The organism is Micromonospora sp. DT178, from assembly GCF_049841695.1.
In the GTDB taxonomy this organism is placed as follows: domain Bacteria; phylum Actinomycetota; class Actinomycetes; order Mycobacteriales; family Micromonosporaceae; genus Micromonospora.
This window is the reverse complement of sequence record NZ_JBNCKV010000007.1, coordinates 113,195-170,865: the sequence shown is the minus strand read 5'-3', so window position 1 is coordinate 170,865 and position 57,671 is coordinate 113,195. Positions and strand designations below refer to the sequence as shown.

Here is a 57,671-nt window from a genome sequence, read left to right as displayed (position 1 = left end):
GTGCAGCCCCCGCGAGACCCGCTCCAGCAGCGCCCCGGCGCCGTCCGGGCCGGCGGTCTCCTCGGCGAACACCCGCAGGAGGCCACGGACCGCCGAGGAGGTCCGGGCCTCGGAACCGGTCAGTTCGGCGTCGAGGCGGCGCAGCGCCTGGAGCAGCGGGTGCAGGGGCGACGCGTCGCCGATGTCCAGACAGGAGCCGGTGAGCACCAGGGCCCCGGCGTCGCGCAGCCGGGTGCCCACCTCGCGCAGCAGCCGGGTCTTGCCGACGCCGCTCTCGCCGGTGAGGAAGACGGCGGCGGTGTTGCCCTGCGTGACGTCGTCGAGCAGCACGGACCGTACCGTCGTCACCAGGTCGGCCCGGCCGACGAGTGGTGCGGTGTCCACTTCGCTGGCCATGGCACGCAGCCTAGTCACAGGGCCCCGCACCGCTCTACGGGTCTTTCGCGCCTGCGGTACTCCTCGCGTCGACATTACGACCGAAGGTTGCGCAGGGCCGACATACGTCGTTCGGCAGATCCCCCGTCGGCGGATCGGTGACAGTGTCCGAGGCGTCGTCAGCCACCGTGGGGAAAGGCGGGTGCGATGCCCATGCCCACCATCGTCGTCGGTTCGCAGCGGCTCACGTCGGCAGGCTGGCCGGTGCCGGAGGAGAGACGCCTCGTCACCGTGCTGTTCGTCGACATCGTCGGGTCGACCGCGCTCGTCGACCGGCTCGACCCCGAGGACGTGCGGATCCTGCAACGGGCGTACTTCGACACCGTGGGCGGGGTGCTGCGCCGGTGGCACGGGGTGGTCGAGAAGTACGTCGGCGACGCGGTGATGGCCCTGTTCGGGGCCCGCCGGTCCGACGGGTTCGACGCGTACCGGGCGGTGCGGGCGGCGCTGGAGATCCAGGGGGCCCTCGACCGGCGACCGCCGCCCGGCGCGCCATGCCTGCGGGTCCGGGCCGGGGTGGCCACCGGTGAGGCGCTGGTGGACCTGGCCGCGGCGCGCGACGGCGGGCACGGCGTGGCCAGCGGCGCGGTGATCACCACCGCCGCGCGGTTGCAGGAGTACGCCCCGCCGGGCGGGGTGGCGCTCTGCCCGGCCACCCACCGCGCCACCGTGGGGCTGGTCGGCCAGCGCCGCGTACCGCCGGTGGCCCTGGCCGGCAAGGCGCTGCCGGTCGATGTGTGGCACGCCACCGGCACGACCCGACCGGCCCCGCCCCGGCACGAGGGGCCGCTGGTCGGGCGACGGCGGGAACTGGCCGCCGCCCGGGACCTGATCGTCCGGGCCGTCCGGGGCCGCGACCCGCGCTGGCTGTCGCTGGTCGGCCCCGCCGGCAGCGGACGCAGCCGGCTGCTGCACGAGCTGACCCGGGCGGTACGGACCGTGGACGGGGCGCCGGTGCGCTGGTGCGTCGCGCACTGCCCGCCGTACCCGGAGCCCCTGGCGCCCGTCGCGGACCTGGTGCGCGGGCTCGCCGGCCTGCGCGCCGGTGAGCCGCCCGCGACGGTACGGCGACGGCTCACCACCGCCCTCACGGACCTGGTGCCGCCCGCCGGCCTGACCGAGGCGGTGTACGCGCTGGAGGCGCTGCTGGCCACGCCGGACGGCTCCGGCGACGCGGCGCGGGGCGCCGACGTGGCACGCGAGGCGCTCCTGGGGCTCGCCGCCCGGCAGCCGGTGATGGTGGCGGTGGACGACCTCGACCGCGCCACCGCGGCGCTGAACCGCTTCCTGCACCGGCTTTTCGCGGCGGCCACCGCGCGGTCACTGCCGCTGGTGGTGGTGGGGCTGCACCGTCCCGAGTGGACGGACGTGTGGCCCGGCCCACGGGGTCGGCGGCACCGGTTGGCGGTGCCGCCGCTGCGCCCCGTGGAGACCGGGCGGCTGCTGCGCCACCTGCTCGGCCGGGCCGACCGGCCGGCGACGATCGCCCGGCTGCTGCCGCTCGTCGGCGGCAATCCGGGGCGGGCCGCCGCGTACGTGGCGTCGCTGGGCGCGGCGCAGTCCGTGCCGGAGGCGGTGCGCCGGGAGGTCGACGCCCGGCTGGACCGCCTCGACGGGACGCGGCGGGCCGTGCTGATGGCCGTCGCGACCGTCGGCGCGGGGATCAGCGCCGCGACGGTGACGCGCCTGCTCGACTGGGCCCCCGGGCGGGCGGCCCCGGTGCTGCGCGCGCTGGCCGCGACGGGTCTGCTGGTCGCCCGCGCCGACGGCCGGTACGCCGTGGCCGACGCGGTGGTCCGCGAGGTCGCGTACGCCCGGCTGCCGAGGGCGGCGCGGGCGGCGTTCGCCCGCCGGGCCGGGCGGCCGGCGGAGGCGGACGCGCCGTCGGTGCCCGTGGTCCTCCACGCCGCCACCGCCCAGGTCCCGCCGGTGCCGGCGCGCGCCGGCGCCGACCGCCCGGCGGCCCGGGACGCACGCGGGGCGCACCCGGCACCGCTCCCGCGGCCCGCCGCCACGCCCCGTTTCTCCGCGACGCCCCGGCCCGCCACCACGCCTCAGGTCGCGGCCCTGCCTCAGGTCGTGGCCCTGCCCAAGGGCGCGACCCTGTCCCGGGTCGCCGACGTGCCCCGGGGCGCGGTGGTGCCGGGGGCGCTTCCTGTGCCCGGTCCGCTGGTCGTCGTCCCTCCGAACGTGTCGGGGACGGTCGGGTGGTGGAGCTGCGCGGATGGGCCGCCGCCCGCGGTCGCGTCCCCTCGGCCGGCCCCGACCCGACGGCCCCCTCCGGCCCGACGGCCCCCTCCGGCCCGACGGCCGGCCCCGGTCCGACGGCCCCCTCCGGCCCGACGGCCGGCCCCGGTCCGACGGCCCCCTCCGGCCCGACGGCCGGTTCCGACCGGGCTGCCGGCCCCGACCGGGTGAGCCGGTCCGCCGGCCCCGGTCGGGCGGTCGCCCCGCACAGGGCGGCCGACGGCGGCGGCGTCCCGTCCACCCCCGGGGCGGGCGGGTCGGCGCGGCGGCAGGGGCGCGGGCAGCGGCCGAGATGGGTCCTGCCGCGCGGGACGCCGATCGCGGCGTGAGCGGGCTGGCAAGGTGCTGGGCGCCCCGTCGAACGGGGTGCCGGACGCGGCGGGGAGTGTGGGCGGCCAGGCGGATCTCTGCCCCCTCCCCCACGATCCAAGCTGACAGGCGCCCGATTCGGGCGGTATCGGGCGGCCGACTGAGTGCGCGGGTCGACGCGACTGGCTAGGTTCGCCCGATGCCTGTCAAAGAGACCACCGCCTCCGCCGCCGGCACCTGGACGCTCGGCGACCGCACCGTGCACCGGATGGGGTTCGGTTCCATGCGGCTCACCGTCGACCCGGACCGGGCGCGCGCCGTCCGCATCCTGCGCCGGGCCGTCGAACTGGGCGTCAACCACATCGACACCGCCGCCTTCTACGTCTCGCCGGGCGGGCCGCTCGGCGTCGGCACCGGCTCGCCCCGGTACGCCACCGACCTGATCCGCGAGGCCCTCGCGCCGTACCCGGACGACCTGGTAATCACCACCAAGGTCGGGCCGTCCTTCGACGCGGCGACCCGGCACCGCGAACTGAGCCCGGCGGAGCTACGCGGGGAGGTGGAGGAGAACCTGCGCCGGCTGGGCCGGGACCACCTGGACGTGGTCAACCTGCGGATCGTCCGGCGGCCCGGGCGGGACTCGGTGGCGGAGCGGTTCGCCGCCCTCGCCGAGCTGCGCGACGCCGGGCTGATCCGGCATCTCGGCCTGTCCAACGTGCGCGTGGACCACCTGGACGAGGCGCGGGACATCGCGCCCGTGGTGTGCGTGCAGAACGCGTACGCCCTCGACGTGAACCGGTGGGCCGACGAGCTGCTGCGCGTCTGCGGCGAGCGGGGGATCGCCTTCGTGCCGTTCTTCGCGATCGCGGGCGCCGGGCGGGAGGCGGGCGTGGACGGCGACCACGACGAGGCCGTCCGGGCGGTGGCGCACGCGCACGGCGCGACCCCGCACCAGATCCGCCTGGCCTGGACGCTGCACCAGGGGCCGCACGTGCTGGCCATCCCCGGCACCGGCGATCCGGAGCACCTGGCGCAGAACGTGGCGGCCGGGGCGATCCGGCTCACCCCCGAGGAGCTGGCCCGCCTCCGCTGACGGCGGGACGCCCCGCCCGTACGGCGGCGCGGCGCGTCAGCGACCGTCGAGGAAGGCGACCGCCCGGTCCCACGTCCGGCTGGCGGCCGCCGGGTCGTGGTCGGGCAGGTCGGGGTCGGTGTAGAGGTGACCGACGCCGGGATAGCGGTGGACACTCAGCTCCGCGCCCGCCCCGGTCATCGCCCGCTGCCACCGGCCGAGCTCGGGCTCCGGGGGGTATTCGTCCGGGTCGGCCACGTGCAGTTGCACCGGCAGGCCCGGCCGGACCGCCTCCGGCGCGCCGCCGGCGCCGTGCAACAGCAGCAGCGCGGCGGCCGCGGGGCGCTCGGCCAGCAGCGCGCCGGCCACCCCGGCCCCCATGGAGAACCCGGCCAGCACCGCCTCGGGCGGCGCCTCGTGCAGCGCCGCCCTGGCCCGGCCCATCACGGCCGCCCCGCCGACCTCGTCGAGCAGCGCGAAGCCCTCCTCGATGGTGTCGACGGCCGGCGCGCCGTAGAGGTCGGGGGTGACGACGTGGTGGCCGGCGGCGCGCAGCCGGTCGGCGGCCGTCAACACGGCGGGTCGCAGCCCGTAGGCGGAATGAAACAGCACGACGTGTCCCATCGGGACATTCTGTCCGACGGTTGCGACAGGACCGGCCGCCGCGCGGGCCGGGGCGCCGACGCCGGTGGGCCGTCGGCGCCGGGTCAGCGCAGCGACTCCAGCCGCCGCACCAGCTCGCTCGGCCCCGGCATGGCGGAGATCTCGGCGCTGACCTGCCGCGCCGCGTCGCGCAGCGCGGTGTCGGTGACGAGCCGGGTCAGGGTGTCGGCGGTGATGTCGCGGGTGCGGACCGCGATGCCGACCCCGCGGGCGGCCACCAGCTCGGCGTTGTGCCGCCGGTCGCCCGCCCCGACGGTGGCCAGCTGCGGCACCCCGGCGATCAGCGCGCTGAGGACGCTGCCCGCGCCGCCGTGGTGGACGAGCGCCGCGCTCGCCGGCAGGGCCGCGGGGATCGGGATCCAGTCGACCGTACGCACGTTGCCGGGCAGCGCCCGGCGGGCCAGCCGCGCCTCCGGGCGGACCAGCACGAACTCGGCGTCGACCCGGTCGGCGACGGCGACGACGGCCGGCATCGGTCCGGCGCTGCCGGGGCCGACGAGGGTGCTGCGGCTGACCAGCACCCGTGGCCGCTCACCCGGCTCACGCAGCCAGTCCGGCAGCTCGCCGCCGGCCTCGGTGGCGTAGCGCATCGGCCAGCCGTCCTGACGCAGCACGCTGGGCGGGGCGACGGCAATCGCGGCGGCCGGCGGCGGCAGCGCGGTCAGGCCGTGCCGGCGCAGCGCCGGCCCCAGCCGCGCCAGGGTGGCCCGGGCCAGCTCGCGGCCGTCGAAGAGGGCGTTCTCCTGGCGTACGGCGGGCACGCCGAGCGTCGCGGCGGCGAGCGCCCCGGCCACCGCGAACGGCTCGTGGATGACGAGATCGGGCTTCCACTCCCGGGCCACGGCGACCACCCCGTCGGCGAGCTGGTCGTTGACCGCGCCGAAGAGCAGCCCGGCGCCCCGGGTGCCGCCGGTGCCGGCCAGCTCGGCCCGGGCGATCAGCGGGTGGCGCAGCAGCACGCGGCGGGCGATGCGGCCGAAGTCGAACGCCGGCGCGACGTCGCGCGCCGGCACCCCGGGCCGCGCCGCCCGCAGCCCGTCGGCGGCGGTGGCGACGAGCACCTCGTGCCCGGCGTCGCGCAGCGCGGCGGCCAGCGGCAGCAGCGGGGCGACGTGCCCGATCAACGGCGCGGAGACCACCAGTACTCGCACCGCGCCGATGCTAGCCCCGGCGGGGCCCGTCGTGGGGGCACCGGACGGGGCGGCCCGGACGACGGCGGGTTCAGCCGGCGGGCGGGTTCAGCCGGCGGGCGGGTTCAGCCGGCGGGCGGGTTCAGCCGGCGGGCGGGTTCAGCCAGCGGCGGGTTCAGCCAGCGGCGGGTTCAGCCAGCGGCGGGTTCAGCCAGCGGCGGGTTCAGCCGGCGGGCGGGGGCAGGGTGCGGCTGCGGCCCCGGAACTCGGCCACCACCGCGCCGTCGTCCCGGGTGACGGTGACGTCGTAGATGCCGCTGCGGCCGTACCGGGTGCGCTCGGTGGCGCGCGCCGTCAGCAGGTCACCCTCGCGCGCGGGACGGACGAAGCTGATCTCGCCGCCGGCGGCGACGGTGGCGGGGCCGTGGCTGTTGCAGGCCAGCGCGAAGGCGGTGTCGGCGAGCAGGAACACGAAGCCGCCGTGGGCGATGGCGTGGCCGTTGACCATCGCGGCGGTCACCCGCATCCGGGCCACCGCCGCGCCGTCGGCGGCCTCCACCAGCTCGATGCCGAGCCCCCGGGAGGCGACGTCGGCGGCGAACATGTCGTACGCGGCGTTGCGCCCGGCCACCTCAGCCGTCCCGCCGCTGCTCGACGATCCGCCCCGTCCCGCCCATCGACCGCTCCACACCCGTCCGGGGCGGCCCCCTCGACCGCCGGTCCCGGTACCGTACGCCGGCCCGCGCGCGGCACCGACGGCACCCGTCAGGGGTTCTCCGGGTCCAGGTCCCGCTCGCGCAGCAGCGCGTCCAGCTTCGCCTCGATCCGCTCGTCGGACTCGCGGGACTGGGAGGAACCCCAGTGGTAGAACAGGGCCAGCCCTGCCGCCTGCCAGATCAACTGGAGGAACTCGGACTGCCAGTTCTCGAAGGTGGAGGCGAGGAACTGCGGCAGGAAGTCGGCCCAGGCAAAGGACTGGCCGTGCTGGCTCGCCTCGTCGCTCGCCACGGTGGCCTGGAAGACGAACTGCGCGATCCAGGAGAGCAGGAACAGCGCCCCGGTCACCAGCGCGAAGGCGTACGCCCTGGGCCACCTCGGCCTGCGGAACGGCGGCCCCTCCGCCCGGCGGCGTGACCGCCCGCCCCGGGACGTGGCGCCGGCCGGACGCGCGCCGGAGGTCGTCGTGTCGGACATCGCGCTCCCCTTTCGACGAATCCCCAGGTAGGGGGCCTATGCCCCGGGGCAGGCGCGACAAAACGGCGTACCGGCGTGGCGAAGCCGGACGCGCCCGCGCCCTCCCGCCGTGCGGACTTGTTGCAAATCTTTGGCAACAACATCTGGACGCGGCCCGCCTCCGTAACTAGCCTGACCTCCATGAGTCCTTACATCACGGATGTCGCGGCCTGGCAGGAGAGCTGGGACCGCCAGCAGGAGGCGTACCTGCCGGACCGGGAGCACCGGTTCACGGCGATGCTCGACGCGGTCGACGCGGTCCGCGACGACGACCGGCTGCGGCTGCTCGACCTGGCCGGCGGCACCGGCACCATCTCCGACCGGACGCTGCGCCGCTTCCCCCACGCCGAGGTGACCCTGGCGGACCTCGACCCGGCGCTGCTCGCCCTCGCCCGCGCCTCGCTCGGGGACCGGGTCACCGTCGTCACCGCCGACCTGAACCGGCCCGACTGGCACGCCGCGCTCCCCCACCGCGAGTACGACGCCGTCCTCACCGCCACCGCGCTGCACTGGCTGCCGGCCGAGCGGCTCGAACGGCTCTACGCCGAGCTGCGCGAGCTGCTGCGGCCGGGCGGCGTCCTGGTCAACGCCGACCACATGCCCGACGACGCCCTGCCGCAGCTCACCAAGCGCCTGCTCGACCGGGCCCGGGACCGGCGGGCGGCCCGGTACGCCGCCGGCGCCGCGCTGTCCTGGTCGGAGTGGTGGGACCGGGCGGAAGCCGACCCGGCGCTGCGGCCGCTCGTCGCGCAGCGGCGCGACATCTACCCGAGCGGGCACAGCCCGGAGTGGACCCCGCCGGTCTCCTGGCACCTGTCCGCGCTGACCGCCGCCGGCTTCGCCGAGGTGGGCACCGTGTGGCGGGGCGGCCCCGACGCCGCCGTCGCCGGGGTCCGCTGACGTCCCGACGACCGCCGCGCCGGGCGCTAGGCTGGCGGGCGCGCGCCGAGGTCACCCCGTGGCCCCGGCGGGGAGGGCGAGGTGACCGGACCGGATCCGCGGGTCGACCCCGACGTCGACCTGCGCGTACCCGCCGACCGGGGCGAGCTGGACGCCCGCCCCGGCGCGGTGCTCGGCTCCGTCGCGGCCGGCGGCGCGCTCGGCGCCCTGGCCAGGGCCGGCCTCCAGCACGCCGTCCCGCACGGCCCGACGGGCTTTCCGTGGGCCACCTTCGCCGTCAACCTGACCGGGTGCCTGCTGATCGGCGTCCTGATGGCGGCGCTGGGGCGCTCCGCTGGCCGCCGACCGCTGCTGCGCCCGTTCCTCGGCGTGGGCGTCCTCGGCGGCTACACCACCTTCGCCACGTACGCGGTGGACGTCCGCCTGGCGCTCGACGCCGGCGCACCGGAGGTGGCCCTGGGCTACCTGGCCGCGACCCTGCTCGGCGCGCTGGTCGCGGTCTGGCTCGGCGACGCCGTCACCGGCCGGCTGCTCGACGCCCCCCGCCACGGCCGGCCGGAGCCCGGGGCCGGCCGGTGACCGTCCTGCTGATCGCGCTCGGCGCGGCCGTCGGCGCGCCCCTGCGTTACCTCACCGACCGGGCGGTGCAGGCCCGGCTCGGCGGCGCCTACCCGTGGGGCACGCTGACCGTCAACGTGGCCGGGTCGCTGTTGCTCGGTCTGCTGGCCGGGCTGCCCGTCGGCCCGACCGCCGGCGCCCTGCTCGGCACCGGCTTCTGCGGCGCGCTGACCACGTACTCCACCTTCGGGTACGAGACGCTGCGGCTGGCGCGCCGGGGCCGGCGGTTCCTCGCGCTGGTCAACGTGCTGGCCAGCGTGGCCGCCGGCCTCGGCGCCGCCACCGCCGGCTTCGCCCTGGCCCGGGCCGTGACCGGCTGAGGGGACGGGTTCAGCGGCCCGGGTCCGCCGGCCCGTCGGGCAGGCGCAGGTCGACCACCGGGCCGAGGACGAAGACGGCTGGCGGGGCGATCCGCTCCCGGGCGGCCACCGCGCCGATCTCGTCCAGCCGGGCGGTCACGGTGCGCTGGTCGGGATGCCCGGCGTCCTGCACGGCGAGGACCGGGGTGTCCGGGGCCCGGCCGTGCTCGACCAGGACCGCGGCGATCTTGTCCACCGTGTCCACGGCCATCAGCAGCACCAGGGTGCCCCGGGCCCGGCCCAGCGCCGCCCAGTCGACCAGCGAATCGGGGTGCCCGGGCGGCAGGTGCCCGGAGACGACGGTGACGTCGTGCGCGACGCCCCGGTGGGTGACCGGCACCCCGGCCAGGGCCGCCGCGGCGACCGCGCTGGTCACCCCGGGGACCACGGTCACGTCCACCCCGGCCGCCGCGCAGGCCTGCACCTCCTCGTGGCCGCGCCCGAAGACGTACGGGTCGCCGCCCTTGAGCCGCACCACCCGCCGCCCGGCGCGGGCGTGCGCGACGAGGGCCGCGTTGATCGCGTCCTGCCCCATCGCGGGTCCCCGGGGCACCTTCGCCGCGTCGATGACCTCCACCCCCGGGCGCAGCCCGGCGAGCAGTCCGCGCGGGGCGAGCCGGTCGACCACCACCACGTCCGCCGCGTCCAGCAGCGCCCTGCCCCGTACGGTGATCAGGTCGTCCGGCCCGGGCCCGCCACCGACCACGGCGACCTGGCCCCGGCGCGGGCCGGGACCGTGGTGGTCGTGGTCGTGCCCGTGCTGGTCGTGATGGTGGTGGTCGTGCCCGTGGTGGTGGTCGTGGCCGCCGACCGGGTCGTCGGGGTGGTCGTGCGGCGTCTGCGGCCGGCCCACCTTGTCGGCGAAGCCCGGCATCAGCACCCGGTACGCGCAGGTGTCGCAGTTCATCCGGATGTCGCCGCGACGCGCCTCGGCGTGCCGTTCGAGGACCAGGTCGGCGAGGGCGTCGCAGTCGCCGATCAGGTCGGCCACCCGCACGTCCAGCTCCGGGTGGGCGGCGGCGAACGCGGCCGACTGCGCGACGATCCGGTCCGGCAGCACCCCGGCGAAGAGGAAGTACGGCGCGACGACGATCCGCCGGGCGCCGAGCCGGCGCAGCCGCTCCAGCACCGCCGGCACCGAGGGCTCGGCCAGCGAGACGAATCCCGGCTCGACGCCGGCGTAGCCGCGGCCCTCCCAGAACAGCCGGGCCACCTTGGCGACCTCGGCGTTGGCGTCCGGGTCGGTGGAGCCGCGCCCGATCAACGCCACCCAGGTGCCGGCCCGGTCGTCGCCGGCGAGGGCGGCGTCGACGCGCTGCTCCAGCGCGGTGTGCAGCAGCGGGTGCGGGCCCAGCGGCCGGCCGTAGACGTAGCTGAGGCCGGGATGGCGCTCCCGCTCGCGGGCCAGCGCGGCGGGGATGTCGCCCTTGCCGTGCCCGGCGGCGGTCAGCACCAGCGGCAGGGCGACCAGGGAGCGGTGCCCCCGGTCGACGAGCGCGCCGACCGCGTCGGTCAGCGGTGGCCGGGACAGCTCGATGAAGCCGCCCTCGACGTCGCCGAGGGTGCCGGCGGCGCGGCGGCGCACCCGCTCGACGAACGCGACGAACTGCTCGACCCCGGCCGCGCTGCGCGTGCCGTGCCCGACGATGACCAGAGCGCTCACTGCTCCTCCTCCACGTACAGCAGGGCGTTGACGGCGGCGGCGGCGACCGCCGAACCGCCCTTCTCGCCCCGGTTGGACACCCCGGGCAGGCCGCTGGCCCGCAGCGCCGCCTTCGACTCGGCGGCGCCGACGAAGCCGACCGGCAGCCCGACGACCAACGCCGGCCGGGCGTCCAGGGTGATCAGTTGCTCCAGTGCGGTCGGGGCGCAGCCGACCACCCAGACCGCGCCGGGACCCACCCGCTCCAGGGCGATCCGCACCGCCGCCGCCGACCGGGTGATGCCGGCCGCCCGGGCCAGCTCGGCGGCGGCGGGCTCGGCGACCGGGCAGACCGTGTCCCGCCCGGTGACGCCCGCGGCGACCATCGCCACGTCGGTGACCACCGGCGCGCCGGCGCGCAGCGCGGCCAGCCCGCCCGCGAGGGCCGCCTCGTCGCAGACCAGGTCGGCGACGTAGTCGAGGTCGGCGCTGGCGTGCACCACCCGCTCGGTGACGGCCCGGGTCAGCGGCGGCAGGTGGCTCAGGTCGACCCGGGAGCGCAGGATCCGGTAGGACTCCCGCTCGATGGGGTGCACGACCCGGCTCACTGTCGCACCTCCGTCGCGGCCACGCCGTAGCGCTCGTCGTAGCGGCCCAGCTTCCACAGCGCCACCGCCCCGGCCCAGGCGAGCACGAACAGGGCCACGACGGCGTACCCGAGCTGCTCGAAGTGCCCGGCGATCCCCGCGTACCCGGACAGCGCCGACACCCCGAGGTGGTCGACCAGCAGGCCGGCGGCGTAGACGCTGGCGACGAGGGCGCCGACCAGCACCGTCACGGCCGTGGTGGCCAGGTTGTAGTAGAGCCGGCGGGCCGGCTGCCGGTACGCCCACGAGTAGGCCCGGCTCATCAGCAGGCTGTCGGCGGTGTCCATGGCCGACATGCCGGCCGCGAAGAGCAGCGGCAGGGTGAGCAGGGCGAGCACCGGCAGCCCGCCGGCGGCGGCCGTGCTCGCCGACAGGGCGAGCAGGGTCACCTCGCTGGCGGTCTCCAGGCCGAGGCCGAAGAGGAACCCGACCGGCGCCATGTGCCAGGAGGAGCGCACCAGCGCCCGGGCCCGCGAGCCGAGGACGCGCTGCACCAGCCCCCGGTTGAGCAGGTGCAGGTCCAGCTCCCGCTCGTCCAGGTCGCCGTGGCGCAGCCGCCGCCAGAGCCGGGCCAGGCCGGCCAGCACCGCCGCGTTGAGGGCCGCGACCAGGGCGAGGAAGACGGTGGCGGTGACGATCGCCACGGTGGCGCCCACCTCGCGCGCCCCGGCCAGCCCCGGCCCGGCGAGATTGGCCGAGGCGAGGCCGACGACCAGGGCCAGCAGCAGCACCACCGCGCTGTGCCCGAGCGCGAAGAAGAAGCCGACGCCGACCGGGCGCCGCCCGCGCAGCAGCATCAGCCGGGTGGTGTCGTCGATCGCCGCGATGTGGTCGGCGTCGAAGGCGTGCCGCACCCCGAGCAGGTACGCCAGCGTGCCGGCCCCGGCGAGTCCGCCGGCCGCGGCCGGCTGGTCGTTCCAGTACAGGTACAGGCTCCAGCCGGCGACGTGCAGCACGGCGACAGCCAGCACGATGCCGCCGAGGCGTACCCGTTCGGCGCGGCTCCACGGGCCGGCCGGTGGTGCGGTGCTGAGCGCGGTCGAACTCATCTGGTCCCTCCACGTTCGTCGGTGTCCGTGGCGCGGATCGCGTCCACCGGGCAGATCTCCAGGCATTCCAGGCAGCCCGTGCAGCGGTCGGCGCGTACGGCGAGGCCGCCGGGCACCGGCCGGATCGCGTGCGTCGGGCAGGTGAGCAGGCAGGCGCCGCAGCCCTGGCAGGCGCCGATGGTCACGGCTGCCACCGGTACCCCCTCGGGGTGACCATCCGGCCGGCGACGATCCGGGTCTGGCTGCTGCCCACCACCACGACGCTGTACATGTCGACCAGCGCCGCATCGAGGGTCGCCAGGGTGGCCAGGTGCACCCGCTCGCCGGCCCGGCTGGCGTTGCGCACCACCCCGACCGGGGTGTCCGGCGGCCGGTGTGCGGCGAAGACCTCCAGCGCCGCGCCGAGCTGCCAGTCCCGGGCCCGGCTGCGCGGGTTGTAGAGCAGCGCCACGAAGTCGCCCTCGGCCGCGGCGGCCACCCGGCGGGCGATGACCTCCCACGGCGTGTGCAGGTCGGACAGGCTCAGGTAGGCGTGGTCGTGGCCCAGCGGCGCGCCGAGCAGGGCCCCGGCGGCCAGCGCGGCGGTCACCCCGGGCACGCCGAGCACGTCGATCCGCTCGTCGGCGTACTCGAGGGCGGGGCTGGCCATCGCGTACACGCCGGCGTCGCCGGAGCCGACCAGCGCCACGGCGTGACCGGCGGTGGCCTCCGCGACGGCGGCACGGGCCCGTTCCTCCTCGGCGCCGAGCCCGCTGGCGAGCACCCGGGTGCCGGGGCGCAGCAGGTCGCGCACCTGGTCGACGTACTGGTCCAGGCCGACGACCACGGCGGCGCGGCGCAGCTCGGTCACCGCGCGGGCGGTGCGCAGGTCCGCCGCGCCGGGGCCGAGGCCGACGATCGCCAGCCGGCCGCGCGGGGCGTGCCGGGCGACGGCGACGGTGGCCATCGCCGTCGCGGTCTTCGGCACGAGCAGCTCGCCGCCGCCGAGCAGCGCCGCCGCCTCGGCGACGCTGGGGATGCCGACGGCGGCGCGGACCACCTCGCTGGGGTGCGGCACGTCGACCGCCGCCAGCTCCGCCGCCGGATGCGTCACCAGCGGTACGCCGAGCGCGTCGGCGGTCGCCCGGATGCCCGCCTCGTCGGCCTTGATGTCGGCGCTGGCCAGGTGCCGCAGGCTGGCCGGGCTGAGGCCGGCCTCGGCGAGCACCCGGTCCAGCAGGCCGCGCACCTCGGCGGCGGGCACGCCCCGGCTGGACCCGACGCCGGCGACCAGCGACGGGGGCCGCAGCACGGCGGTCCGGTCGTCGAGCGGCACCACCCGGTCGGTGACCAGCAGCCGGTACCCGCCGTCGACCGCCGGCCCGGCCGGCCCGGACCCGACGCCGCCCCACCCGGCGTCCACCGGACCGGCGGACGCGAGGGTGTGCGGCCCGACGGGCGCGGGGGCCGCCGGCCCGACGGGCGCGGGGGCCGCCGGCCCGGCGGACGCGGGGGTCGGCGGCCCGGCGGGCGCGGGGATCGGCGGGCCGGCGGGCGCGGAGGTGTGCGGGCCGGCGGGGGCGGGGCGGACGTTGTCGGGCAGGGCGGGCAGCGGCCAGGTGGCGTCGGCGACGAGGGTCACCGGCTCGCCGTCGAGGATGGCGCGGCCGACGGCGGCGACGGCGCCCTCGACGGGCCACCCGAGGGTGTCCAGGCCGGGCAGGCCGACGGCGTCGGTGGCGGTGGTGACCACCGGGTGCGCGTCGAGCAGCGCGCCGACCCGCCCGGCGAGGTCGTTGCCGCCCCCGGCGTGGCCGCCGAGCAGCGCGACCGCGTGCCGGGCCGCCTCGTCGACCACCACCACGGCCGGGTCGCTGCGCTTGTCGCCGAGCAGCGGCGCGAGGATGCGCACCACCGCCCCGGTGGCCAGGAACGCCACCACGGCGTCGTACCCGGTCCAGGCGGCGCGCAGCGCGTCCGCGACGGTGTCCGCCGTGACGACGCGGGCGTGCGGCCAGGCGTCGGCGAGGGTGCGGGCGTGCCGCCGGCCGGCGGCGGTGGCGGCGACGAGCCCGATGCGGGCCGGCTGGTCCGTGGCGGCGGGCGGGTGGTTCACGGGCGCTCCCCGGTGAGGACGACCACCGGGTTGGTGGCCGCGAGTCGGACGGACCCGCCGGGCAGGTCGGCGAGGCGGGCGGCGGAGAGCTGGACGCCCTGCACGGCGTAGCCGGCGGCGCGCAGCAGCCCGACGGCGGGGGCGACCCGGTCGACGGCGGCGAGGGCGGCCACCACCCGGTCGGGCCGGCGGTGCGCCACGGCGGCGAGCACGTCGGTGCCACCGCCGCCGACGAAGACGGCGTCGGGATCGGGCAGCCCGTGCAGCGCCCCGGGGGCGGCGCCGGCCACCACCCGGACGTCGACGCCGTGCCGGGCGGCGTTGGCGCCGACGGTGGCCCCCGGGTCGCGGTCGACGGCGATCACGGCCGCGCCGAGCAGGGCGCACTCGATGCCGACCGAGCCGCTGCCCGCGCCGACGTCCCAGACCAGCCGGCCGAGGCGGGGACGCAGCCGGGCGACGGCGAGGGCGCGTACCTCCGACTTGGTGATCATGGAATCGCGGTGGGCGTAGGCGGACTCGGGCAGCGCCCACCCGCCGGCCGGCGCGGCGGCCGGCTGGTTGTCCGCCCGCATCCCGGCCGCCCCGGGCTCGCCGGCGAGGCTGAGCAGCACGTGGGGGTCGGCCCAGTCGCGGCCGGCGGCCTGTTCGGGGGTGGTCTCGGTGATCCGTTCGGCGTCGGTGCCGAGGTGTTCGGCGACGACCAGGCGGCGCGTCCAGCCGGTCAGCCCGGCGCCCAGTTCGGCGGCCCCGGCGCCCGGGGCGGTGAGCACCGCGACGGCGGGCAGCGCCCGGCAGGCGTTCAGCGCGGGCCGGGGGTCGCGGCCGTGCGCGGTGACCACGGCCGCGCCGTCCCAGGGCAGGCCCGCGCGGGCGAACGCGGCGGCCACGCTGGACACGGCCGGCAGCACCCGCAGCGGCAGCCCGGCCGCCCGCAACGCCCGGACCACCCCGAACAGTCCGGGATCGCCGCTGGCCAGGACGACGGCGGGACTCCCGGCGGCGTCGGCGTCGGCCAGCCGCTCCAGCGCGGGCGCCAGCGGCCCGAGGGCGACGGTGTCGGCGTCGGCCGGCAGGCGGACGGCGGCCAGGTGCCGGGCCGCGCCGACCACCAGCCGGGCCCCGGCGAGCGCGGGCGCGGCGGCGGGGTGCGCGGGTCCGCCCGCGGCGTCGATCCCGACCACGGTCACCGCCGGCCCGACGCCCGCGACCGGCTGTCCGGCGGTCACGCCGCCCACCGGCCCGAGGACGCGACCACCCGGTCGCCGGCGAAGTCGACCATGGCGACGTCGACGGTGACGGCGTCGCCGGCGAACCGGAGCAGCACCTGCCGCACCCGCTGGCAGAGCAGGTCGCCGGCGGCGCCGAGCAGCCCGGCGGCCTCCCACAGCTCGTACGCGTGCCGCCCGGTGTTCGCGGCGGTGACCGCCGCCACCAGCGCGGGGTCGCCGCCCGCCTCGGCGGTGACCGCCCCGAGCAGCGACAGGTCCACCTTGGAGCGGGTGTAGTGGGTCATCAGGATGCCGGCCGCGAGCTTGGCCAGCTTGCCGGCCATCCCGACGAAGACCACTCCGGTCATCCCGTCGCCCACGGCGGCGGTGACGGCCGCGCCGGTGAAGTCGCCGACCTCCACGAAGCACACCTCGGGCAGCTCCGGCAGCAGCGCGCGGGCGGCCCGCTCGGTGCGCCCGCCGGTGCACAGCACCACGGTCCGCTCCCCCTGGGCGGCCATCACGTGCACCGCCTGCACCACGCTGGCCCGCCACGACGCGGTGGAGAACGGGCGGACGACGCCGGTGGTGCCGAGGATGGAGATGCCGCCGAGGATGCCGAGCCGGCGGTTGGTGGTCTTGCGGGCCATGATCTCGCCGCGCGGCACGCTGATTACCACCCGGACGCCCACCTCGGTCAGGTCGACGACCTCGGCGACGGCCTGGCCGATCATGCGGCGCGGGGTCTCGTTGATGGCCGGCCCGCCGACGGGCAGGCCGAGGCCCGGTCTGGTGACGGTGCCGACGCCCGGCCCGCCGTCGAGACGCAGCCCGGGCGTGTCCCGCCAGCTCACGGTGGCGGTCAGCTCGGCGCCGTGCGTGACGTCCGGGTCGTCGCCGGCGTCCTTGACCACCACCGCCTCCGCCCGCGCGCGGCCGTCGAACTCGCAGCGGGCCACCGGGAAGCTGACCCGCCGCCCGGCCGGCAGCCCGATCTCCACCTGCCGCTGCGGCACGCCGGTGACCAGGGCGGTCAGCGCCGCCTTGGTCGCCGCCGTCGCGCAGGCGCCGGTGGTCCATCCGGTGCGCAGCGCGGTGGGCCGGACCTTCGCGGTACGCGGCAGGTCCGGCTCGCGCAGCGGCGGCTCGGCGTACGTCATCAGGCGCGCCCGTCCCCCGGTGTCCCGCCGCCCGCACGGGCGCGGCGCAGGTCGGCGCGGGCGGCCGGCTCGGCCCGGCGGAAGGTGTGGAAGTGCCCGGGGTGGTAGAGGTGCGAGCGGGTGCCGGCGGCGGCGAGCGCCGGGCCGACCAGGAAGAGGGTGTGCTTCCAGAGCTTGTGCTCCTTGACGGTGGCCTCCAGGTCGCCGAGCGCGCACCGCACCACCAGCTCGTCCGGCCAGGTCGCCTGGTACGCCACCACGACCGGGGTGTCGGTCGGGTACCCGCCGGCCAGCAGATCGGCCTGCGCCTGGCCGGAGCGGGCGGCGGAGAGGAACAGGGCCATGGTGGTGCCGTGCCGGGCGAACTCGCGGACCCGCTCGCCCGGCGGCATCGGGGTCTTCCCGCCCTCCAGCCGGGTGAGGATCACCGACTGGGCGACCTCGGGGATGGTGAGTTCCCGGCCGACGATCGCCGCGACGGCGGTGAACGACGAGACGCCGGGGACGATCTCCACGGCCAGCCCGAGCGCCCGGCACAGGTCGAGCTGCTCCTGCACCGCGCCCCACAGCGCCGGGTCGCCGGAGTGGATCCGCGCCACGGTCAGCCCGTCGGCGGCGGCGCGCTGGTAGAGCGGCAGCACGCCCTCGATCGGCAGCCGCGACGAGTCGACGATCTCCGCGTCGGCGCGGGCGTGGGCGAGCACGTCGGCGTGCACCAGGCTGGCCGCCCAGACCACCACGTCGGCCGCGCCGATCACCCGGGCGGCGCGCAGGGTCAGCAGGTCCGCCGCGCCGGGGCCGGCCCCGACGAACCACACCTTGCCCGTGCTGGTCGGCCCGCCGTCTCCAGCGCGGTCCGCGATCGGTGCGGTGGTCACCGGATCACCGCCAGGATGCCCCGTCCTTCAGAGCGGGGAGGAATGGCGGACGCGTCGTCAACCATGACTGTCCTTTCTGGTAAGACTGGTCCTGTGCGGACGGCGTACAGGTGTCGGGCGTACCCGACCCCGAAGCAGGCGGCGGTGCTTAACCGCACATTCGGCTGCATCCGGGTGGTGTGGAACCGCACTCTCGCCGCCCGTCACGCCCGCTGGCACACCGAACGGAGATCCACTTCCTACGCGGAGACGGATCGAGCGTTGACGGAGATGAAGAAGCAGCCCGACCTGGCGTTTCTGGGTGAGGTGTCGTCGGTACCGCTGCAGCAGACCCTGCGGCACCAGCACACCGCCATGACCGCGTTCTTCGCCAAGCGGGCCCGGTACCCGCGCTACAAGTCGCGGCACGGCCGCCAGTCCGCCAGTTTCACCAGGTCGGCGTTCCGGCTGCGCGGCGGGAACCTGTCGCTGGGGAAGATTCCGGGTGTGCTGCGGTTCGTGTGGTCCTGGCCGGACATCGACCCGGCGGGGCTGGACCCGACGATGGTGACGGTGTCGCGTGACCCAGACGGCCGCTGGTTCCTGACCTTCGCCGTCGACATCGCGACACCCGCCGCACCCGAACCGGCGGGTGGGGTGGTGGGTGTGGACCTCGGTCTGATTGACTTCGCGGTGTTGTCCACCGGCGAGCGCATCCCCCACCCCAGGCACATGGAACGGCGCGAACGCCGACTCAAGCGGTATCAGCGGATGATGGCCCGCAAACAGAAGGGCTCCGCCAACCGCGCCAAAGCCAAACAGAAGGTCGCGCGGGCGCACTCGCGGGTTCGCGACGCCCGCCGGGACTTCCTCCACCAGCAGTCCACCGCCCTGGTCCGCCGGTTCGCCGCCATCGCCGTGGAGGACCTGACGGTGGCGAACATGGTCCGCAACCGGTCCCTGGCCAAGGCGATCTGTCGTACCGGCTGGGCCGAGTTCCGTACCCTGCTCGCCTACAAGGCGCACCGCGACGGCCGCACCCTCACCGTCGTGGACCGCTGGTACCCGTCGTCGAAAACCTGCTCGGAGTGCGGGCACCTGCTCGCCACGCTTTCCCTCGGCACACGACATTGGGTGTGTCCGGGTTGCGGCACCCGGCATGACCGGGACGTCAACGCCGCCAAGAACATCGCCGTCGCGGCCGGGCTGGTCGAGACGCAAAACGCTTGCGGAGCGGACGTCAGACACGAAGGACCCCCTTCCGTGCGGTCTGCGATGAACCAGGAACCCCAACCCGCGAGGGTGGGAATCCCCGGCCTTTAGGCGGGGGGATGTCAAAGTTTTCCTCCCCTACGGTCCCGGCGGGCCGGGACGAGCAGCGTCGACAGGTACGGCAGGTCGTCGGCCGGGTCGGTGACCGGGCCGATCCGCTCGCCGGGCAGCCCGAGGCCCCGGCCCAGCACGGCGTCGTCGAGGCGGCCCTGCCGGCGCAGCTCGGCGACGAACTCGGCGTGCCGCCGCCAGCCCTTGTAGGCCACGACGGTGCCCGGGCCGGCGAGCGCGTCGGCGAAGAGCGCCAGCCCGGCGGTGGCCGGCAGCAGGGTCAGCGGTTCCCGGCCCTCGCAGAGCGGCACGCCGCTACGCGCCGCGAGGTCCTGCATGGCGGTGATCCCGGGGACCGTGCGCACCTCGACCGCCGGGCGCAGGGCGCGGACGCCCTGCGCCAGGTAGCCGAAGGTGGAGTAGACGTTCGGGTCGCCGATCGTGGCGAAGACGACCGCGCGGGCGCCCCCGTCGACCGCGTCGACCACCGCCCGCGCGGCGTCGTCCCAGGCGCGTTCCCGGCGGGCGGTCACCCCGCCCCGGTCGTCGAGGGCGAACGGCAGCCGGCGCAGCCGGTCCGGCGCGACGTGCGCGGCCACGGTGGTCTCGGCCCGGCCCGGGGGCGCGGCGCCGTCCGCGGCGAGCCGGTCCAGCACGGGTACGAACACCACGTCGGCCTCGGCCAGCAACCGGGCCGCCCGCAGGGTGAGCAGCTCGGGGTCGCCGGGACCGACGCCGATCCCGGTCAGCGTCGCGGCACCGCCGCGCCCGGCCAGCGTCGCGGCACCGCCGCGCCCGGCCAGCGTCGCGGCACCGCCGCGCCCGGCCCCCGGCACGCCGTCGTCCGGCCCGCCCGGCGCGTCGTGGCCCTCGTGCGCGGTCACCGGGCCGCCGCCTCGACCAGGCGGCGGGCGGCGTGCGGGTGACCGGCCCAGTGCGTGTGCAGGTAGGAGGCGTGCACTTGGCCGGCGACGAAGCCGTGGTCGGCGCCGTCCCAGCGCCACGCCGGCCGGTCGCCGTGCCCGGGGTCGGTGACGGTGCGGTGGAACTCGTGGCCGCGTACCGGGTCGCCGGGGCGGTGCAGCGGGGAGCCGGTGACGGCGACGGCGTCGCGGTAGCCGAGGGTGAGCCGGTCGGTCATCCGGGCGGCCAGGTCCAGCCGGCCGCACATGGGCACCCCGTCGAGGTGCCGGCCGAGGTAGAGCAGGCCGGCGCACTCAGCGACCACCGGGCCGTCGAAGTCGGCCAGCTCGGCGCGGAGCGTGGCGTTGTCGGCGAGCTGCGGCGCGTACGCCTCGGGGAAGCCGCCGCCGACGACCACCGCGCGGGTGCCGGCGGGCAGGGTGGGGTCGCGCAGCGGGTCGAAGGGGGCGACCGTGGCGCCGGCGGCGGCGAGCAGCTCGGCGGTCTCGGCGTACGAGAAGGTGAAGGCCGGCCCGCCCGCGACCGCGACCACGGGGCGCCCGGCGTCGGCGGGGCCGCCGACGGCGGCGGCCGGGTCCCAGGCCGGGGCGTGCAGCGGGCCCGCGGTGCGGGCCAGGTCGAGTACGGCGTCGAGGTCCACGGTGGCCGCGACGAGGTCGGCGAGGGCGGCCACGATCGCCAGGGACTCCGGTGCCCGCTCGGCGACCGGCACCAGCCCGAGGTGGCGCGCCGGGGCGGCGACCTCGATGGCGCGGGCGACCGCCCCGAGCACCGGCACGCCCACCTCGGCGAGCGCGTCGCGCAGCAGCGACTCGTGCCGGGGCGAGCCGACCCGGTTGAGGATCACCCCGCCGATCCGCACGCCGGGGTCGAACGCGGCCATGCCCAGGGCGAGCGCGGCGGCGGAGCGGCCCTGGGCGGTGGTGTCCAGCACCAGCAGGACCGGGGCGTCGACCAGCCGGGCGACGTGCGCGGTGGAGGCGTACCCGCGGCGGCCGACCGCGCCGTCGTGCAGCCCCATCACGCCCTCGACGACGGCGATGTCGGCGGGCGTCGGGGTGCCGGCGCCGTGCCGCAGCAGCGGCGCGATCCGCTCCTCGCCGACCAGCCACGGGTCGAGGTTGCGGCCGGGGCGGCCGGCGGCCAGCGCGTGGTAGCCGGGGTCGATGTAGTCGGGGCCGACCTTGTGCGGGCTGACCACCAGGCCGCGGCGGCGCAGCGCGGCGAGCAGCCCGGTGGCGACGGTGGTCTTGCCGTGCCCGCTGGCGGGCGCGGCGACCACCACCCGGGGCAGCGCCCACGCGCCGCCGTGGTCGCCGGTCGCGTCGCTGTCCCGGGCGCCGCCGGTCGGGGCGGCGTCGGTGGACGGTGCGCCGCCGGCCGGGTGTCCGGCCGGCGCGGTGGGGCCGTCGGGACCGCGCGGGTCGGTGCGGCGGCCGGGGCCGGTCACCATTCGATGCCCTTCTGGCCCTTCTGGCCGGCGTCCATCGGGTGCTTGACCTTGGTCAGCTCGGCGACCAGGTCGGCGGCCTCCACCAGACGCGGGTCGGCGTCCCGGCCGGTGATCACGACGTGCTGGAAGCCGGGGCGGTTCGTCAGGGTGTCGACCACCTCGGCCACGTCCACCCAGCCCCACTTCATCGGGTAGGTGAACTCGTCGAGCACGTAGAGGCCGTACCGCTGCGCGGCCAGGTCGCGCTGGATCTGCCGCCAGCCCTCCAGGGCGTCGGCGGCGTGGTCGGCCTCGCCGCCGCGCTGGATCCAGGACCAGCCCTCACCCATCTTGTGCCACGCGACCGGGGCGCCCTGCCCGGTGCGCTCGTGCACCTCGCCGAGGGCGCGGAAGGCGTTCTCCTCCCCCACCCGCCACTTGGCGCTCTTGACGAACTGGAACACCCCGACCGGCAGCCCGGCCGTCCAGGCGCGCAGGGCCAGCCCGAACGCGGCGGTCGACTTCCCCTTCATCTGTCCGGTGTGGACGATCAGCAGCGGCCGGTGGCGCCGCTGCCGGGTGGTCAGCCCGTCGACGGGCACGTGGGACGGCTTCCCCTGCGGCATCAGGCGACACTCCTCTTCTGCCCGACGACGGCGACTGCGGCGACGGTGGCTGCGGTAGCGGTGGCTGCGGTGGCGATCTTGGTAGGGGCGGGCCCCCGTGGGGGCCGTTCCTTGCCAAGATCCACGGCGGACCGGTCGTGCGGGCCGGGACGGGGTGCCAGCGCGGGCGCCGGGCGGCCGGTGGCGAGGGTGGTCAGGGGGGCGGTGGCCACCTCGTCGAGGCGGTGGTGGGCGGCGTCCAGTTGGGCGGCGAGGCGGCGGGCCAGGCCCAGGCGGACCGGGCCGCTCTCGCAGTCGACGACGACGCAGGGCGCGCCGGTGGCCGCGAGCACACCCGCCGCGCGGGCCGCCCGGTCGAGCGGGCGCTCGCCGGCGGTGGCCCGGCCGTCGGTGACGACCAGCACCAGGGGGCGGCGGCGGGGATCGCGCAACCGCTCCAGCCGCAGCAGGTCGGCGGCGGCGAGCAGCCCCTCGGCCAGCGGCGTGCGCCCGCCGGTGGGCAGCTCCGCCAGCCGGACGGAGGCGGCGAGCACCGACGAGGTGGCCGGCAGCAGCAGCTGCGCGGCGGCGCCCCGGAAGGCGACCACCGCGACCTTGTCCCGGCGCTGGTAGGCGTCGGTGAGCAGGGCGAGCACGGCCCCCTTGACGGCGGCCATCCGCGTCCGGGCGCCCATCGAACCGCTGGCGTCGACGACGAAGAGCACCAGGTTGCCCTCGCGCCCCTCGCGGACGGCCTCCCGGACGTCGCCCGGGCGCAGCCGCAGCGGCCCGCCGACCCGGCCGCGCGCGGCCTGGTGCGGGGCGGCGGCCCGGACGGTCGCCGGCAGGTGCAGCGCGCCGGCCCGGCCGGTCGGCACCCGCGCCCCGGTGGTCCGTCCGCGCCCGGTGCGGGCCCGGGAGCGGCGGCCGGGCACCCCGTCGCCGACCCCGGGCGCGGTGAGCAGCCGGGCCTTCAGGCCCTGCCGGGGTACGGCCACGGCCTGCCCGTCGCCGGAGCGGCCGTCCGCCGGCCGGGTCCGGCCGGGGACGCCTTCGCCGCCCGGGTCCCCGGCGTCGGGCGGGCCGGTCGAGGTGTCGGCCGAGCGCCCGGTGGCGTCGTCGCCACCGCCGGCCCGGTCCGGCCACGTGCCCTCGCCGCCGTCCCGGCCGGTGTCGCCGTCGCGCCCGAGGTCCGGCGCGTCCGCGCCGGCCGGCGTGGTCCCGTCGGCGTCGCCGGGGTCCGGGGCGCCGCCGGCCCCGGCCGGGCCACCGTCCGGGCCACCGGGGCCTCGGCCGCCGGGTCCGCCGCCGCCGTCCGGGCCGGAGTCCGGGCCGTCGTCGGGGCCGCCGTGCTCGTCGGGGTCGTCGTCGCCGGCCCGCTCGAGAGCCTCGTCCAGGCGCTTCTCGTCGAGCCCGGGAGCGTCGAACGGGTCCCGGCGACGCCGGTGCGGCAGGGCCAGCCGGGCAGCGACCCGCACGTCCTCCACCGTGACCGCGTCCCGGCCGTGCCAGGCGGCGTGCGCCAGCGCCGTACGGGCGGTGACGATGTCGGCGCGCATGCCGTCCACGTCGAACGCGGCGCACACCTCGGCGATGCGGCGCAGCGCGGCGTCGGGCAGCAGCACGTGCTCCAGCCGCTGCCGGGCGGCGGCGACCCGGCGGGCGACCTCCGCGTCGGCGTCGGCCCAGCGGGCGGCGAACCCCGCCGGGTCGGCGTCGGCGGCGAGCCGGCGGCGGACCACCTCGACGCGTACGGCCGGGTCGCGGCTGGCGCCGACCTCCACGGTCAGCCCGAACCGGTCCAGCAGCTGGGGGCGCAGCTCCCCCTCCTCCGGGTTCATCGTGCCGACCAGCAGGAACCGGGACGCGTGGCTGACCGAGACGCCCTCGCGCTCGACGTGGCAGCGGCCCATGGCGGCGGCGTCGAGGAGCAGGTCGACCAGGTGGTCGTGAAGCAGGTTGACCTCGTCGACGTAGAGCACCCCGCGGTGGGCGGCGGCGAGCAGGCCGGGCTCGAAGGCGCGCACCCCCTCGCCGAGCGCCTTCTCCAGGTCGAGCGAGCCGACCACCCGGTCCTCGGCCGCCCCGACCGGCAGCTCCACCAGCCGGGCGGGACGCCGCTCGGCGGCCGACGCGGCCGGGTGCGGCCCGTCCGGGCAGGACGGGTCGGGGGCGGCGGGGTCGCAGGCGAAACGGCAGCCGGCCACCCGGTCGACCGGCGGCAACAGCGCCGCCAGGGCCCGTACGGCGGTCGACTTGGCGGTGCCCTTCTCGCCGCGCACGAGCACCCCGCCGATCGCCGGGGAGACGGCGTTGAGCAGCAGGGCCAGCCGCATGTCGTCCATGCCCAGCACGGCGCTGAACGGGAAGGTGGTCATGAGCGTTCCTCCAGGTCGCCCTCGCTGGCCAGGTACGTCTCGCGGAGCCGGTCCAGGGTGGCCGGCTCGGGTTCGGCCCACAGGCCCCGGTCGGCCGCCTCCAGCAGCCGCTCGGTGATGCCGCGCAGCGCCCACGGGTTCGACTGCTCCAGGAACTCCCTCGTGGTGTCGTCGAAGACGTACGCGGCGCTCAGGTGCTCGTACATCCAGTCGTCGACGACGCCGGCGGTGGCGTCGTAGCCGAACAGGTAGTCGACGGTGGCGGCCAGCTCGAAGGCGCCCTTGTAGCCGTGCCGGCGCATCGCGGCGATCCACTTCGGATTGACCACCCGGGCCCGGAACACCCGCCGGGTCTCCTCGCCGAGGGTGCGGGTGCGCACGTCGTGCGGCATCGCCGAGTCCCCCACGTACGCGGCCGGGGCGGCGCCGGTGAGGTGGCGGACCATCGCCACCATGCCGCCGTGGTACTGGAAGTAGTCGTCGGAGTCGACGATGTCGTGCTCGCGGGTGTCCTGGTTCTTGACCGCCACGGCGATCCGGGCGAAGGAGCGTTCCATGTCGGCGCGCGCCTCCCGCCCGTCCAGCCCCCGGCCGTAGGCGTAGCCGCCCCAGACGGCGTACACCTCGGCGAGGTCGGCGTCGCTGCGCCAGTTGCGGGCGTCGATCAGCGGCAGCAGCCCGGCCCCGTACGCCCCGGGCTTCGAGCCGAAGACGCGGGCGGTGGCCCGCCGCTCGTCGCCGTGTTCGGCGAGGTCGGCGGCGACGTGCGCGCGCAGGAAGTTCTGCTCGGCGGGCTCGTCCAGGGCGGCCACCAGCCGCACCGCGTCGTCGATGAGCGCGACCACGTGCGGGAAGGCGTCGCGGAAGAAGCCGGAGATGCGCACGGTGACGTCGACGCGGGGGCGGCCCAGCTCCGCCGTCGGCACCACCTCGACGCCGGTGACCCGGCGGGACCGGTCGTCCCACGTCGGGCGGCAGCCGAGCAGGGCGAGGATCTCGGCGATGTCGTCGCCCTGGGTGCGCATGGCGCTGGTGCCCCAGACCGTGAGCCCGACCGAGCGGGGGTACTCCCCGGTGTCGGCGAGGTGCCGGGCGAGCAGCGAGTCGGCCAGGGCCACGCCGACGTCCCAGGCGTTGCGGCTCGGGATGGCCTTCGGGTCGACGGAGTAGAAGTTCCGGCCGGTGGGGAGCACGTTGACCAGGCCCCGGGTGGGCGAGCCGGACGGGCCGGGCGGCACGAACCGCCCGTCGAGCGCGCCCACCACCCGATCGATCTCGTCGGTCGTACGGTCCAGGCGCGGCACCAGCTCGGTGGCGGCGAAACGGAGCACCGCGGCGGCGTCCGGTACGGCCCGCCCGGCCACCTCCCCGACCACCGCGTCGACGGCGTCGGCGTCCCAGCCGAGGGTCTCCATGCCGACGACCAGCCGGCGGGCCAGGGCCTCGATGAGGTCGACCGCGTCGGCGGCGGTGACGCCCGGCCCCTCCACGGTCTCGGTCAGCGCCTCGGGCACGGTGAGCCGCTCCCCGGGGGCGGCGAGCAGCGCCTGCTCGTCCAGCCCGTACGCGCCGGCCAGCGCCTGCCGCAGGCCGGGCAGCGCGCGGGCGCCGCCCCAGACCTGCGGGGCGCGCAGCACGGCGAGCACGAGGTTGACCCGGGCCTCGCCGGTGGGCGCGGCGGCGAGGATGTGCAGGCCGTCGCGGATCTGCACGTCCTTGACCTCGCACAGGTAGCCGTCGAGGTGCAGCACGAAGTCGTCGAAGTCGTCGGCGTCGGGCATCCGCTCGGCGTGCAGGTCGTGGTGCAGCTCGGCGGCGCGTACCAGCTCCCAGATCTGGGCCCGCAGGGTCGGCACCTTGGCCGGGTCGAGGGCCTGCACGGTGGCGTACTCGTCGAGCAGCTGCTCCAGCTTCGCCAGGTCCCCGTACGTCTCGGCGCGGGCCATCGGCGGCACGAGGTGGTCGACGACGACGGCGTGCGCGCGCCGCTTGGCCTGCGTGCCCTCGCCGGGGTCGTTGACGATGAACGGGTAGACCAGCGGCAGGTCGCCGAGGACGGCGTCCGGGGCGCAGTCGGCGGCCAGCCCGAGGCCCTTGCCGGGCAGCCACTCCAGGGTGCCGTGCTTGCCCAGGTGCACCACGGCGTCCGCGCCGAACCCGCCGTCGGCGACGGGCGCGGCCAGCCAGCGGTACGCGGCCAGGTAGTGGTGGCTGGGCGGCAGGTCCGGGTCGTGGTAGATGGCGATCGGGTTCTCCCCGAAACCGCGCGGCGGCTGGATCAGCAGCACCACGTTGCCGAAGCGCAGCCCGGCGAGCACGATGTCGCCGCCGTCGGTGTAGAGCCCGCCGGGCGGCTCGCCCCAGTGGGCGAGCATCCGTTCCCGCAGCTCCGCCGGCACCTGCGCGAACCACCGCCGGTACGTCTCCCCCGGCACCCGCGCCTCGGCGGCGCCGAGCTGCTCCGGGGTGAGCCACTCGACGTCGTGGCCGCCGGCGGCGATGAGGGCGTGGATGAGCGCGTCGCCGTCGTCGGGCACCGGCGCGTCGCCGAGGTGGTAGCCGGCGTCGGCCAGGGCGGCGAGCAGCCGCACCGCCGAGGCGGGGGTGTCCAGGCCGACGGCGTTGCCGACCCTGGAGTGCTTCGTCGGGTACGAGCTGAGCACGACCGCGAGCCGCTTGTCGGCCTGGGGCACGTGCCGCAGCCGGGCGTGCCGCACGGCGATGCCGGCCACCCGGGCGGCCCGCTCGGGGTCGGCGGCGTAGGTGGACAGCCCGTCGGCGTCGATCTTCTTGAACGAGAACGGCACGGTGACGATCCGGCCGTCGAACTCGGGGATCGCCACCTGCATCGCGGCGTCCAGCGGGGACAGCCCGGCGTCGCTGGCGGCCCACTGCTCGCGCGTGCTGGTCAGGCAGAGCGCCTGGATCACCGGCACGTCCAGGGCGGCGAGCGCGCCCACGTCCCAGGCGTCCTCGTCCCCTCCGCCGGAGGCGTCGGCGGCGACCGTGCCGCCGGCGGCGAGCACGGTGACCAGCAGGGCGTCGCAGCGGGCGAAGAGCCCGAGCGGCCCCGCGCCGGCGGTGAGTCCGCGCAGCGAGCCGCAGTAGATGGGCAGCGGGTCGCCGCCGGCCGCGTCGACCGCGTCGGCGAGGACGTCGACGAATCCGGTGTTCCCGGCGAGGGCGTGCGCCCGGTAGAAGACGATCCCGACCGTCGGCCGGTCCGGCCGCGCGGGCCGCTCGCCGTGGATGCCGTACGTCGGGGTGGGCGCGGGCGGGGCGAAGCCCTCGCCGGTGAGCAGCACCGTGTCGGAGAGGAAACGGGCGAGCTGGGCGAGGTTCTCCGGCCCGCCCTCGACCAGGTAGGCCAGCGCCTGGGTGGCCACCCCGGAGGCCACGGTGGAGGCCGCCATCAGCTCCGCGTCCGGCACGTTCTCGCCGCCGAGCACGACCGTCGGCACGCCGGAGGCCAGCACCGCGGCCAGCCCGTCCGGCCATGCCTGCCGGCCGCCGAGCAGGCGTACGACGGCGAGGTCGACGCCGTCGAGCAGCGCCGGCACGGCGTCGGCGGCGACCCGGGCGGGGTTGGCGAGCCGGTAGTCGGCGTCGCTGGCGCGGGCGGCGAGCAGGTCGGTGTCGGCGGTGGACAGCAGCAGGATGCGCACGGACAGCTCCGGAGAGTGACGCCCGGGTCGACGCGGGACGACCGGGCGATGCGGGGATGGGCGCGGTTCAGCGGGTACGACGGGCCGGTGGCCCGCTCACCGGCGGGCCCGCGGGGTCGGGCGGCGCGGTGCGGGCGTCAGCGGTACGCGGTGAGGGCGCGCCCGGTCACGGTGGCAACCCGGCCGGGCACGGCGGCGACCCGGCCGGTCACGGTGCGGGCGCCACCGGGTGCCGGGCGACCGACGGCGGGCGCGGTGCGGGCCGGCGGGCGCGCGGCGGCCCGGCGACTGGCCGGCGGCGCGGAAATGCGGCTTCGTGCGGCGATGCGGCCTTGTGCGGCGATGCGGCCGCCCGCGGGAGAGCTGCCGCCAGCGGGGCCGCTGGCACGGCCGGGCACGATGCAACGATGATCGTCGATGGGGGAGACGCGGTGCGTCATCGGGTCCTCCTCGGGTGTCCACGCCCTGGAATCACTCCGACGGCCGAAGTATCCTGGCTCCCGGATCGACGCTCTCCCCCGGCCTTCCAACCGCGCACGCACGGCCGTGACTCGCGAGGGGGGATCGCTCCCCGGTGACAGTGGCGGGACCGCGCCGGAATCGCACCGGCTTCCTTCACTGCCGTCAGGCCGCGAATGCTGCCACACCCCGGGCCGCCGGTCAACGCCACCCCACCCCGGCTCACGGCACCTCGTATCGATCGACGAGGAACGATCGCGACGCCCATTCAGGCACGCCTTTCGCATTGTCGTCGGCCGATGTAAGGTTCGGGCCGTCGAATACGGCGACGGCGGCCCCGGAACGCGCACGGGCCGAGCGTCCCGGCATCCGCGCGCACCCCGGCGCCCGCGTGCCGTTCCGCTTCCCGAGCAGGCAGGCTGCGGCGCGCGGGAGGCGTCCCCGCCCGCCCGACGTGGTGACGGGGACCTCGACCACGGTCGACGTCGGCTCACCGGTCGGCGAGCCCCGATTCGTAGCCCGCGATGACCGGTTGCGCCCGGTCGCGGGCGGCCAGCTTCGTCAGCAACCGGCCGTCTTCACGGTGCCCCGGCTGAGCTGCAGGTGCCGCTCGATCTCGGCGTTGGACGTCCCACGGGTGATCAACGTCAACACCTCCCGCTCCCGCCGGTCACCCCGTCGAGCCGTCCGGGCACCCGCCGGGCGGCCGGCGGACGTCCTCCCCGTCAGGCCGGATCGCCCGGCGCGGTGGGGCGGGACGCGACGCACCAGGCGGCGGTCGCGGCGACCGCCACCGTCGCGCTGAACAGGAAGGGGGCCCGCATGCCCAGGCCGGCGGCCAGCGCCCCGCCGGCGAGAGCCCCGAGCGCGGTGCAGCCGTAGGAGAGCATCCGGGAGGCGGCGACCACCCGACCGAGCAGGTCGCCGGGCACGAGGCGTTGCCGGACCGACAGCGCGGCCACGTTGAGGACCGCGAACGACGCGCTGGTGGTGACGACGACGACCACCGCGGCGATCCGGTGCGGCGCGACGGCCAGGAGGGCCGGCGTCCCGGCCGTGACCGCCATCGACCAGGCCAGCACGGCACGGTGCCGGAACCGGCCGATCAGCCGGTCGGCGACGAGGGAGCCGGCGAGCCCGCCGGCCGCGCCGGTCGCCAGCAGCAGGCCGAAGCCGAGCGCGCCGAGACCGAGGCTCTGCCGCGCGTACAGCACGAAGATCGCGAACCAGGCGCTGTCCGCGGCGGCGACTGCCGCGCCGACGACCACCAGCGTACGGAGCACGGGTTGCCGGGCCAGCCACCGCAGCCCGGCGAGCGCCCCGCGCCTGGCCGGGTCGGCGGCGGCGGCGCTCCGCCCGTCCCCGTCGGCGCCCGACCGTGCCGGGCCGGGGCGGGCCAGGCTCAGCGGCAGGGACAGCACGAGCATGAGGGCCAGCGCGAGCGAGGCGCCGTTGACGGCGAAGGGCAGCGCCGCGCCGACGACGAACAGCATCGCCCCGACCGGCGGACCCACGAACTCGTTGCCCACGATCTCACCCGCCACCAGCCGGCCGTTGGCCCGCTCCAACTGTGCGTCGTCCACCAGTCGGGGGATCGCGGTCTGGGCGGCGGTGTCGCGCAGGGTCTCGCCGACACCGAGCAGGAAGGCGGCGGCGACCACGAGCGCGATCGAGGCCACGCCCGTCGCCACGGCCACGGCCACCGCCGCCAGCACCACGATGCGGCCGGCGTCGGCGGCGGCGATCAGTGCACGGGCCGCCCGACGGTCGGCCAGCGCGCCGGCCAGCAGGCCGGTGACCAGCCACGGCAGGAACTGCGCCGCGGCCACCGCGGCGACCGCCACCGGGTTGTCGCTCAGCGCGGCGGCGAGCAGCGGAAAGGCGGCCACCCGGATGCCGTCGCCCAGGTTGGCCAGCGCCGCGGCGGTCCAGAACGTCCAGAAGGGACGGCCCAGCGACCGGGACCGATCAGCCATCGGGGCACCTTACCGCGCCGGGTCCGACGGAGCGGCCCGTGACGGCCGGCGGGCAGCGGGCAGCGGGCCGGAGTGGTCTCGGGCGTACCGGTCGAGGGGGCGTGACGCCCCGGCCGGTCAGCGGGCGTGGCGCTCCGGGTGGTCAGCGGGCGTGGCGCCCCGGCCGGTCAGCGGGCGTGGCGCTCCGGGTGGGCCCGGTTCCACGCCCGCATCCGCTGTGGGTAGCCGGTGCGGGCGGCCTCGTACAGCGGCACCGCGTGCTTGCGGGCGATGGACCCGGCGGCGCGCGGCGAGCCGGTGCGCCGGCGGATCCACTCGCCGTCGTGGGCGATGGCGACCACGGTGGTGTCGGTCGCCGTGGTCTCCGGCTCCAGGTAGAACTCCACGCCCCGGCGGCTGGCCACGAACGCCTCCAGCGCGGCCAGGTCCTCCCGGGTCGCCTCGCGGTCGAGCTTCGTCGGGGTCGCGTCGGCGGCGCGCGGCCGCCGGTTGAACCAGCCCATGCCCGGCTCCTCTCCTCGGCGTCCTCCCAGTGCAGCACCGTCACCTGGCAACCGCCTGCGCCCCACCTGGGAGCCACCTGCGCGCCCCGGTCGTGGCCCCCGGGCCCGCCCTTCGCGGGACGGCGAGCGAGCACGGGCCGGCGGGCGGTGGCTCAGCGGGCCACCTGCCCGGGTGGCCGCTCAGCGAGCCGGCGGGCGGGTGGCCGGCACCAGGGCGAGGGTGGGCAGCAGCAACAGCGGCACGACGAGCAGCGCCCGCAGGGTGCCGACCCGGTCGCCGAGCAGGCCCAGCAGCGGGGGGCCGGCGAGGAACGCCGTGTACCCGATCACGGCGACCACGCTGACCCGGGCCGGCGCCCGCCGCTCGTCGTCGGCCGCCGCGCTCATCCCGACCGGGAAGCCCAGCGACGCGCCGATCCCCCAGAGCGCGACGCCGGCGATCGCCACCGGCCCGGAGCCGGCGAGCACCGCCACGCCCGCGCCGAACGTGGCGAGCAGGATCGTGGCGGACAGCACGGGCACCCGACCCCACCGGTCCAGCGCGACGGTGCCCGCCGTGCGGCCCAGGGTCATGCCAACGACGAAGACACCGAAGACCGCGGCCCCGGCCGCCTCGCTGAGGTCGTGGCCGTCGATGAAGGCCACCGCCAGCCAGTCGTTGGCGCTGCCCTCGGCGAACGCCGACACCAGCACCAGCAGGCCGACGAGCAGGGTGCGGGGCTCCCGCCAGGCGGCGAGCAGTTCGCGGCGACGCTCCGCCGGGGCGGCCGACGCGGAGGCGGTGCCGCTCACGGCCGCCGGCAGGAACGACCGGACGGCCAGCAGCGTGCCGAGCAGCACCACCGCGGCCAGCGCGGCGAGGTGCGCGGCGACCGGCACGCCGAGGCGGGCCGCCCCGGCGCCGAGCCCGGCCCCGGCCACGGACCCGAGGCTCCACGCCGCGTGGAAACGGGGCATGACGGTACGCCCCAGCCGCCGCTCGACCGCCGCGCCCTCGACGTTCATCGCCACGTCGCAGATGCCGGAGCCGTAACCGAGGGCACACAGCCCCACCGCGACCCCGGCCAGGGACCCGGCCAGGGCGGCGACCCCGGTCACGGTCAACCCGGCCGCGACGACCAGGGTGGAGAGCGCGACCGTGCGGGCCGCCCCCAGCCGCTGGGCCACCAGGCCGGCGGTGGGCATCGCGAGCAGCGCGCCGACGGACATGGCGAGCAGGAGCAGCCCGAGCCGGCCCGCGCTGAGCCCGAGCGCGTCCCGGGCGGCGGGCACCCGGGAGAACCAGGTGGCCACGGCCAGGCCGTTGAGCGCGAACACCACGGCCACGCCGGTGCGGGCGGCCAGCACCCCCCGGGGTACGGCCGGGCGCGGCGCGGCGGGCGGGGCGGCGGTGTGGCTCACGATGGCGGTCCTCTCGCCTCGGGTCGTCTGCCGCCCGATCCCACACCTGAGAGCGCTCTCAGAGCAACCCGGCCACGCCCCTTACCGTCAGCGCGCCGGAGAGGGATGATTCGGTCGACCGTCCACGCCGCGACGGCCGAACACGGGGAGGACCGGGATGACGACGACACACCGACCACCGACCCTGGAGGACGTCGCCCGGGCGGCGGGGGTCTCCCGGGCCACCGCCTCGCGGGTGATCGCCGGCAAGGGCTACGCCTCCCCCGCCGCGCGCGAGCGGGTGACCGTCGCCGCCGACCGGCTCGGCTACGCACCGAACCCGGCCGCCCGCGCGCTCGTCCGCGGCACCGGGGTCCGGCTGGTGGTGGCGGTGACCGGCACCACCGCGACGGTCCTCGACGACCCGTACGTCCACCGGGTGCTCGGCGCCTGCGCCCGGGTCTGCACGCCGCACGGGCTCGGGGTGGGGCTGCACTGGCTACCCACCCGGGCGCCGAGCGAGGTGCGCCGGCTGGCCGAGGACCGCGGCGTCGGCGGGGTCGTCCTGATCAACACCACCGAGGCGGTGCTGGACGCGGTCCCGGCGAGGCTGCGCGGCCGGGTGGCCTCGATCGGCATCGGCTCCGCCCTCGTACCGGCCTTCGACGTGGACAACGGCGGCGGCACCGAGGCCGTCGTCCGGCACCTGTACGCCACCGGGCGCCGCCGCATCGCCATGGTGACCGGGCCCCGCTGGCTGACCTGCGCCGGCCGGTCGGTCCGCGCGTACCGGCGGATCGTGCGCGACGCCGCCCTGCCGGAGCGGCTGGTGCCGGGGGACTTCAGCGCCGACCGCGGCCGGGCGGCGGCCCGGGAGGTGCTGGAACGCTGGCCGGACACGGACGCGATCGTCGGCAGCAGCGACGCGACCGCGCTCGGGGTGATCGACCGGCTGCGCGGCGACGGCGTCCAGGTGCCCGGGGACGTCGCGGTCACCGGCTTCGACGACATCCCGCTCGCCGCGATGACCACTCCCGCGCTGACCACGGCGACGCATCCGGTGACGCAGATCGCCACGGCGGCGGCGACGGCCGTGCTGGACGGGCGACCGGTGCCGCCGGCGACGATGTTCCCGTCCCGGCTGGTCCGCCGGGTGAGCGGATGAGCCGGCACCGGCCGGAGCCGCCCCGGCGAGATTTCGGCCCCCTGGACGGGCGCGCCGCCGGCGGGCCGCGGCGGCGAGGGCCGCGCCGCCCGTCGACCACGCTCGTGACTGGTCGCGGCGCCCGCCGACCACGCCCGTGGCCGCGCCGCGCGCCGGTCACGCTCGTGACTGGTCGCGGCGCCCGCCGACCACGCTCGTGGCCGCGCCGCGCGCCGGTCACGCTCGTGGCGGGTCGCGGCGCCCGCCGACCGCGCCCGTGGCGGGTCGCGCCGGTGGGATTGAGCGTCGGGATGGCGGGTAACCGCCGGCGCATGCCCGCCCAGGACGAGGAGCGGTGATCCCGTGGCCGAGCCCGCGCCGCCGCACCGGCAGCCGGAGGAGAACTTCCGGCACGGCCGGCTCGCCGCGCGTCCGGCGCCGCCGACCGCCCTGGCCGCCGCCGGGCTGGCGTCGCTGACCGACCCGCGGGGCGCCGCGCTGGCGATGGTGTACGCCCCCGAGCCGGTCGACGGTCCGCCGTACTGGCTGGTGCTGCTCCTGCACGGCGCCGGCGGCTCGGCCCGGCAGGGGCTGGACCTGCTGCTGCCGGTCGCCGACGCGCACCGCCTGCTGCTGGTCGCCCCGCAGTCGGTGGCGAGCAGCTGGGACCTGATCGGCGGCGAGGGCTTCGGTACGGACGTACGGCGCATCGACGACCTGCTGGCCACGGTCTTCGCCGGCTACCCCGTGGCGCGGGTGGCGTTCGGCGGGTTCTCCGACGGCGCCTCGTACGCCCTCTCCCTGGGTTTGACCAACGGCGACCTGGTCGACGCGGTGGTGGCCTTCTCCCCCGGTTTCGCCGCGCCGCTGGTCACCCACGGCCGGCCCCGGGTCTACGTCTCGCACGGTGCGCGGGACCCGGTCCTGCCGGTGGACGTGTGCAGCCGTCGCCTGGTCCCCCGTCTGCGCTCGCTGGGCTACGACGTCACCTACGACGAGTTCCCGGGCCTCCACGAGGTCCCCCCGGACATCCGCACCAGGGCCGCGACCTGGCTGACCACCTGACCCCGGCCCGCCCGCTCCCGTCGATCATGCGGTTCTGGTGGCCGGTGTGGGGCGGTACGCGGCTTTCGTGAGGCACCACGACTGCATGATCGACGGGGGCGACGGCGGGACTTGGTTAGGATCCGGGCGTGGATCCGCTGAGCGGGCTCCTGGACGGGCCTCGGGCCCGGGGCGCCTTCCTGCTCCGGTCGATGCTCGATCCGCCGTTCGCGCTGCGGATCGAGGACCGCGCCCCGCTGACCGTGGTGGCCCTGGTCCGCGGCGCGGCGTGGGTGGTGCCCGACGACGGCGCGCCGGCCGCGCTCGGGCCGGGCGACGTGGCGGTGCTGCGGGGGCCGGACGGCTATCTCGTGGCCGACGACCCGGCCACCGCGCCGCAGGTCGTCGTCCACCCCGGGCAGCGGTGCACCACGCTGCGGGGCGAGCCCCTGGCCGAGGCGATGACGCTGGGCGTACGCACCTGGGGCACGGGCGCGGACGGCTCCACGGTGCTGCTGACGGGCACCTACCAGCTGCCCGGCGAGCTGGGCCGGCGACTGCTGACCGCCCTGCCGCCCCTGCTGGTGGTCGGCGGCGAGGACCGGAGCGGCCCGCTGGTGTCCCTGCTCGCCGACGAGGTCACCCGGAACGCGCCCGGCCAGGAGGTGGTCCTCGACCGGCTGCTCGACCTGGTGCTGATCGCCGCGCTGCGGACGTGGTTCGCCCGCCCCGGCGCCGCGCCCGCCTGGTACGTCGCCGCCGCCGACCCGGTCGTCGGCCCGGCGCTGCGGCTGCTGCGCAACGATCCGGCCCGGCCCTGGACCGTCGCCGCCCTCGCCGCCGAGGTGGGCGTCTCCCGGGCGGCGCTGGCCCGCCGCTTCACGGAGCTGGTCGGCGAGCCGCCGATGACGTTTCTGACCGGGTGGCGGCTGGCGCTCGCCGCCGACCTGCTCCGCGAGCCCGACGCCACGCTGGGCGCGGTCGCCCGCGAGGTGGGCTACGGCAGCCCCTTCGCGCTGAGCAGCGCGTTTCGGCGGGTCCACGGCGTCAGCCCCCGCGACCACCGGCTCGCCCGCTGACCGCGCGCCCGGCCGGGGTGCGGGTCGGTCGGGTCACGTCGATGGACGGTTCGGGCGTGGCCGGTTGGGGAAAGTGACCCCGGCGGGACGATGAGGGGCAGGCTCGGCGGCTGCTTGCGACCCGGAGACCAGCGCGGGGACAGGGGGCCGGGACGTGGATTCGAAGCAACGTGTCGGACCGGCGGGCGCCGGGGCGGCCGTCGACGATCTCTTCGCCGGCGACGACGCGACCAGCGCCGCGCACCGGGCCACCGACTGGGCGGCCACCGCCCTGGGTCCGGTGGAGAACTGGCCGCCGGAGCTGTGCGCGGCGGTACGCACCGTGCTGCCGTCGAAGATCCCGATGCTGCTGTGGTGGGGCACCGAGCTGGTGCAGATCTTCAACCACGCGTACACCCCGGTGCTCGGCGACAAGTACCCGGCCGCGGTCGGCCAGCCGGGCGCACAGTGCTGGGCGGAGGTCTGGACCGAGCTGGGCCCGCTCACCGACCAGGTGCTCGCCGGCCGGGGCGCCACCTACGCGGAGAACCAACTGCTCCTGCTCAACCGGCACGGTTACCTGGAGGAGACGTACTGGACCTTCTCCTACAGCCCGGTGCGCGCCGGGCACGGCCAGGTCCCCGGTGTCTTCGTGGCCACCACCGACGTCACCGCCCGGGTGCTGGGTGACCGGCGGCTGGAGACGCTGCGCGAGCTGGGCTCGATCTCCATCGCGGCGGCGGACACCACCCGCGACGCCGCCCGGGCGGCGGCCCGGGTCCTCACCGGCAGCCCGGCCGACCTGCCCGCCGTGATGATCTATCTGCGCCCGGCGGGCGCGGCGCCGGGCGACGACAGCGACCCGACCGGCCCCGGACCGGACGACAGCCGAGGCTCCGACGCGGACGAGCTGGTGCTGGCCGCCTCGGTCGGCGTGGCCGACGACACCGCCGCGGGGGCGGGGTGGCTGGCACAGATCGCCGAGGTGGCGCGCACCGGACGCCCCGCGCGGGTCCGGGGAGTGGCCCTGCCCGGCGACCCCCGCGCCGGGGCCGGGGCGGTCGTCGGGGTGCCGGTGGACGAGGTGGTGGTGCTGCCCCTGCTGGCGACCGGACAGGACCGCCCGGCCGGCGTGCTGGTCGCCGGCATCAGCCCCTTCCGGGAACTGGACGAGGCGTACCGCGGGTTCCTCGACCTGGTGGCCAACCGGGTCTCGACGGCGCTGAGCGACGTGCTGGCGTACGAGGCCCAGCGCCGCCGGGCCGCGGCGCTGGCCGAGCTGGACGCGGCGAAGACGGAGTTCTTCACCGACGTCAGCCACGAGCTGCGCACCCCGCTGACGCTGATCGCCGGCCCGGTGCGGGAGAGCCTCGCCGACCGGCACGAGCCGCTTCCGCCGGGCCAGCGCGAACGCCTGGAGCTGGTGCACCGCAACACCGGCCGGCTACGCAAGCTGGTCAACGACATGCTCGACTTCGCCCGCCTGGAGGGCGGCCGGCTGGACCCGGAACGGGCGGAGACCGACCTTCCGGCACTCACCGCCGGCGTCGCCGAGTCGTTCGCGTACGCGATGCGCCAGGCCGGGCTGGCCTACCGGGTCGACGTCGAGGCGCTGCCGCGCACCGCGTACGTGGACCGCGACATGTGGGAGAAGGTGGTCGTCAACCTGCTCTCCAACGCCCTCAAGTACACCCTGGCCGGCGCGGTGCGGCTGCGGCTGCGCGGCGACGGCGCGCACGTCACGCTGACCGTCGACGACACCGGCGTCGGCGTCCCCGCCGACCAGCAGCCGCTGCTGTTCCACCGCTTCCACCGCGTACGCGGTGCCGGCGGCCGGTCGCAGGAGGGCACCGGCATCGGGTTGGCGCTGGTGCAGGAGATGGTCCAGCTGCACGGCGGCGAGGTCAGCGTGCACTCGGTCGAGGGCGAGGGCTCGACTTTCACCGTCCGCCTGCCGTACGGCCGGCCCACCGCCGCGACGAGGCACCGCGAGCGGACCCACGAGCCGGCCCACGAGGCGTACGTCGCCGAGGCTCTGCACTGGCTGCCGGAGGCCGCGCCCGCCCACGCGGAGGCGACCGACGACGACGCCCGGGACGCCGCGACGGTGCTGGTGGTGGACGACAACGCCGACCTGCGCGCGTTCCTCGCGAGCCTGCTCGCACCCCACCACCGGGTGGTCGTCGCGGCCGACGGCCGGGAGGCGCTCGACCGGATCGCCGAGCGGGTGCCCGACCTGGTGCTGACCGACGTGATGATGCCCCGACTGGACGGCTTCGGGCTGGTCCGGGCGCTGCGCGCCGACCGGCGTACCGCCGGGCTGCCGATCATCGTGCTCTCCGCGCGCGCCGGTGAGGAGGCGGCGGTGGAGGGGCTGCGGACCGGGGCCGACGACTACCTGGCCAAGCCGTTCTCCTCGGAGGAACTGCTGGCCCGGGTGGGCGCGCACCTGGAGCTGGCGCGGTTGCGCAACGAGGAGGCGACCTGGCGGGCGGCGCTGATCGAGTCGTTGCAGGACGCGTTCGCCGTGGTCGACGCCGACGGCGCGCTGGTCGAGGCGAACGAGGCGTTCTGCCGCCTCGTCGGCGCCGCCCGGCTGGCGGCACCGGTGGCGCCGCCGCACCCGTGGTGGCCGGAGGCCGACGCCGCGCCCGCAGACCGGCGCATGCTGATCGACGTGCTGCGCACCGCACGGGGCTCCGGCCGGGGCCGGGTCACCCTGCCGCTGCGGCACGCCGACGGGCACCGGATCTGGGCCGAGGCGGTCTACAACTCGCTGCGGGAGCCGCGTACCGGCCGCCGCCTCTACGTCGCCACGCTGCGCGACGTGACCGCCGAGGTCCGCGCCGCCGCCCGGCAGTCCGCCCTGGCCGCGCTCTCCGGCCGCCTCGCCCGCGCCACCGACGTGGCCGAGGTGCTCGACGCCGGCCTGTCCGAGCTGTGCACCCTGCTGGACGGCACCCGCGGCCTGGCGGTCTGCGCCGACGCCGCCGGCACAATGCTCGTGGTGACCCAGGGCCTGACGCTGACCCGGCAGGTGCAGCGGGCGCTCGACGGGCTGGCCGCGGAGGGCGAGCCGCAGCTGGTCGTCGACGACGCCGGCCGGGTGACCGCGCTCGGGGCACGCATCGAGCCGGGCGGGGCGCCCGGTGGGGTGTGGCTGGAGCTGGACCCGCCGCGATCGGTGCAGACGGTGGACCGGCCGCTCGTGCGCCAGCTCTGCGCGGCGCTGGCCCAGGCGCTGGTCCGCGCGCGGGCCTTCGAGACCCAGCGGACGGTGGCCCTGGCCATGCAGCGGGCGATGCTCGGCCCGGTCGACCTGCCGGCCGGGTTCGCGACCCGCTACCAGCCGGCGGTGGCGCCGCTGGAGGTGGGCGGCGACTGGTACGACGTGGTCCAGCTCCCCGGCGACCTCGTCGGCGTGGTGGTGGGCGACGTGGTGGGGCGGGGCCTGCCCGCCGCCACCGTGATGGGCCAGCTGCGCAGCGCCTCACGCGCCCTGCTCCTACAGGCCAAGAGCCCCGCCGAGGTGCTCTCCGCGCTGGACGACTTCGCCCGGATGGTGCCCGGCGGCGCCTGCACCACCGTCTTCTGCGCCATCATCGACCGCTCGCTGGGCGTGCTCCGCTACTCCTCGGCGGGCCACCCGCCGGGCATCCTGGTGCACCCGGACGGCTCCGCCGACCTGCTGACCCGCGCCGGCTCGGTGCCGCTGGCCAGCGTCGCGGTGCCCGGCCGGCCCGAGGCCGGGGCGCAGCTGCGACCCGGTTCGACGCTGCTGCTCTACACGGACGGGCTGATCGAGCGGCGGCGGGAACTGATCGACGCCGGCATCTCCCGGGCGGTCGCCGCGCTCACCCAGGGCCGCGAGCTGCCCGAGGGCGCGCTGGCCGACCGGATGGTCCGGGACCTGCTGCCCGACACCCGCAACGACGACGTGGCGGTGCTGGTCTACCGGCACCGGGAGCCGGCGGTCTTCGCCGCGGCGCTGACCGCCGACCCGGGGCAGCTCGCGCCGACGCGGGAGTCGCTGCGGGAGTGGCTGACCGGCCTCGGCATCGGCGAGACCGACGTCGACGCGGTGCTGATCGCGGCCGGCGAGGCGTGCGCCAACGCGATCGAGCACGGCTACCGGTTCGCCCCGGACGCGTCGGTCACCGTTCGGGGGCGGCTGCGCGCCGACCGGCTGGAGGTGGTGGTCAGCGACACCGGCGGATGGCGGGAGGCGACCCCCGACGACAGCGAGCGCGGCCGTGGCCGGCTGATCATGGCCCGGTTGATGGACGAGGCCGCCGTCGCCGGCAGCGCCGACGGCACCACCGTACGCCTGGTCAAGCGCGTCTCCGGCACCTGACCGGCGGCCGTCGCGGTGACCGCCGCCCGGGGGTCCTGGCGTCGGGTGACCGACGCCAGGGGCCCCCGGCACGGTGAAGATCGGCTATAAGTGGCGGATGGAGTTTCCCGCCTACCTGGCCACCATGCCGATGCACGCGATCACCGAGATCCACGGCGAGCCCGGCCTGCTGGCCCGGTTCCGGCTGGAGCTGCGCGCGTTCGACGAGGCCGCCCGGGAACGGCTCACCGAGGCCCTCGACCTGGCCGCCGAGCTGCACCGCGACGACCGGCGGGTACGCGAGCCCTACCTGAACCACCTGCTGCGGGTGGCGATCCGGATGATGCACCACTACCAGGTCCGCGACGTCGACGTGATCGTCGCCGGCCTGCTGCACGACGCGGTGGAGGACCACCCCGACGAGCTGGCTGCCGCGTCCTCCGGAGGACGTGCCGGGCCGCACGACGGTGAGGACGCCACCGCCGCCGCACTGGCGGTGCTCGCGGAGCGGTTCGGCCCCAGGGTGGCCCGCCTGGTCGGCGCGGTCACCAATCCGGCGTACGACCCGGGGCGGGACAAGCACGTCCAGTACCGGGAGCACGTGGCGGCCAGCCTGGACCGGGAGCCGTGGGCGCGGGTCATCAAGATCTCCGATTTCACGGACAACGGGGTGGGCGTCATCCACACCGTCGGCCCGAAGGTGACCTCGTCCGCCCGCAAGTACCGCCCGCTCGTGCCGGTCTACCGCGACCTCGTCACCCGGCCGGACACTCCCCTGTCGGCACCGGTCAAGGAACACATCCTCGGCCAGCTCGACCTGGCCGAGGAGCGCTTCAGCGCCATCCTCGACGAACCACCCCACCCGAACTGACGACGCCCGCCCATATCCCTGGTCCCGATCCGCATCAGCCCGGGAGGTGCACGGTCCGGGTCGGTTCGGCGAGCACCTCGCGTGCCGCCGGCAGGTCGGCCAGCCGCGCGGCCAGGGTCGCCACCGCCAGCCGTTCGGGCAGCGCGGCGCTGAACTTGAGCCCGGCGAGGGCCTTCTCGGTGACGTCCGGGAGGCAGAGCCGCTCGGCGGCATCGGTCAGGGCCGCCCGCACCATGTCCCGGTCGACGTCGGGTCGCAGCCGGACCGAGGCGTCGTCGTACCGCTGGGTCGGGTCGACAATCTCGCTGAGCGTGGCGATCAGGGTGGCGTTGGCCCGGAACCCGGCCCACGTCCACCACTTCGCCTCGCCGTCGCCGTCGCGGGCGACGACCGTGCCGCCGGGATGGACGAGGGGCGTGGCCTCCTCCCGCAACTGGGCGAGCCTGGTGCTGGCCCGGGCGGTGAGGGCGACCGGCGGGTCGGCGCCGAGGAGCACGTCGCGCATCGCCCGGACCATCCGGTACGACAGCCCCTGCGGGGAGCCACCGGTCATCCAGAGCGCCTTGCCGCCGCCCTCGGCGGGCTCCACGAAGCAGCGCCGCCGCTTCCAGTCGATGTAGGTGACCCGCCAACTCCGCCCGGCGAGCAGCAACAGTCGAGGGCCTTGGACCTTCGCGGTGAGCAGCGCCGGATCGGTCCGGCCGATCTCGGTGCGACCGGAGAGCACGGTGAACTGCGGCGGGGCGGTGAACACCGCCAGCATGTCCATGAAATGCCGTCGACCGAACCGCAGTTCCGCCTCCGGCCCGATGAAGAGCATCCCGGAGTCGACGTCGAGGTAGCCGCGGTCGACGAGGTGCCGCACGATCACCTCGGCGCTCCTGTCGAAGGGTGCCAGGCCGTTCCACTCCCCCGGCCACACCTGGTCGCCGACGCGGTGCCGTTGGAGCGACAGTGCCAGCATCTGCTGAGCCACGATGTGCCGTGGCTCGGGTGGTGGCACGACCGCCTCGACCCAGCCCTGGGACCAGAGGTGGAGCAGCCCGGCGGCGTGCAGCAGTCCCTCCCCGTCGAGCGCCAGGAAGAGACAGTTCCGGCTGCTGCCGGGCCGCCGGCCGGTCCGGCCGATCCGCTGCAGGAAGGCGGCGACGGTACGCGGGCCGTCGATCTGGATGACCCGGTCCAGGTCCCCCACGTCGATGCCCAGCTCGAGCGTGCTGGTGGCCACGATCACGCAGTCCCGCTCCTGCGCGAACGCCTCCTCGGCCCGTCGGCGCTCGTCCACGGAGAGCGAGGCGTGGGAGAGGAACGTCGTCACGTCGAGCGCCCGCAGCCGCTGGCCGAGTTCCTCAACCAGCGCGCGGGAGTCGCAGAACACCAGCCGCTTCTCGCCCCGGTGCAGGGCCGCGATCACCTTGGCCGCGTTGTGCACGGACCCGACGTAGTCCAACTCGATCTCACCGGCGGGGGGCGATGCCGCTGTCGTGACGCCAGCCGTGCCGATGCCCGGTGCCACCACCCGCGCCGGACGCTGGTCACGGCCGGCACCCTGCAGCCAGCCCAGCAGCTCGTCGGGATTTCCCACCGTCGCGGACAGGCCGACCCGTTGCACCGGGCGACCCGCCACCCGGGAGAGGCGTTCCAGGACGGCCAGCAGGTGCCAGCCCCGGTCGTCCCCGGCGAACGCGTGCACCTCGTCGACCACGATCGCCCGGAGCTGCCCGAAGAACTCGTCGTGATCCACCGCGGCGCTGACCAGCATCGACTCCAGGGACTCCGGCGTGGTGAGCAGGACGTCGGGACGCTCACGAAGGATCGTGCGGCGCCGTCCCATCGTCACGTCGCCGTGCCAGAGCGCGGCACGGCGGCCCAGCCAGCCGGTGTAGGTCTCCAGTCGGGGCAGGAGGTTGTTGAGCAGGGCCTTCAGCGGGCACACGTAGAGCACGGAGGTGCCCGACCAGTTCTCCTGCGCCATCCGGGACAGCAGCGGGAACACCGCCGCCTCGGTCTTGCCGCCCGCGGTGGGCGCGAGGAGCAGGGCGTCCTCGCCGGCCAGGAGCGGCTTCACGGCCGCGTCCTGCAACGGCCGCAGCGCCGGCCACTGCAGCGTGTTGACCACGTGGTGCAGCACGACCGGATGCAGCAGCTCCGCACCACTCGTCATCGCAGACGGCCCTACAGTTCGAGCGCGACCGCGTCAGCGCTGCTCGCGTTGCGCTCGACGTCGGTCATCTCGGTGGTGGTCAGGGTCGGCGCATAGTGCTGCCGGGGGTCGAACTCGGGGAACTGATCCACCCGGTCGAGCACCTCCCCCACCAGCTTCTTGAGGAACAGGCGCGGGGCCACCCCCACCTTGCCACCCAGCCCGCCGGCGACCGCGCGTGCCAGGTCGCCGAGATACCCGTCATCGACGAGGCGGCGCACCCGGTCCGGGGCCGCCGAGCCGTCCGCGTACAGGTCGCGGACCCGTCCGCCGAGCTCGATCAGGGAGTCGACGGTGAAGCCGGGCAGCCGGATCTGCACGGCGCGCGGGTTGTCGAACCGGGCGTCGGTGGCGAAGTCGACGGCGAGCCGCTGTGCCAGTGGCGCGAGCCGCTGCACGCCCTGCGGTCCCTCGTAGAAGGCCGGGGTGCCGGTGATGATCAGGTACAGCCCGGGGAACCGTCCCGAGTGCACCTCGTCGATGAGCTGCCGCAACGCGTTGAGCGCCTTGTCCCGGGCATCCGAGCGGACCCGTTGCAGTGTCTCCACCTCGTCGAGCACGAGCAGCAGGCCGGGATGGCCGCTGTCGCGCAGCACGGCGAGCAGCCCCTGCAGGAAGCTCAGCGCGGCGAAGTGATCGAGGTCCCCCTTGACGCCGGCGACCCGGCGGGCGGCCGCGGCGACGTGCGGCTGACCCCCGAGCCAGGCGAGCACCGCGTCGGCAGTCGCGGGATCTCCGTCGAGGGTGGCGCGCCGGTAGCCGCGCAGGGCGGCGGCGAAGGCGGGGGCGCTCCGGCTGACGGCGGCGAGTCGCTGGTCGAGCAGCGCGGCGACCGCCCGGTCGAGGGCCTCGACGTCGTCGGGGGCGACCTCGCCGGCAGCGAGGACGTCCTCCTCGAGCGCGTAGAACCAGCCGTCGACGACCGGCCGCAACGCGCTCGGCGGGAACGTCGAGGTGCTCAGCCGCTCCGTCAGCCGACGATAGACCGTCTCCAGCCGGTGCAGCGGGGTCTCGTTCTCGGAGACCTGCACCTCCGCCGCCGCGAGGTTGGCCCGCCGGGCGCGTTCGGCGATCCACCGGGTGAAGAACGTCTTGCCGGAGCCGTACTCGCCTCGGACGGCCTTGAAGACGGAGCCACCGGCGGCGACGGTGTCGAGGTCCTCACCGACCGCGGTGCCGAACCGGTCGAGCCCCACCGCGAAGAGGTCCAGGCCGGCAGACGGCACGGCACCTCGCCGCAGGGCGTCGATGACCTCCCGGCGGCGGGCCGGACTGACCGAGGTCACGGTTTCGCCCCTGGCAGCCCGAACTGCTCCCGCAACAGCGCCAGATCCAGCCGGACGGTCCGGTTGTCGTCGATCTGCGAGAGGACGGGATAGTTGTCGACGTTCAGGATGCGCTGCAGCGTGGTGACGAATCCTCCCGCACGTACCGGTGCCTCACCGGCACGTTGCGCGAGGACCGCCACCGGCAGCACGCCCTTCGCGTCGACGAGCGCGCGCAGCGCCGCCTCGATCTTCCGCTCGTCCACCCGGCGCGGCGTCAGGCTGTGCTGAGCCTTGAACAACTCCGAGGCGAGCAGGACCGCCACCAGGTCCCCGTCGCCAGCCGGCGCCGCCGCGGTCGCGGTCGGCGCCTCCGGTACGTCGAACAGCGCGTCCCCGGTGACGGCCGGTGCCTTCCGGCGCGGCTTGGGCACCGGTGCCGACGTCACGGGCGCGGCGGCCGGTGCGGCGGTGATCGCCTGCCACCACGGGGGCCGGCGAGCCTCGACGGGTGCCCAACCGGCCGGCGGCTCGACGACGTTCGGCAGCAGGAAGGCCAGCAGCGGAATGGTGACCTCGGCGAGCGAGGCGCCACCGTGGTAACCCGCCTTGCTGGGCCGGTAGCGCAGGAGCGGGTCCCACAACGCGATGATCCGCTTGCCATCCGCGACCACACGCGGGCCGGTCAGCTCGATCTCGCCCGGCGCGGTCGGGCCCGGGCCGGTCCGGTGGCGGGCGGAGGCGGCGTCGGTGGCCTTGACGTGCTGGCCGCCGCGTTCCAGGACGTGCCCGTGGTCGCTCGTGACGACGATCGCGCGGCCCGAGGACCGCGCCTGGTCGAGCAGGCTGCGCAGGAACCCGACATCGTCGAGCTGCCACCCGGCCTCGCCACCCTCCCGACCGTGCGCCAGCGACTCGTCCACCGTGTTGATCACCACCGCGACCACGGGAGCCGGGCCCGCGACCGCCGCCGCCAACTCGCCGGCGAACACCTCGCCCGCGCCGCCCCGGGCCGGGCCCTTGTGGAAGATCCGCGAGTCCTTGCCCCAACGGCCCTCGGCGAAGAGCTTCTTCTCGTGCTCCTGGTTGCCGCTGCGCAGCGCGCCGGCGAAGAGCGAGGTCCGGGAGACGGCGGTCAGTGTGGGCAGCGCCGCCACGACGCCCCGGCGGCGTCCTGCGCCGGCTCGGGCCAGCGGGTCGTACTCGACCCAGTGCTGGGACAGCTCGTCGGCGAGCTGCACCGCGACGGCGGCGCTCATGCCGTCGAGGACGACGAGCAGCACCGACCGGTCGGCGCGGATCAGCGGCTCGACGACGCGCGGAAGGATGTTCTCCACGGTGAGCAGCCCGCCGTCGTTGCCCGGCCCGGCGGTCGCCCAGGCGCCGAGGCGTCGGGCGAAGGCGCCGTCGAGCTCGCGGCGGCGCGCCTGTGCACGATCGTGGATCTGTCGGAACGCCTGCTGCAACTCCGGGTGAGCGTCATCGCCGGCCCAGACGTGGTGGAGCGCCAGGTCGGCCCAGCCCCACTCAGCGATCTGCCGATTCACCCCGTCCGCGACGCTCTCGGGCGGCGCCACGTCCGTGCCGAGCCAGCGCACGAGGCGCTGCGCCATCCGGATCCGCGTGATCCGCTCCGTCTCCGCCGCTGCCAGCCGGTGCTCGGCGAGGTGTCCGACCGCCCGCTCCAGCGCGGTGTCCGCCGCGTCGCGCAGCCCGGCGAGCAGGGCCCGGGCCGCGACGCCGATCCGCTGGTTGAAGCCGGTACGCAGGATCGAACTGTGCCCGGCGCTGCCGGCCGCGTTGAACTGGACGAGCAGTTCCTCGGCCCGGTCGAGCACGGCGTGCCCCTGCCGTCGTACGTCCGTTTCGGCAGCGGCGAGCAGGCCGGTGACCACCTGTACGGTCGCCTCGGCGAAGCCCCGCACCGTCGCGTCGTCGTTGAGGCTGCCGAAGTACTGGTCGACCCGGCCCTGGGCGCGTACCGCGTCGGCGCTGTCGGTGCTCCACAGCGCGTCGCAGACCAGGCCAAGAGGCAGGGCCTCCTGGCCTCGCCCGGCCGCGGTCAGCGCGAACAGGGCCTTCGCCGGCCGGCCGAACTGCTCCACGAGCCAGCGGGACAGCCCGGCCTGTTCCTCCTCGCGCAGCAGCCCGTACGCCTCCACCGCGCCCGGTTCGGCGCTCCACCGCAACAATGTGGCGACGTCGAGAGCCTCCGGGCCTTCGCCCCGCCGGTCGAGGCCGAGGCGCACAGCGGCCAGGTGCCGCAGCGCGACGTCGCGGGTCAGCACGGCGGTGGCCAGCTTCGGCCAGCCCGCCGTCGGCATCGCGTCGAGCAACGCCACGCCGGCCCACGACTCCCGCTCCAGGGTGGGGTCCGGCAACTGCGCGCCGAAGGCGTCCACGACGAGGTCCCACGGCTCGACGGTGTGCACCCGCTCCCGGAAGATCCGGCTGCGGACGCCGTGGTGCAGCACGGACTCCGGGATGTCGGTGAGCAGCACCAGCACCTCGTCGCCGCGATCGGCGACAAGGTGCTCCCAAACGGCGAGCGGCGAGACGCACGGCTCGATCCGCGCCCGACGACCGTCGGGCAACACCATCGTCGGGTCGTGCGGCCACGCCGGCTCGGCGCACACCACCATCACCGGGTACGCGTCGCCGTTGCGGTGCCGGTCGAGCTGCTGCGCCACCTTCTGGCGCAACGCCACCGGGCTGATCCGCAACGCCTGGGTAGGGGCGGATGGCTGAGTCACACGATTCTCCAGCTCACCTCGATCGTGGCGTCCGGGTGGTCCGTCACGTACTGCTGCAGCTTGACGGTCGCATCCTCCAACTGCCCACCGACGATGAGGGCCTTACCCGCTGCCGCTGGCGGCGGAGGAGGTGGCGGGGGCGGTGGAGGAACGACTTTGGTGGCCTTGCGGATCAACGCCACCGCGTCGGACTGGGCCCGGCGCAGGGCCGGCGACAGCGGGGCGGTCAACTCGTCGGCTTGGCCGACCCGGCGCAGTTCGGTGAGGATCGCCGTCGCCTCGGCGGCCCAGGTGCCGCCGAGACCGCTGACGATCTCGAAGTTGTCCCAGGAGGCGGCGGCAAGATCGGCGGACACCTGGGCTGCGCTCTTGATGCTCTTCCCGGTCCGGTCGGCCGGACCGCCGAGTTCGGCACGGGCGAGGCGTTCCACGGTCTCCACGGCCGTACGCGAGCTGGTGAGCCCTTCCAACAGGTCGGCAGCGACACGGGCGGTGCCGAGCCGGCCGCCTGCCGACTCCTCGTCGATGCCCAGCCACCTCGCGTGTTGTTCGAGCCGGGCGACGAGCCCGTGCGCCGCTTCGCGGTAGCGGTTCGCCTGGGTCATCAGGTCACGGCCGAACATCGCCACGAGCCGGCCCCGCCGCAACGCGATCGGCTGGAACCCGAAGATGGCCGCGGCGTGGGCGCGGGCGGTGTCCCACTCCTCCTGGCCTGGCAGGCGCTCCTCGCGCAGAGTGTGGTCGGCGGAGATCCGGCCCAGGTCGGGCGCCGGGACGAGTGGGCTGCCGTGGTGGTGAAACGCGCGGTCGGTCTGCTCGGCGAAGGCCGCCACGACGAGCTGCGCCACGATCGGGTCGAGGCCGCGAGCCTGCGGCTGGTCGATCCAGCGCAGCAGGTCGGCCACCCGCAGTTCGCCCGTGATGCCCTCGGCGGCGGCCTTGTGGTGGAAGTGCTGGGCCCACTGCCCCTCGATGACGAACGCGGCCTCGTGCATGGTGCCGAGCCCGAGCGGGTTGGCGATCCGCCGCAGCGTCTGCCGGTGGGCGCGATCCACCTCGACCCGGCCCTCCGGCGACTCGACCGCCTTACGGATGTAGTCAAGGACCACCTTGGCGTCGGAAAGCCGGATGGGCTCAGCCTTTCGGTCGGGATCGAAGTCGGGGTGGGCCGGGAACTGTTGGGTCAGCATCTGGTCGCCGAGGCTGCGCAGCGCGTCATTGAACGTCGCCCCCATGGGCAACTTTGGCTCGAGCGCGCGGGTCAATGACAACAGATGATCGTCAAACCCAAGGCGGACGTCGCTCTCCTGCTTCTGCGCCAGCCCGTAGGCTTCCCGGAGCACCTTCCGAAGGCCGTTGCGCAGCGACGTCCGCTGGTTGGTAAGCACCGTATGTGCCCGCCCGCGATCATCCGGGTTCAGGTGCTCTGCGTGGGTATCGAAGCGCTGCCCGGTGAGAACGGCATCGATGATGACGAGACTGTTCAGATCGGCATAGCGCTCCACAGAAAGAGCAGCCGGGATCCAGCAGACCGTACGAGCGGTCAGCCGACCGCTGAGGTCCTGCACACGCTGTCGATCGTCGGCGGGACCATGGCTGCCGTCGTCAAAAGGGTAGTCGATGACCAGGCGCCAGGAGGCCGAGTCGTCAGGGACGAACGCCTCGTCGCGGATCTCGTTCGGATCCCGCACGTTAGCAAAGACCAGCTCGATGCTGCGCCGGCTTCCTCGCCAGGTGAGCACCGCCTCGGAAAAGAACGAGTCGGTCCAGGGCACGCCAAGCTGTTCCCAGAGCATGCGCTGCACCATGAGTTTACGGGCACCATCGTTCGCATAGTGTCGCGCCGTAGCCAGCACGCTGCCGACATCAACGCCGACCAACTCGATGGAGACGATCGGATCGTCGCCCTCCGTGACCCGGATCTCGGTAAACTGCCGGTCCCAGTCGGCGAGCTTGCGGCTGACCTGGGCGACCTCGCCGCCGGGGATCGGGCTGGTGATGCTGCCGTGGTTGAGCGCCGACAGCCGCCGGGCGGTCAGGTTCCGCAGCGCCGGCACGCTGGGCGCGAGCGCCGCCAGCAGCAGCGTCTTGATCAGCCGGTCGTCGCCGGTGAAGGCCCGGACCCGGCCCACCGTCTCGGCGGGCTGCGGGTCGCCGCGGCGGGCCGCGTCGAGGTCGTCGTCGGTGAGGTCGTACTGGCCGAGGAGGTAGGGGCGCAGCTTCAGGTCGTAGAGCTTCTGGGCCATCTCGAACTCGGCCTTGAGCTTCTCGGTGAAGGGCTGGTCGCCGCCGCTGCTGATCACGTCGTAGAGGTCGCCGAGCGGCACGAGCTGACCGAGGCGCAGCGTGTCACGGCGGTCGACCAGCAGCTGGCGCATCAGCTTCAGCGCGGTACGGGAGCGCTGCAGCGCGCTGGAGACGTGCACGAGCGTGGAGAGGAACGCCGGGCTGAACGGGTACGTCGACCGGAAGGCGTCGATGTCGGCGCCGCTGCCCGAGTCGGTGCCGAGCAGGGTGTCGAAGACCTCCCTGCGTACCTTCGTGGTGGCGTCGAAGGCCCGGGCGATGGCCTCGCCGGCCGTGGTGTCGCGGGGTTTGAGCAGCCGGCGGCGGGCGATCTCCGGGAGGTTGCGGTCCTCCAGCTTGATCACGTCGAAGCGGCCGCTGGCCAGGTTGAGGGTGTCCTGGTAGCTCAGCTCGTTGGCGCCCGTGACCTCCTCGCCGACGAGTTCACGCAGGTCGCGCTGCCGGGCGATGAAGCTGATCACCGGGATGGGCCGACGGGTGTCGCCGCCCTCGACGAAGTTGGTGATCTTCTGGATCTCGCGGGAGACGAACTGCTGGTCACCGATCGAGTTGGCCAGCCAGAGGATCAGCTCGTCGAGGAAGAGGATCAGGCCGTGGTAGCCGAGTTCCTTGGCGTGGCGGCTGATCTCGGTCAGGCCCCGGTCGAGCGAGACGAACGCCTCGGCGTCCTCCCGCGCGTTGCTGAAGAAACCCTTGTTCCAGCTGGTCAGCAGGTCGTTGACCAGCTTGCGGCGCAGCTCGTCGTTGTACGCTCCCGCGAACGCCTGGTCGAGCCGCTCGGGCGTCCAGAAGGTCTCGCTCTCGCCCCACTCGTCCTCGACGTCCCCGCCGGGCAGTCCGTCGATGAACTGCTTGTCGCCGATCTTCTCCCGCAGCGAGGCGGCCTGGTCCAGCAGCGCGTCGGTGCGGTGCACGGCCGGGATGGGCGCCTCGGGGTGCAGCGCGCGGACCCGGTCGACGTAGCCGCCGAGCACCCGCTGCTCCAGGGAGCGAGCGTCGAGCAGGTGGTACGGCACCAGCAGGAACTTGCGCCCGTCGAGCCAGACGCTGTGCTTGGCGACCAGCGGCGCGAACTCGTCCCGCCCCCGGGCGACGGACTCGCCCCGCAGCAGCGCGTGCAGCACCGCCATGAAGTGCGACTTACCGGAGCCGAAGGAGCCGTGCAGGTAGGCGGCCTTCGAGGCGTGCCCCTCGACCGCGGAGCGGATCAACCCCAGCGCCTCGTCGAAGTTGCCGAGCAGCCGATCCGTGACCACGTAGTCGCGGAGGGTGGCGTCGGCGTCGGCGACGCTGTCGGCGAGCTTGAGCACGAAGTCGCTCGTGCTCGTGCGCTCCGGGATGTCGATGAACTCCCGGAGCAGCGGCGCGGGGTTGGGCGAAGACATGCCGCATACCGTACCGATCAACGCTCGCCAGCTCGGACCAGGCGCGCGTTCGGTCCGACAGGACTGTCCCCTCGGCCCGACCAGACGTAACCGGATATTGCGCCCAGTAACCGCACGGCAGGCATGAACGGCCGATCATGGGGTGGACAGGGCCATACACGAAACGGTAGGACATCAGTCAGGCCCAATCGCGTCGCACATCCCCTCGCCCGCCGGCAGGGGTCAACTGTGTGTCGCGCCTTGTCCTCCATCCACGGGCCCGGCTCGGCATTCCCGGACACCAGCGGCAACGAAGAGGTTGGTTGATGCACGTCGACAGGATCGAACGGTCCATCGGAAAACTGATCGACGAGATCTCAGATGCCGAGATCCTGCTTCCCGAGATTCAGCGCGAATATGTCTGGAAACCGACACAGGTCGCCAAGCTGATGGACTCCATATACCGGGGCTACCCGTTCGGCTCACTCCTGTTCTGGGAGACCGACGAAGTCCCGGAGATCCGGGAGATGTCCGTCAACGGGCCCGACCGGGCGCCGTCGAAGCCGCCGCTCTTTCTTCTCGACGGCCAGCAACGCCTCACGTCGCTGCACCGGGTGTTCAGCGATCACCCCGAGGCACAGGTCGTCTTCCACGTCGAAAACCAGAAGTTCCAGAACCAGAGCGCAGCCACTCAGCGCGACCCGAAATGGGTGAAGGTGGCGGACGTGCTGGATCCGAAAGCAAGCATGCTGCGCCTGACCCAACGGCTGCTCGACGCGGGCTCCACCCTTGAGGACCACGAGATCGAGGATCGACTCGGCAAGATCAAGGAGCTGCGCAACCGGCGGTTCGTCATGGAGGTCCTCAAGGGCTTCCCGTACGAGGAGGTCGCGGAGATCTTCGTCCGGGTCAACAGCGGCGGCCGTCGTCTCGGCACCCTCGATCTGGCGATGGCGACCCTGTCGACGCGGTGGACGGGGGTGCTGACCAGGCTCCAGAGCGAGTCGGAGCACTGGCTACGACACGGCTACGGGCACATCGACGTCAACTTCCTGTCCCGTGCGCTGGCCGGTGTCGTCCTGGGCCGAGGTCTGTCGGTGTGGTCTCACAGCAAGCTGCGGCAGACCGGCGACACGGAGCTCGAGCGAGGTTGGGAGGTGGTCAAGCGTGGTCTTCGGCGGTTGATTCCGCTGCTCCAGACGCACCTCGGTCTGACCCGATCCGACCCGCTGCCCTCCATGATCGTGCTGATCCCGTTAGTGGTGCTTCTCGGCGAGCGCACTGACGACACCGTCGACAAGGAAACGTCGAACGGCATCATCTACTGGCTTCTACTCGCCACCATCCGGACCCGCTACAGCGGCTCCACCGACACCAGGCTGAGCCAGGACATCCGTGCCGCTCGGCAGGCGGATCCCGTCCGCGCGCTGCTGGAGGGCCTCAACGTCGAGAACTCCCGCGCCGAGGTCACCGAGCGGGCGTTGCGGGGCCGGACGAAGGAGAGTCCCTACTTCTTCCTCAGCCTGCTCGTGGCCATGGCCCGGGATGCACGCGACTGGTGGTACGACTCCGACATCCTTCCCGGCACGAAGGACGCGCCGAAGCTCGAGCACCACCACGTTCACCCGCCGTCGACCCTCGACGACCCACGGTTCGACAAGGGCATGGTCAACGATCTCGCCAACCTGGTGTTCATCTCCGCCCAGGCCAACAAGAAGATCAACGGTCGGAGCCCGGCTGAGTACTTCCCCGAGCTGGACGAGGACGACCTGCGGGCACACCTCGTGCCGCTCGACGAGTCGCTACGGGACACCAACGGCTACCAGCGGTTCCTGAACACGCGTCGGTCTCTCCTGGCAGAGGCCATGAACGCGCTTCTGGACCGCTTCCGGCCGTCCTTCCTGGACGAGGTGCCCATCGAGAACGCCGACCCGAGTGCCGGACTGTCGCTCGATCTGGCGCTCTACGGCAGCGTCCGCGACGGTGGCCGGATCGTCTTCACGGCGTCCGGCGACGGTATCTCCTGGACTGGCTGGGCCAGCATGGCTGAGTTGGACAACGCGATCGAGTCCGCGCGCATCGCGGGCATCGACAGCGACGTGACGATCGGGGGCGAGTCCGTCCCAGTCGAAATGATCGAGGATTCGTTGCAGATGCACATTGGCCCGTTCCTGGTGACGGGCACGCCGGAAGAGTGGCGGACGGTCTTCGACCGGGAGCTCGACACGTCCCAGCCACTTTCCGCGTTGCCCCGGGTCGAAGCGAAGCCGTGGGACGGAGAGCCCATCAAGTTCCCCATCACCAGCACGGACTGACCGCACATCCACTCTGAGAAGGAGGTCTCATGACGACAGCATGGATCGTGCGGGCCGGCCGTGACGACAGCTACGACGAACTAGCCCTCGATAAGAGTCTCATCGCGGTCGGCTGGTCGGCTGCGGGAGATCTCACGGAAACCACGTCCGCCACGGAGATCCGCGGGCGCGTCCGGGCCGCCTACCCGGATGTCGAGCGGCGCACGGTGGAGAACTACGCCATCCAACTGGTCGCGTTTCGAACGAGGATGTCCGAGGGTGACATCGTGCTTTTCCTCCGACGGACCAGCCCCGACGTCGCCGTCGGCCGGGTGAGTGGGCCCTACGAGTACCGGACCGACCTTCCCTCGGGAATCCGCCACGCGCGCGCGGTGCGGTGGTCCCGCACCGACATTCCTCGGGCGTCGGTGGAGCGGGAAGTGCTCGCTCTGCCGTCGCTGACCACCGTCTACCGGATCAACCAGGCCGACAGCGTCGCTCGACTCGAGCGGCTTCTGGGGTTCAACACACCGGCGACGGTGCTCGCCGACGAGCCTGTCACTGCCGCCCCACTCGGCCACGACGACGGCTCCGAGCCGTTCAAGAACCTGCGGCGGAACCTGGACTACGCACGTAGCCTCGCCACCGCAGGCCAACACTTGGACCAGCTCAAGGTGGGGGCGTTCGAGGTCTCGGACGTGTTCCGGGCAGCCTGGGTGCAGAGCGTCGCCGCACTGGACCACTGGGTCCGACAGGAGATCCGGGCACGAATGCTGGAGCTGGTCGCGCAGCCCACGGTCCAGAAGCCCAAAGCGTTCTTGGCTTTCCAGATCTCGCTCGGCCTGGTCGAGCAGGTCCAGCTCGGCACGAAGACGCTCGTGGAAGCCCTCGATCAGCAGTTGCGCGATCAGGGCCACCTCGTCTACCAGAACCCGGACAAGATCCGCGAAGGCTTCGGTCTCGTCCACGACGTCAAGGGCTTCTGGGACCGGGTGGCGCGGGTGCTCACCGAGCAGAGCGGTGACGGCGTCACCTGCACCGGCAAGGACGTGCAGGAGCAGCTCCGGCAGATCGTGCAGCGCCGCCACAAGATCGCCCACGAGTACGATGAGGATCCTGAGGGTCCCAACCGAAAACGCCCGATCGACGGGGCCGGCGCCACGCAGACGATCGACTACATCGAGCAGGTCGCCGCCGCGATACTGGAGGTCCTCAACACGCCCGAGCCTGCCGCTGGGTGAGGCGCACCATTGTCAAGCGCTGCCGGGTCTGCCGGCCTTCGCCACGCCGATCCGCATGCCTCGGGCTGCGGTCATTCCTCGCCGTCGAGAAGCGGGCGAAGCTGATCGAGCAGGTGTGCCCGGCTGACGTTGCGTGGCAGGTCGATCTTCAGGTCGATGTCCGGCCCCTTGACTGTCAGGACGACCGACGGCCGAGGATCCCGCAACCGCCAGTTGCGGATCGCGGCGGCCAAAGCTCCCAACTGCGGCTGAAGCGCCGCGAGGGTGGCGAGGTTCGCCAGTACGGCGACGCCTTCGATGGCGAGGGTCACCGCCGACACGTCCCGGACGCCCTCGTAGGGCAGGTCGAGTTCGTCGAAGACCTCGGCTGGCAACATCAGTTTGATGGTCGTCACTTCTCACCTCTCACCAAGCTGGCGATCTGCTCTCGGATTGGCTCCTCCAGGTCATGCAGCGACGTTGACGCCGAATTTCCGCAGAAGAAGCCCTGCACATGGTGGATTCCCAGGTCGTAGATCTGCTTGAGGCTGATCGGCGCCGCGTCGTCGTAGCCCTCGACGATGACGGGCCGTGGGGTGTGCGCGTGCCCGAGGTCGGTAGCGTGCCGGGCCACCCGCGCCACCAGCGCGAGTTCCTCCATGGCCAGGGGATGGTGGAGCACCGCCCGGTCGACTTTGATCTGGGTCAGCGGCAGCTCCGCCATCCGGGCCAGCGAGGCGTACCCGACGCCGAAGTCATCGACGGCGAAGGTGATCCGGAGGTCCCGCGCCAGGGTGGTCAGCCGACGGTGGAAGTAGGCAAGCGGTTCCTGCAGCCACCGCTCACCCGGCCCGGGCTCGATCGCGTCCTGTTCGGAAATCTCCAGCGTGAGGGTCCGCGGATTCATGTCGGCCTCGATGAGGGCCTTGCTCACTTGGGCCAGGTACGCGTCGCTGAGCAACGAGCGGACCGCGACGTTGACCGACAATGGCTTCGTGCCTTGGTACGAGGCGGCGGCGTCCGCGGCGTCGTAGGAGTGGAGTGCCTTGGTGAGCAGCAGGGCGTCCCGTTCGATGATGAAGCGGTCTCCCCAGGCGTACGCCATCTGCAGGGCGCTGAGCGGAGCGCGGGTCTCGTGGTCGCCGCGGCGTGCCAGAGCCTCGAAGCTCTGGATGCTCACCCCCGTTCGCCGCAGGGCCAACTCGACGACGGGCTGGAACACCATGAACATGGAGCCGACCAGCTTCTGGTAGAGGCTGAAGGCGTACTCGTAGAGGTTCAGCGGCAGCCGGCCGAAGTCCGTACGTAGCGCGGTCATCACCCGCATCTCGGCCTGGAGCGGGTCGCCGAGGAAATTGGCGTCGCACATCGCCCGCAGCATCACGGCGAGCGGCTCCCCCATGTCGAGCAGCGCAGGAGCTGGATCGACCACGGTCAACGCCAGGACCTTGTCGTCCTCATGGAGGAGCGGGACGCAGAGAATCCGTCGACCCGCGTCGTTCGAGACGATGTGACCGGGCATCCCGGTCCGATACTTGATGGCATCGGCGGAGCTGAGCTCCAACAACGGCCGCAGTTCCTCCTTGTCGAAGCGCGGGGTCGCGTTGACCACACGGATGGCGGTGCCGGAGAACTCCACCGCCGCTACCGACTCGGCCCCCAAGGCGTACCGCATGATCTCCACCCGGTCGGCGTATCCGGTCTGCTGCGGCGACTGCACCGGGCGGGTCTCCGACCGGAACACCCGGCCGAGAAGCTGCAGGATGGAGCTGGACTGGTCTTCGAGCGGGCTCTTGCAGGGCCGCGTGGTGCCCGGGTTGGCCGGTGAACTGAGCGACTGGCGGTCGTGTCGGGATACCGGCGGCTGCGCCAGCACGGTGGTCGGACCCCACATTTGTACGAGCTGGACCGGCGGCGGTTCGATCCCCTGCTCGGCCACGAATGTCGCCATCTGCCCGAACGACACGCGCCCGCCGTCGTCAGCGGCCTCACCGCGGAGCGCGCGCAGCAGATGGTGGGTCAGGACTCCATGGCCGTACTCCTCGCTCTCCCTGGCGGCGGAGCCGCTCCGGCAGGCGAGCAGGGCACTGTGCCGGTCGATCTGAGTGCGATAGGTCTGCATCGCCTCCGCGTGGCGAAGGTCGGCGTCGAGGTAGACCCCCGCCTGACAGCAGTCGAGAATGAGGAAGGACGCGCCGGCGAAGGTCTCGAAGACGTCCCGTTTGAGGTACGTCATCCGCAGGCCGTTGTCCGGCTCGCGTCGAAGGCCGTCCGGGTCGAGGTCCGCCGTGACGAGGTACGCGTCGAGCTGGTTGCTCCATTCGGGCACCAGTGCGTGACCGGCGAAGTACACCAGCAGCACGTCGGAGGGACCCGAGTCCAGCGCCAGCTCGCGAAGCTTGGTCTTGATGCCGTGCCAGTTGGCGTCTGCGCCGATGTACATGGTGACGTCGCCGTCGTCGAAGGTCCCGATCGTCTCGTCGAGCAGCATGCCCCGGATCGCCTGTGCGTCGGCCTCCGCGTAGCGCAGCGCCGGCAGGTGTACGTCGCGCCCGCCCTGGTTCACCCCGATCAGGACCGCCCGCCGTCTGCTCGGTGCCATCCGTAACCCCCATACGATGATCCGTCCGCGCTTACGTCGCGAAATCAGAGCAGCGCTCACAGTGACACTATCGGCCCTCCCGAGGTTGTTGATCTGACCGCCGAGTCAGATACCCGTCGTTGTCGATCAGCCGTCGTCGTGCCCCGACACGGCAAGATGAGTCAATGCGAGCTGGGGGGGGGCCGGAGTTCGGACCCGGTGCAGCGCTCGACCGGCGATCAGCCGTTCAGGTGCTCTCCCTGTCGGAGGTGCCGGCACGGGCCCGCGCCGTAGGCGTGACTACGTCGACCGGCCGTTCGGGTAGACGATGCGGAACCCGAGGTGCTGCGCCAACGGCGCCCAGCGCGGTGACTTTACGAGCCGTTCGACGCTGTCAATCCTGACGCCGTTGACCATGTTGTTCAGGACGACTGTTTCGAACGCCGCAGACTCGATCCAGTCGATGTCCTTCGTAAACCCGCAAAGCATCGCCGCTTTGGTCTCTCGCAGGAACTCGCCGAGGGTCGTAGCGGAGGCCCGCAGTGCCGAGCAGCTTCCGAAGTAGAGGCGCTTGCCATCACACTGGCCCGACACCCAGCTGGCGATCTCCGACAGCCCGACGGTGTGTGAGTCGGAGAGCTGCAGACGGGTTGGCGCTCCGTGCAGCGCGAAGAAACCCACCCGGTAGGCGGAGTACTTGCGAGACAGCCACCGCTCCAGGTAGTAGCGGAGCTCCTGGGGGGTGGCGGTGTCGCGGTGAATGAACCGGATGCTGCCCAGCCGGTCGAGCAATTCGAGCGTCGGCAGCACCGAGCCTCGCTCCGCGAGGTCGTCGGCCCATTGGCCCTCAAAGCAGAAGACACCACCCGGCTTCGCCACGTCTTCTCCCCTCGTTGGTACCAGGTGCTGACCTTAACGAAGCCGATCAGCTTTCGTGTACCGCTGACGGTCACGGTTCGGAC

41 protein-coding genes, 3 pseudogenes and 1 riboswitch (2 of these 45 running past the window's edge) are annotated in these 57,671 nt (G+C 74.9%); of the genes and pseudogenes, 14 read left to right on the top strand and 30 right to left on the bottom strand.

Features of this window, described 5'->3' with window-relative positions; translation table 11 throughout:
• On the bottom strand, positions 1-396 hold the 5' end (the start) of the coding sequence (locus ACLQ22_RS15655) for a helix-turn-helix transcriptional regulator (RefSeq protein WP_425692908.1). 2,499 nt of this gene lie to the left of the window's left edge; only the first 396 of its 2,895 coding nucleotides appear in the window; it begins with the start codon at positions 394-396; its stop codon lies beyond the left edge, outside the window.
• A gap of 186 nt (positions 397-582) precedes the next feature.
• Here ACLQ22_RS15655 and ACLQ22_RS15650 point away from each other — a divergent pair, with 186 nt between their 5' ends.
• Together ACLQ22_RS15650 and ACLQ22_RS15645 are read left to right on the top strand one after the other, a co-directional pair.
• On the top strand, positions 583-2,853 hold the full coding sequence (locus tag ACLQ22_RS15650; RefSeq protein ID WP_425692907.1) for an AAA family ATPase: 2,271 nt from the start codon (positions 583-585) through the stop codon (positions 2,851-2,853).
• 337 nt (positions 2,854-3,190) lie between these two features.
• Positions 3,191-4,084, top strand: a complete 894-nt coding sequence (locus ACLQ22_RS15645) for an aldo/keto reductase (protein ID WP_425692906.1) — start codon at positions 3,191-3,193, stop codon at positions 4,082-4,084.
• A 36-nt stretch (positions 4,085-4,120) separates the two neighbouring features.
• On the opposite strand, the gene ACLQ22_RS15640 is transcribed toward ACLQ22_RS15645, so the two are convergent.
• The 4 genes from ACLQ22_RS15640 to ACLQ22_RS15625 form a co-directional block, all read right to left on the bottom strand.
• Positions 4,121-4,687 carry a dienelactone hydrolase family protein gene (locus tag ACLQ22_RS15640; RefSeq protein WP_425692905.1) on the bottom strand — a complete coding sequence of 189 codons (567 nt, stop codon included), beginning with the start codon at positions 4,685-4,687 and terminating at the stop codon, positions 4,121-4,123.
• Positions 4,688-4,770: 83 nt separating this feature from the next.
• Positions 4,771-5,877, bottom strand: a complete 1,107-nt coding sequence (locus ACLQ22_RS15635; RefSeq protein ID WP_425692904.1) for a nucleotide disphospho-sugar-binding domain-containing protein — start codon at positions 5,875-5,877, stop codon at positions 4,771-4,773.
• Positions 5,878-6,079: 202 nt separating this feature from the next.
• Positions 6,080-6,460, bottom strand: coding sequence for a hydroxyphenylacetyl-CoA thioesterase PaaI (gene paaI / locus ACLQ22_RS15630; RefSeq protein ID WP_425693053.1), 381 nt, complete (start codon positions 6,458-6,460; stop codon positions 6,080-6,082).
• Positions 6,461-6,621: 161 nt separating this feature from the next.
• The gene (locus ACLQ22_RS15625; protein ID WP_425692903.1) at positions 6,622-7,050 is read right to left on the bottom strand and encodes a DUF6766 family protein; all 429 of its coding nucleotides are present in this window, start codon (positions 7,048-7,050) and stop codon (positions 6,622-6,624) included.
• Between the two features lie 180 nt (positions 7,051-7,230).
• Here ACLQ22_RS15625 and ACLQ22_RS15620 point away from each other — a divergent pair, with 180 nt between their 5' ends.
• From ACLQ22_RS15620 to crcB, 3 genes are all read left to right on the top strand, one after another.
• On the top strand, positions 7,231-7,989 hold the full coding sequence (locus tag ACLQ22_RS15620) for a class I SAM-dependent methyltransferase (RefSeq protein WP_425692902.1): 759 nt from the start codon (positions 7,231-7,233) through the stop codon (positions 7,987-7,989).
• An 81-nt stretch (positions 7,990-8,070) separates the two neighbouring features.
• Positions 8,071-8,568, top strand: coding sequence for a fluoride efflux transporter FluC (locus ACLQ22_RS15615; protein ID WP_425692901.1), 498 nt, complete (start codon positions 8,071-8,073; stop codon positions 8,566-8,568).
• Entirely contained in the window at positions 8,565-8,927 is a 363-nt protein-coding gene (gene crcB / locus ACLQ22_RS15610; protein ID WP_425692900.1) for a fluoride efflux transporter CrcB, read from the top strand. The genes ACLQ22_RS15615 and crcB overlap by 4 nt, the downstream gene beginning before the upstream one ends.
• A gap of 10 nt (positions 8,928-8,937) precedes the next feature.
• Here the strand turns inward: crcB and cobA are convergent, their stop codons facing one another.
• From cobA to cobM, 9 genes and pseudogenes are all read right to left on the bottom strand, one after another.
• Positions 8,938-10,629 carry a uroporphyrinogen-III C-methyltransferase gene (gene cobA, locus ACLQ22_RS15605; RefSeq protein WP_425692899.1) on the bottom strand — a complete coding sequence of 564 codons (1,692 nt, stop codon included), beginning with the start codon at positions 10,627-10,629 and terminating at the stop codon, positions 8,938-8,940.
• Positions 10,626-11,216, bottom strand: coding sequence for a precorrin-8X methylmutase (locus tag ACLQ22_RS15600; RefSeq protein ID WP_425692898.1), 591 nt, complete (start codon positions 11,214-11,216; stop codon positions 10,626-10,628). The genes cobA and ACLQ22_RS15600 overlap by 4 nt, the downstream gene beginning before the upstream one ends.
• Positions 11,213-12,304, bottom strand: coding sequence for a HoxN/HupN/NixA family nickel/cobalt transporter (locus tag ACLQ22_RS15595; protein WP_425692897.1), 1,092 nt, complete (start codon positions 12,302-12,304; stop codon positions 11,213-11,215). The genes ACLQ22_RS15600 and ACLQ22_RS15595 overlap by 4 nt, the downstream gene beginning before the upstream one ends.
• Complete coding sequence (locus tag ACLQ22_RS15590; RefSeq protein ID WP_088999938.1) at positions 12,301-12,498, bottom strand: 4Fe-4S binding protein; 198 nt, start codon at positions 12,496-12,498, stop codon at positions 12,301-12,303. The genes ACLQ22_RS15595 and ACLQ22_RS15590 overlap by 4 nt, the downstream gene beginning before the upstream one ends.
• Positions 12,486-13,685 (bottom strand): annotated as a pseudogene (gene cobJ, locus ACLQ22_RS15585) (precorrin-3B C(17)-methyltransferase); the annotation flags it as partial. The pseudogene cobJ and the gene ACLQ22_RS15590, both read right to left, overlap by 13 nt.
• A 183-nt stretch (positions 13,686-13,868) precedes the next feature.
• Positions 13,869-14,399, bottom strand: a pseudogene (locus ACLQ22_RS15580) (precorrin-3B C(17)-methyltransferase); the annotation flags it as partial.
• Positions 14,396-15,637 carry a precorrin-6y C5,15-methyltransferase (decarboxylating) subunit CbiE gene (gene cbiE / locus ACLQ22_RS15575; protein WP_425692896.1) on the bottom strand — a complete coding sequence of 414 codons (1,242 nt, stop codon included), beginning with the start codon at positions 15,635-15,637 and terminating at the stop codon, positions 14,396-14,398. The pseudogene ACLQ22_RS15580 and the gene cbiE, both read right to left, overlap by 4 nt.
• Positions 15,625-16,770, bottom strand: coding sequence for a cobalt-precorrin-5B (C(1))-methyltransferase (locus tag ACLQ22_RS15570; protein ID WP_425692895.1), 1,146 nt, complete (start codon positions 16,768-16,770; stop codon positions 15,625-15,627). Before ACLQ22_RS15570 ends, cbiE begins: the two co-directional genes overlap by 13 nt.
• Entirely contained in the window at positions 16,770-17,648 is an 879-nt protein-coding gene (gene cobM / locus ACLQ22_RS15565; protein WP_425692894.1) for a precorrin-4 C(11)-methyltransferase, read from the bottom strand. Before cobM ends, ACLQ22_RS15570 begins: the two co-directional genes overlap by 1 nt.
• Positions 17,649-17,663: 15 nt before the next feature.
• Here cobM and ACLQ22_RS15560 point away from each other — a divergent pair, with 15 nt between their 5' ends.
• Positions 17,664-18,950: an RNA-guided endonuclease InsQ/TnpB family protein gene (locus tag ACLQ22_RS15560; protein WP_425692893.1), complete on the top strand. Its 1,287-nt coding sequence runs from the start codon at positions 17,664-17,666 to the stop codon at positions 18,948-18,950.
• 11 nt (positions 18,951-18,961) lie between these two features.
• Here ACLQ22_RS15560 and cobI read toward each other — a convergent pair whose 3' ends face one another.
• The 9 genes and pseudogenes from cobI to ACLQ22_RS15515 form a co-directional block, all read right to left on the bottom strand.
• Positions 18,962-19,726, bottom strand: coding sequence for a precorrin-2 C(20)-methyltransferase (gene cobI, locus ACLQ22_RS15555; protein WP_425693052.1), 765 nt, complete (start codon positions 19,724-19,726; stop codon positions 18,962-18,964).
• A gap of 104 nt (positions 19,727-19,830) precedes the next feature.
• A complete protein-coding gene (locus ACLQ22_RS15550; protein ID WP_425692892.1) occupies positions 19,831-21,327 on the bottom strand; it encodes a cobyrinate a,c-diamide synthase in 1,497 nt (498 codons plus the stop codon).
• Positions 21,321-21,932 carry a cob(I)yrinic acid a,c-diamide adenosyltransferase gene (gene cobO / locus ACLQ22_RS15545; RefSeq protein ID WP_425692891.1) on the bottom strand — a complete coding sequence of 204 codons (612 nt, stop codon included), beginning with the start codon at positions 21,930-21,932 and terminating at the stop codon, positions 21,321-21,323. The genes ACLQ22_RS15550 and cobO overlap by 7 nt, the downstream gene beginning before the upstream one ends.
• 179 nt (positions 21,933-22,111) lie before the next feature.
• A pseudogene (locus ACLQ22_RS15540) lies at positions 22,112-24,289 on the bottom strand (VWA domain-containing protein); the annotation flags it as partial.
• Positions 24,286-27,954, bottom strand: coding sequence for a cobaltochelatase subunit CobN (cobN, locus tag ACLQ22_RS15535; protein WP_425692890.1), 3,669 nt, complete (start codon positions 27,952-27,954; stop codon positions 24,286-24,288). The pseudogene ACLQ22_RS15540 and the gene cobN, both read right to left, overlap by 4 nt.
• A gap of 486 nt (positions 27,955-28,440) precedes the next feature.
• Positions 28,441-28,570: riboswitch (cobalamin riboswitch) on the bottom strand.
• A 404-nt stretch (positions 28,571-28,974) separates the two neighbouring features.
• On the bottom strand, positions 28,975-29,067 hold the full coding sequence (locus tag ACLQ22_RS15530; protein WP_425692889.1) for a hypothetical protein: 93 nt from the start codon (positions 29,065-29,067) through the stop codon (positions 28,975-28,977).
• A 71-nt stretch (positions 29,068-29,138) separates the two neighbouring features.
• Entirely contained in the window at positions 29,139-30,389 is a 1,251-nt protein-coding gene (locus tag ACLQ22_RS15525) for an MFS transporter (RefSeq protein ID WP_425692888.1), read from the bottom strand.
• Between the two features lie 167 nt (positions 30,390-30,556).
• Positions 30,557-30,892 (bottom strand): hypothetical protein, encoded by a 336-nt coding sequence (locus ACLQ22_RS15520; protein ID WP_425692887.1) that lies wholly within the window; start codon positions 30,890-30,892, stop codon positions 30,557-30,559.
• A gap of 180 nt (positions 30,893-31,072) precedes the next feature.
• On the bottom strand, positions 31,073-32,293 hold the full coding sequence (locus ACLQ22_RS15515) for an MFS transporter (RefSeq protein ID WP_425692886.1): 1,221 nt from the start codon (positions 32,291-32,293) through the stop codon (positions 31,073-31,075).
• A gap of 157 nt (positions 32,294-32,450) precedes the next feature.
• Here ACLQ22_RS15515 and ACLQ22_RS15510 point away from each other — a divergent pair, with 157 nt between their 5' ends.
• The 5 genes from ACLQ22_RS15510 to ACLQ22_RS15490 all read left to right on the top strand — a co-directional run bounded on the left by ACLQ22_RS15510 (position 32,451) and on the right by ACLQ22_RS15490 (position 40,722).
• Positions 32,451-33,437, top strand: a complete 987-nt coding sequence (locus ACLQ22_RS15510) for a LacI family DNA-binding transcriptional regulator (protein WP_425692885.1) — start codon at positions 32,451-32,453, stop codon at positions 33,435-33,437.
• A 342-nt stretch (positions 33,438-33,779) separates the two neighbouring features.
• Positions 33,780-34,481: an alpha/beta hydrolase gene (locus tag ACLQ22_RS15505; RefSeq protein WP_425692884.1), complete on the top strand. Its 702-nt coding sequence runs from the start codon at positions 33,780-33,782 to the stop codon at positions 34,479-34,481.
• Positions 34,482-34,609: 128 nt separating this feature from the next.
• The gene (locus tag ACLQ22_RS15500) at positions 34,610-35,539 is read left to right on the top strand and encodes an AraC family transcriptional regulator (RefSeq protein WP_425692883.1); all 930 of its coding nucleotides are present in this window, start codon (positions 34,610-34,612) and stop codon (positions 35,537-35,539) included.
• Positions 35,540-35,693: 154 nt separating this feature from the next.
• A complete protein-coding gene (locus ACLQ22_RS15495; protein WP_425692882.1) occupies positions 35,694-39,872 on the top strand; it encodes a SpoIIE family protein phosphatase in 4,179 nt (1,392 codons plus the stop codon).
• Positions 39,873-39,969: 97 nt separating this feature from the next.
• Positions 39,970-40,722, top strand: a complete 753-nt coding sequence (locus ACLQ22_RS15490) for an HD domain-containing protein (RefSeq protein ID WP_425692881.1) — start codon at positions 39,970-39,972, stop codon at positions 40,720-40,722.
• Positions 40,723-40,756: 34 nt separating this feature from the next.
• Here the strand turns inward: ACLQ22_RS15490 and ACLQ22_RS15485 are convergent, their stop codons facing one another.
• Genes ACLQ22_RS15485 through pglY form a run of 4 tightly spaced genes read right to left on the bottom strand, consistent with a single transcriptional unit; the run spans position 40,757 to position 50,635 of the window.
• Positions 40,757-42,886 carry a DEAD/DEAH box helicase gene (locus ACLQ22_RS15485; RefSeq protein ID WP_425692880.1) on the bottom strand — a complete coding sequence of 710 codons (2,130 nt, stop codon included), beginning with the start codon at positions 42,884-42,886 and terminating at the stop codon, positions 40,757-40,759.
• 11 nt (positions 42,887-42,897) lie between these two features.
• The gene (gene brxD, locus ACLQ22_RS15480; RefSeq protein WP_425692879.1) at positions 42,898-44,211 is read right to left on the bottom strand and encodes a BREX system ATP-binding protein BrxD; all 1,314 of its coding nucleotides are present in this window, start codon (positions 44,209-44,211) and stop codon (positions 42,898-42,900) included.
• Positions 44,208-46,943, bottom strand: a complete 2,736-nt coding sequence (pglZ, locus tag ACLQ22_RS15475; protein ID WP_425692878.1) for a BREX-2 system phosphatase PglZ — start codon at positions 46,941-46,943, stop codon at positions 44,208-44,210. Before pglZ ends, brxD begins: the two co-directional genes overlap by 4 nt.
• Positions 46,940-50,635 (bottom strand): BREX-2 system ATPase PglY, encoded by a 3,696-nt coding sequence (pglY, locus tag ACLQ22_RS15470; RefSeq protein ID WP_425692877.1) that lies wholly within the window; start codon positions 50,633-50,635, stop codon positions 46,940-46,942. The genes pglZ and pglY overlap by 4 nt, the downstream gene beginning before the upstream one ends.
• A gap of 305 nt (positions 50,636-50,940) precedes the next feature.
• Between pglY and ACLQ22_RS15465 the strand changes: the two genes are divergently transcribed.
• Entirely contained in the window at positions 50,941-52,929 is a 1,989-nt protein-coding gene (locus tag ACLQ22_RS15465; RefSeq protein ID WP_425692876.1) for a GmrSD restriction endonuclease domain-containing protein, read from the top strand.
• A gap of 29 nt (positions 52,930-52,958) precedes the next feature.
• Entirely contained in the window at positions 52,959-54,149 is a 1,191-nt protein-coding gene (locus ACLQ22_RS15460; protein ID WP_425692875.1) for a restriction endonuclease, read from the top strand.
• Between the two features lie 71 nt (positions 54,150-54,220).
• Here ACLQ22_RS15460 and ACLQ22_RS15455 read toward each other — a convergent pair whose 3' ends face one another.
• The 3 genes from ACLQ22_RS15455 to ACLQ22_RS15445 all read right to left on the bottom strand — a co-directional run bounded on the left by ACLQ22_RS15455 (position 54,221) and on the right by ACLQ22_RS15445 (position 57,588).
• Complete coding sequence (locus ACLQ22_RS15455) at positions 54,221-54,526, bottom strand: hypothetical protein (RefSeq protein ID WP_425692874.1); 306 nt, start codon at positions 54,524-54,526, stop codon at positions 54,221-54,223.
• Between the two features lie 14 nt (positions 54,527-54,540).
• Positions 54,541-56,790 carry an EAL domain-containing protein gene (locus ACLQ22_RS15450; RefSeq protein WP_425692873.1) on the bottom strand — a complete coding sequence of 750 codons (2,250 nt, stop codon included), beginning with the start codon at positions 56,788-56,790 and terminating at the stop codon, positions 54,541-54,543.
• 219 nt (positions 56,791-57,009) lie between these two features.
• Positions 57,010-57,588 (bottom strand): DUF6642 family protein, encoded by a 579-nt coding sequence (locus tag ACLQ22_RS15445; RefSeq protein ID WP_357720543.1) that lies wholly within the window; start codon positions 57,586-57,588, stop codon positions 57,010-57,012.
• A gap of 24 nt (positions 57,589-57,612) precedes the next feature.
• Between ACLQ22_RS15445 and ACLQ22_RS15440 the strand changes: the two genes are divergently transcribed.
• A protein-coding gene (locus ACLQ22_RS15440; RefSeq protein WP_425692872.1) for a DUF7662 domain-containing protein crosses the window boundary here: on the top strand, positions 57,613-57,671 show its beginning. It continues 370 nt past the right edge of the window; the window shows 59 of its 429 coding nt (coding positions 1-59); the start codon lies at positions 57,613-57,615; its stop codon lies beyond the right edge, outside the window.

Bases quoted from the DNA above. Each gene is read 5' to 3' on its own strand.
- ACLQ22_RS15650 (WP_425692907.1), top strand. From the start codon at position 583: ATGCCCATGCCCACCATCGTCGTCGGTTCGCAGCGGCTCACGTCGGCA.
- ACLQ22_RS15645 (WP_425692906.1), top strand. From the start codon at position 3,191: ATGCCTGTCAAAGAGACCACCGCCTCCGCCGCCGGCACCTGGACGCTC.
- ACLQ22_RS15640 (WP_425692905.1), bottom strand. From the start codon at position 4,687: ATGGGACACGTCGTGCTGTTTCATTCCGCCTACGGGCTGCGACCCGCC.
- paaI (WP_425693053.1), bottom strand. From the start codon at position 6,460: ATGTTCGCCGCCGACGTCGCCTCCCGGGGGCTCGGCATCGAGCTGGTG.
- ACLQ22_RS15625 (WP_425692903.1), bottom strand. From the start codon at position 7,050: ATGTCCGACACGACGACCTCCGGCGCGCGTCCGGCCGGCGCCACGTCC.
- ACLQ22_RS15620 (WP_425692902.1), top strand. From the start codon at position 7,231: ATGAGTCCTTACATCACGGATGTCGCGGCCTGGCAGGAGAGCTGGGAC.
- ACLQ22_RS15595 (WP_425692897.1), bottom strand. From the start codon at position 12,304: ATGAGTTCGACCGCGCTCAGCACCGCACCACCGGCCGGCCCGTGGAGC.
- ACLQ22_RS15570 (WP_425692895.1), bottom strand. From the start codon at position 16,770: ATGACGTACGCCGAGCCGCCGCTGCGCGAGCCGGACCTGCCGCGTACC.
- ACLQ22_RS15560 (WP_425692893.1), top strand. From the start codon at position 17,664: ATGCCCCGTCCTTCAGAGCGGGGAGGAATGGCGGACGCGTCGTCAACC.
- ACLQ22_RS15550 (WP_425692892.1), bottom strand. From the start codon at position 21,327: ATGGTGACCGGCCCCGGCCGCCGCACCGACCCGCGCGGTCCCGACGGC.
- cobO (WP_425692891.1), bottom strand. From the start codon at position 21,932: ATGCCGCAGGGGAAGCCGTCCCACGTGCCCGTCGACGGGCTGACCACC.
- ACLQ22_RS15525 (WP_425692888.1), bottom strand. From the start codon at position 30,389: ATGGCTGATCGGTCCCGGTCGCTGGGCCGTCCCTTCTGGACGTTCTGG.
- ACLQ22_RS15520 (WP_425692887.1), bottom strand. From the start codon at position 30,892: ATGGGCTGGTTCAACCGGCGGCCGCGCGCCGCCGACGCGACCCCGACG.
- ACLQ22_RS15510 (WP_425692885.1), top strand. From the start codon at position 32,451: ATGACGACGACACACCGACCACCGACCCTGGAGGACGTCGCCCGGGCG.
- ACLQ22_RS15490 (WP_425692881.1), top strand. From the start codon at position 39,970: ATGGAGTTTCCCGCCTACCTGGCCACCATGCCGATGCACGCGATCACC.
- ACLQ22_RS15485 (WP_425692880.1), bottom strand. From the start codon at position 42,886: ATGACGAGTGGTGCGGAGCTGCTGCATCCGGTCGTGCTGCACCACGTG.
- pglY (WP_425692877.1), bottom strand. From the start codon at position 50,635: ATGTCTTCGCCCAACCCCGCGCCGCTGCTCCGGGAGTTCATCGACATC.
- ACLQ22_RS15465 (WP_425692876.1), top strand. From the start codon at position 50,941: ATGCACGTCGACAGGATCGAACGGTCCATCGGAAAACTGATCGACGAG.
- ACLQ22_RS15460 (WP_425692875.1), top strand. From the start codon at position 52,959: ATGACGACAGCATGGATCGTGCGGGCCGGCCGTGACGACAGCTACGAC.
- ACLQ22_RS15455 (WP_425692874.1), bottom strand. From the start codon at position 54,526: ATGTTGCCAGCCGAGGTCTTCGACGAACTCGACCTGCCCTACGAGGGC.